At 67.8% G+C, this 53313-nt stretch carries 60 protein-coding genes (2 of these 60 running past the window's edge); 33 read left to right on the top strand and 27 right to left on the bottom strand.

What is annotated here, in order from left to right; translation table 11 throughout:
- Both manD and ABLE38_RS20230 read left to right on the top strand, forming a co-directional pair.
- Positions 1–781, top strand: partial view of a D-mannonate dehydratase ManD gene (gene manD / locus ABLE38_RS20225; protein WP_348976058.1) — the 3' portion only. The gene continues 431 nt to the left of window position 1, outside the view; only the last 781 of its 1212 coding nucleotides appear in the window; its start codon lies beyond the left edge, outside the window; the stop codon is at positions 779–781.
- A 308-nt stretch (positions 782–1089) separates the two neighbouring features.
- Positions 1090–1389, top strand: coding sequence for a GIY-YIG nuclease family protein (locus ABLE38_RS20230; protein ID WP_348976059.1), 300 nt, complete (start codon positions 1090–1092; stop codon positions 1387–1389).
- A 94-nt stretch (positions 1390–1483) separates the two neighbouring features.
- On the opposite strand, the gene ABLE38_RS20235 is transcribed toward ABLE38_RS20230, so the two are convergent.
- The 4 genes from ABLE38_RS20235 to ABLE38_RS20250 are packed head-to-tail and all read right to left on the bottom strand — an operon-like array spanning position 1484 to position 4105.
- The gene (locus ABLE38_RS20235) at positions 1484–1657 is read right to left on the bottom strand and encodes a DUF1508 domain-containing protein (protein ID WP_348976060.1); all 174 of its coding nucleotides are present in this window, start codon (positions 1655–1657) and stop codon (positions 1484–1486) included.
- 32 nt (positions 1658–1689) lie between these two features.
- Entirely contained in the window at positions 1690–2091 is a 402-nt protein-coding gene (locus ABLE38_RS20240; RefSeq protein ID WP_348976061.1) for a hypothetical protein, read from the bottom strand.
- Entirely contained in the window at positions 2088–3161 is a 1074-nt protein-coding gene (locus ABLE38_RS20245; protein WP_348976062.1) for an FAD-dependent oxidoreductase, read from the bottom strand. Before ABLE38_RS20245 ends, ABLE38_RS20240 begins: the two co-directional genes overlap by 4 nt.
- Positions 3161–4105, bottom strand: coding sequence for an alpha/beta hydrolase (locus ABLE38_RS20250; RefSeq protein WP_348976063.1), 945 nt, complete (start codon positions 4103–4105; stop codon positions 3161–3163). The genes ABLE38_RS20245 and ABLE38_RS20250 overlap by 1 nt, the downstream gene beginning before the upstream one ends.
- 49 nt (positions 4106–4154) lie before the next feature.
- Between ABLE38_RS20250 and ABLE38_RS20255 the strand changes: the two genes are divergently transcribed.
- The 9 genes from ABLE38_RS20255 (at position 4155) to ABLE38_RS20295 (ending at position 12606) form a co-directional block, all read left to right on the top strand.
- A complete protein-coding gene (locus ABLE38_RS20255; protein WP_348976064.1) occupies positions 4155–4628 on the top strand; it encodes a prepilin peptidase in 474 nt (157 codons plus the stop codon).
- A 61-nt stretch (positions 4629–4689) separates the two neighbouring features.
- Positions 4690–5715, top strand: a complete 1026-nt coding sequence (gene cpaB / locus ABLE38_RS20260) for a Flp pilus assembly protein CpaB (RefSeq protein WP_348976065.1) — start codon at positions 4690–4692, stop codon at positions 5713–5715.
- A gap of 1 nt (position 5716) precedes the next feature.
- Positions 5717–7426, top strand: coding sequence for a type II and III secretion system protein family protein (locus ABLE38_RS20265; protein ID WP_348976066.1), 1710 nt, complete (start codon positions 5717–5719; stop codon positions 7424–7426).
- 27 nt (positions 7427–7453) lie between these two features.
- Positions 7454–8080 carry a CpaD family pilus assembly lipoprotein gene (locus ABLE38_RS20270; RefSeq protein WP_348976067.1) on the top strand — a complete coding sequence of 209 codons (627 nt, stop codon included), beginning with the start codon at positions 7454–7456 and terminating at the stop codon, positions 8078–8080.
- The gene (locus ABLE38_RS20275) at positions 8077–9372 is read left to right on the top strand and encodes a pilus assembly protein CpaE (RefSeq protein WP_348976068.1); all 1296 of its coding nucleotides are present in this window, start codon (positions 8077–8079) and stop codon (positions 9370–9372) included. Before ABLE38_RS20270 ends, ABLE38_RS20275 begins: the two co-directional genes overlap by 4 nt.
- A 53-nt stretch (positions 9373–9425) precedes the next feature.
- A complete protein-coding gene (locus tag ABLE38_RS20280) occupies positions 9426–10406 on the top strand; it encodes a type II secretion system F family protein (protein WP_348976069.1) in 981 nt (326 codons plus the stop codon).
- A 2-nt stretch (positions 10407–10408) separates the two neighbouring features.
- Positions 10409–11407 carry a type II secretion system F family protein gene (locus ABLE38_RS20285; protein WP_348976245.1) on the top strand — a complete coding sequence of 333 codons (999 nt, stop codon included), beginning with the start codon at positions 10409–10411 and terminating at the stop codon, positions 11405–11407.
- A 68-nt stretch (positions 11408–11475) separates the two neighbouring features.
- Entirely contained in the window at positions 11476–12084 is a 609-nt protein-coding gene (locus ABLE38_RS20290) for a hypothetical protein (RefSeq protein ID WP_348976070.1), read from the top strand.
- Positions 12085–12096: 12 nt separating this feature from the next.
- On the top strand, positions 12097–12606 hold the full coding sequence (locus ABLE38_RS20295) for a hypothetical protein (protein ID WP_348976071.1): 510 nt from the start codon (positions 12097–12099) through the stop codon (positions 12604–12606).
- 6 nt (positions 12607–12612) lie between these two features.
- On the opposite strand, the gene ABLE38_RS20300 is transcribed toward ABLE38_RS20295, so the two are convergent.
- The 4 genes from ABLE38_RS20300 to ABLE38_RS20315 form a co-directional block, all read right to left on the bottom strand.
- Positions 12613–13116, bottom strand: a complete 504-nt coding sequence (locus tag ABLE38_RS20300) for a hypothetical protein (protein WP_348976072.1) — start codon at positions 13114–13116, stop codon at positions 12613–12615.
- On the bottom strand, positions 13113–15776 hold the full coding sequence (gene ppdK, locus ABLE38_RS20305) for a pyruvate, phosphate dikinase (RefSeq protein ID WP_348976073.1): 2664 nt from the start codon (positions 15774–15776) through the stop codon (positions 13113–13115). Before ppdK ends, ABLE38_RS20300 begins: the two co-directional genes overlap by 4 nt.
- Positions 15777–16128: 352 nt before the next feature.
- Positions 16129–18510 carry a glycine--tRNA ligase subunit beta gene (glyS, locus tag ABLE38_RS20310; protein WP_348976074.1) on the bottom strand — a complete coding sequence of 794 codons (2382 nt, stop codon included), beginning with the start codon at positions 18508–18510 and terminating at the stop codon, positions 16129–16131.
- Positions 18507–19373, bottom strand: coding sequence for a glycine--tRNA ligase subunit alpha (locus tag ABLE38_RS20315; protein WP_348976246.1), 867 nt, complete (start codon positions 19371–19373; stop codon positions 18507–18509). The genes glyS and ABLE38_RS20315 overlap by 4 nt, the downstream gene beginning before the upstream one ends.
- Positions 19374–19485: 112 nt before the next feature.
- Between ABLE38_RS20315 and ABLE38_RS20320 the strand changes: the two genes are divergently transcribed.
- From ABLE38_RS20320 to ABLE38_RS20350, 7 genes are all read left to right on the top strand, one after another.
- Entirely contained in the window at positions 19486–20511 is a 1026-nt protein-coding gene (locus ABLE38_RS20320; protein ID WP_348976075.1) for a TraB/GumN family protein, read from the top strand.
- Entirely contained in the window at positions 20508–21392 is an 885-nt protein-coding gene (locus ABLE38_RS20325; RefSeq protein WP_348976076.1) for a TraB/GumN family protein, read from the top strand. Before ABLE38_RS20320 ends, ABLE38_RS20325 begins: the two co-directional genes overlap by 4 nt.
- 117 nt (positions 21393–21509) lie before the next feature.
- Complete coding sequence (locus ABLE38_RS20330; protein WP_348976077.1) at positions 21510–21845, top strand: metalloregulator ArsR/SmtB family transcription factor; 336 nt, start codon at positions 21510–21512, stop codon at positions 21843–21845.
- Positions 21842–22321, top strand: a complete 480-nt coding sequence (locus ABLE38_RS20335) for an SRPBCC domain-containing protein (protein WP_348976078.1) — start codon at positions 21842–21844, stop codon at positions 22319–22321. The genes ABLE38_RS20330 and ABLE38_RS20335 overlap by 4 nt, the downstream gene beginning before the upstream one ends.
- A gap of 307 nt (positions 22322–22628) precedes the next feature.
- The gene (locus ABLE38_RS20340; RefSeq protein WP_348976079.1) at positions 22629–23252 is read left to right on the top strand and encodes a 50S ribosomal protein L25/general stress protein Ctc; all 624 of its coding nucleotides are present in this window, start codon (positions 22629–22631) and stop codon (positions 23250–23252) included.
- Positions 23253–23335: 83 nt separating this feature from the next.
- Positions 23336–23905, top strand: coding sequence for an aminoacyl-tRNA hydrolase (pth, locus tag ABLE38_RS20345; protein ID WP_348976080.1), 570 nt, complete (start codon positions 23336–23338; stop codon positions 23903–23905).
- 200 nt (positions 23906–24105) lie between these two features.
- Positions 24106–24972 (top strand): OmpA family protein, encoded by an 867-nt coding sequence (locus tag ABLE38_RS20350; protein ID WP_348976081.1) that lies wholly within the window; start codon positions 24106–24108, stop codon positions 24970–24972.
- A 48-nt stretch (positions 24973–25020) separates the two neighbouring features.
- Here ABLE38_RS20350 and ABLE38_RS20355 read toward each other — a convergent pair whose 3' ends face one another.
- The 3 genes from ABLE38_RS20355 to ABLE38_RS20365 all read right to left on the bottom strand — a co-directional run bounded on the left by ABLE38_RS20355 (position 25021) and on the right by ABLE38_RS20365 (position 27005).
- Entirely contained in the window at positions 25021–25521 is a 501-nt protein-coding gene (locus ABLE38_RS20355; protein WP_348976082.1) for an SRPBCC family protein, read from the bottom strand.
- Positions 25505–25864, bottom strand: a complete 360-nt coding sequence (locus ABLE38_RS20360; protein WP_348976083.1) for a metalloregulator ArsR/SmtB family transcription factor — start codon at positions 25862–25864, stop codon at positions 25505–25507. Before ABLE38_RS20360 ends, ABLE38_RS20355 begins: the two co-directional genes overlap by 17 nt.
- Positions 25865–25976: 112 nt before the next feature.
- Positions 25977–27005: a transferrin-binding protein-like solute binding protein gene (locus ABLE38_RS20365; RefSeq protein WP_348976084.1), complete on the bottom strand. Its 1029-nt coding sequence runs from the start codon at positions 27003–27005 to the stop codon at positions 25977–25979.
- 271 nt (positions 27006–27276) lie between these two features.
- On the opposite strand from ABLE38_RS20365, the gene ychF reads away from it, so the two are divergent.
- Positions 27277–28377: a redox-regulated ATPase YchF gene (ychF, locus tag ABLE38_RS20370; RefSeq protein ID WP_348976085.1), complete on the top strand. Its 1101-nt coding sequence runs from the start codon at positions 27277–27279 to the stop codon at positions 28375–28377.
- Positions 28378–28402: 25 nt separating this feature from the next.
- Here ychF and ABLE38_RS20375 read toward each other — a convergent pair whose 3' ends face one another.
- A complete protein-coding gene (locus ABLE38_RS20375) occupies positions 28403–30019 on the bottom strand; it encodes a DUF6438 domain-containing protein (protein WP_348976086.1) in 1617 nt (538 codons plus the stop codon).
- 42 nt (positions 30020–30061) lie between these two features.
- Positions 30062–30454 (bottom strand): MerR family DNA-binding protein, encoded by a 393-nt coding sequence (locus ABLE38_RS20380; RefSeq protein ID WP_348976087.1) that lies wholly within the window; start codon positions 30452–30454, stop codon positions 30062–30064.
- Positions 30455–30495: 41 nt separating this feature from the next.
- On the opposite strand from ABLE38_RS20380, the gene ABLE38_RS20385 reads away from it, so the two are divergent.
- From ABLE38_RS20385 to ABLE38_RS20400, 4 genes are read left to right on the top strand one after another with little or no spacing between them, the layout of a single operon-like run.
- Positions 30496–31266 (top strand): MauE/DoxX family redox-associated membrane protein, encoded by a 771-nt coding sequence (locus ABLE38_RS20385; RefSeq protein WP_348976088.1) that lies wholly within the window; start codon positions 30496–30498, stop codon positions 31264–31266.
- Between the two features lie 2 nt (positions 31267–31268).
- A complete protein-coding gene (locus ABLE38_RS20390) occupies positions 31269–32615 on the top strand; it encodes a hypothetical protein (protein WP_348976089.1) in 1347 nt (448 codons plus the stop codon).
- Positions 32616–32655: 40 nt separating this feature from the next.
- A complete protein-coding gene (locus ABLE38_RS20395) occupies positions 32656–33930 on the top strand; it encodes an ectonucleotide pyrophosphatase/phosphodiesterase (protein WP_348976090.1) in 1275 nt (424 codons plus the stop codon).
- Between the two features lie 38 nt (positions 33931–33968).
- A complete protein-coding gene (locus ABLE38_RS20400) occupies positions 33969–34421 on the top strand; it encodes a MaoC family dehydratase (protein WP_348976091.1) in 453 nt (150 codons plus the stop codon).
- Between the two features lie 131 nt (positions 34422–34552).
- Here ABLE38_RS20400 and ABLE38_RS20405 read toward each other — a convergent pair whose 3' ends face one another.
- The 4 genes from ABLE38_RS20405 to petA all read right to left on the bottom strand — a co-directional run bounded on the left by ABLE38_RS20405 (position 34553) and on the right by petA (position 37858).
- Positions 34553–35089 (bottom strand): adenine phosphoribosyltransferase, encoded by a 537-nt coding sequence (locus tag ABLE38_RS20405; RefSeq protein ID WP_348976092.1) that lies wholly within the window; start codon positions 35087–35089, stop codon positions 34553–34555.
- 84 nt (positions 35090–35173) lie between these two features.
- Positions 35174–36019 carry a cytochrome c1 gene (locus tag ABLE38_RS20410; RefSeq protein ID WP_348976093.1) on the bottom strand — a complete coding sequence of 282 codons (846 nt, stop codon included), beginning with the start codon at positions 36017–36019 and terminating at the stop codon, positions 35174–35176.
- Positions 36020–36034: 15 nt separating this feature from the next.
- Entirely contained in the window at positions 36035–37294 is a 1260-nt protein-coding gene (locus ABLE38_RS20415) for a cytochrome b/b6 (RefSeq protein WP_348976094.1), read from the bottom strand.
- 12 nt (positions 37295–37306) lie between these two features.
- The gene (gene petA, locus ABLE38_RS20420; protein ID WP_348976095.1) at positions 37307–37858 is read right to left on the bottom strand and encodes a ubiquinol-cytochrome c reductase iron-sulfur subunit; all 552 of its coding nucleotides are present in this window, start codon (positions 37856–37858) and stop codon (positions 37307–37309) included.
- Between the two features lie 200 nt (positions 37859–38058).
- Here petA and ABLE38_RS20425 point away from each other — a divergent pair, with 200 nt between their 5' ends.
- The 3 genes from ABLE38_RS20425 to ABLE38_RS20435 are packed head-to-tail and all read left to right on the top strand — an operon-like array spanning position 38059 to position 39957.
- The gene (locus ABLE38_RS20425) at positions 38059–38508 is read left to right on the top strand and encodes a tRNA (cytidine(34)-2'-O)-methyltransferase (protein WP_348976096.1); all 450 of its coding nucleotides are present in this window, start codon (positions 38059–38061) and stop codon (positions 38506–38508) included.
- On the top strand, positions 38505–39359 hold the full coding sequence (hemF, locus tag ABLE38_RS20430; RefSeq protein ID WP_348976097.1) for an oxygen-dependent coproporphyrinogen oxidase: 855 nt from the start codon (positions 38505–38507) through the stop codon (positions 39357–39359). The genes ABLE38_RS20425 and hemF overlap by 4 nt, the downstream gene beginning before the upstream one ends.
- A gap of 1 nt (position 39360) precedes the next feature.
- Positions 39361–39957 carry a GNAT family N-acetyltransferase gene (locus ABLE38_RS20435; RefSeq protein WP_348976098.1) on the top strand — a complete coding sequence of 199 codons (597 nt, stop codon included), beginning with the start codon at positions 39361–39363 and terminating at the stop codon, positions 39955–39957.
- On the opposite strand, the gene ABLE38_RS20440 is transcribed toward ABLE38_RS20435, so the two are convergent.
- On the bottom strand, positions 39933–40658 hold the full coding sequence (locus ABLE38_RS20440; RefSeq protein WP_348976099.1) for a hypothetical protein: 726 nt from the start codon (positions 40656–40658) through the stop codon (positions 39933–39935). The genes ABLE38_RS20435 and ABLE38_RS20440 overlap by 25 nt on opposite strands.
- The gene (locus ABLE38_RS20445) at positions 40655–41488 is read right to left on the bottom strand and encodes a glycerophosphoryl diester phosphodiesterase membrane domain-containing protein (protein ID WP_348976100.1); all 834 of its coding nucleotides are present in this window, start codon (positions 41486–41488) and stop codon (positions 40655–40657) included. Before ABLE38_RS20445 ends, ABLE38_RS20440 begins: the two co-directional genes overlap by 4 nt.
- Positions 41489–41580: 92 nt before the next feature.
- Between ABLE38_RS20445 and lipB the strand changes: the two genes are divergently transcribed.
- The 3 genes from lipB to ABLE38_RS20460 all read left to right on the top strand — a co-directional run bounded on the left by lipB (position 41581) and on the right by ABLE38_RS20460 (position 43441).
- The gene (gene lipB / locus ABLE38_RS20450) at positions 41581–42222 is read left to right on the top strand and encodes a lipoyl(octanoyl) transferase LipB (RefSeq protein WP_348976101.1); all 642 of its coding nucleotides are present in this window, start codon (positions 41581–41583) and stop codon (positions 42220–42222) included.
- A gap of 115 nt (positions 42223–42337) precedes the next feature.
- Positions 42338–42580 (top strand): hypothetical protein, encoded by a 243-nt coding sequence (locus ABLE38_RS20455; protein WP_348976102.1) that lies wholly within the window; start codon positions 42338–42340, stop codon positions 42578–42580.
- A gap of 180 nt (positions 42581–42760) precedes the next feature.
- Entirely contained in the window at positions 42761–43441 is a 681-nt protein-coding gene (locus tag ABLE38_RS20460; RefSeq protein WP_348976103.1) for a hypothetical protein, read from the top strand.
- Between the two features lie 165 nt (positions 43442–43606).
- Here ABLE38_RS20460 and queE read toward each other — a convergent pair whose 3' ends face one another.
- The 7 genes from queE to ABLE38_RS20495 all read right to left on the bottom strand — a co-directional run bounded on the left by queE (position 43607) and on the right by ABLE38_RS20495 (position 49901).
- On the bottom strand, positions 43607–44239 hold the full coding sequence (gene queE / locus ABLE38_RS20465) for a 7-carboxy-7-deazaguanine synthase (protein ID WP_348976104.1): 633 nt from the start codon (positions 44237–44239) through the stop codon (positions 43607–43609).
- Between the two features lie 10 nt (positions 44240–44249).
- Positions 44250–44933, bottom strand: coding sequence for a 7-cyano-7-deazaguanine synthase QueC (gene queC, locus ABLE38_RS20470; RefSeq protein WP_348976105.1), 684 nt, complete (start codon positions 44931–44933; stop codon positions 44250–44252).
- Between the two features lie 154 nt (positions 44934–45087).
- Complete coding sequence (locus tag ABLE38_RS20475) at positions 45088–45495, bottom strand: hypothetical protein (RefSeq protein ID WP_348976106.1); 408 nt, start codon at positions 45493–45495, stop codon at positions 45088–45090.
- Between the two features lie 69 nt (positions 45496–45564).
- Positions 45565–46488: an Hsp33 family molecular chaperone HslO gene (locus ABLE38_RS20480; RefSeq protein ID WP_348976107.1), complete on the bottom strand. Its 924-nt coding sequence runs from the start codon at positions 46486–46488 to the stop codon at positions 45565–45567.
- Positions 46489–46638: 150 nt separating this feature from the next.
- Positions 46639–47559, bottom strand: a complete 921-nt coding sequence (gene argF, locus ABLE38_RS20485) for an ornithine carbamoyltransferase (protein ID WP_348976108.1) — start codon at positions 47557–47559, stop codon at positions 46639–46641.
- 141 nt (positions 47560–47700) lie between these two features.
- Positions 47701–48897 (bottom strand): aspartate aminotransferase family protein, encoded by a 1197-nt coding sequence (locus tag ABLE38_RS20490; protein ID WP_348976109.1) that lies wholly within the window; start codon positions 48895–48897, stop codon positions 47701–47703.
- Positions 48898–49061: 164 nt separating this feature from the next.
- Positions 49062–49901: an ABC transporter permease gene (locus ABLE38_RS20495; RefSeq protein ID WP_348976110.1), complete on the bottom strand. Its 840-nt coding sequence runs from the start codon at positions 49899–49901 to the stop codon at positions 49062–49064.
- A 55-nt stretch (positions 49902–49956) separates the two neighbouring features.
- Here ABLE38_RS20495 and ABLE38_RS20500 point away from each other — a divergent pair, with 55 nt between their 5' ends.
- Entirely contained in the window at positions 49957–50622 is a 666-nt protein-coding gene (locus ABLE38_RS20500) for a GcrA family cell cycle regulator (RefSeq protein ID WP_348976111.1), read from the top strand.
- Positions 50623–50663: 41 nt separating this feature from the next.
- On the opposite strand, the gene ABLE38_RS20505 is transcribed toward ABLE38_RS20500, so the two are convergent.
- Positions 50664–51038 (bottom strand): hypothetical protein, encoded by a 375-nt coding sequence (locus ABLE38_RS20505; RefSeq protein WP_348976112.1) that lies wholly within the window; start codon positions 51036–51038, stop codon positions 50664–50666.
- Between the two features lie 107 nt (positions 51039–51145).
- Here ABLE38_RS20505 and ABLE38_RS20510 point away from each other — a divergent pair, with 107 nt between their 5' ends.
- The 3 genes from ABLE38_RS20510 to parE form a co-directional block, all read left to right on the top strand.
- Positions 51146–51457, top strand: a complete 312-nt coding sequence (locus ABLE38_RS20510) for a hypothetical protein (protein ID WP_348976113.1) — start codon at positions 51146–51148, stop codon at positions 51455–51457.
- Entirely contained in the window at positions 51454–52980 is a 1527-nt protein-coding gene (locus ABLE38_RS20515) for a methyl-accepting chemotaxis protein (RefSeq protein ID WP_348976114.1), read from the top strand. The genes ABLE38_RS20510 and ABLE38_RS20515 overlap by 4 nt, the downstream gene beginning before the upstream one ends.
- A gap of 131 nt (positions 52981–53111) precedes the next feature.
- Positions 53112–53313: the start of a DNA topoisomerase IV subunit B gene (gene parE / locus ABLE38_RS20520; RefSeq protein WP_348976115.1), read on the top strand. It continues 1781 nt past the right edge of the window; the window shows 202 of its 1983 coding nt (coding positions 1–202); the start codon lies at positions 53112–53114; its stop codon lies beyond the right edge, outside the window.

The following is a 53313-nucleotide window of genomic DNA, read 5'->3' on the forward strand; positions in this document are numbered from 1 at the left end:
CAAGGCGGTGCGCCTGCAATCGGGCGTGCCGGGCATGGCGACGACCTATGGCGTGTCGGGTGAGCGCTTCTACTACGAGCCGGCCAAGGGCTCGCTGCCCGAGGAATCGCAGTGGAGCACGGCGAAGTACATGCGCTTCGTGCCCGAGCTGTTCGACAAGGCACGCAATGCGCTCGGCTGGGACATCCACCTGCTCCACGACGTCCACCACCGCCTCACCCCGATCGAGGCAGGGCGGCTGGGCAAGGACCTGGAGCCGTACCGCCTGTTCTGGCTCGAGGACGCCACGCCGGCGGAGAACCAGGCCGCGTTCCGGCTGATCCGCCAGCACACCACCACCCCGCTGGCGGTGGGCGAGATCTTCAACTCGATCTGGGACGCCAAGCAGCTGATCGAGGAGCAGCTGATCGACTATATCCGCGCGACCGTGGTGCATGCCGGCGGCATCACCCATCTGCGCCGGATCGCGGCACTCGCCGACCTCTACCAGGTGCGCACCGGCTGCCACGGCGCGACCGACCTGTCGCCGGTATCGATGGCGGCGGCGCTCAACTTCGGCCTGTCGATCCCCAATTTCGGCATCCAGGAATATATGCGCCACTCCGAGGAGACCGACGCGGTGTTCCCGCACGCCTACAGCCTCAAGGACGGGCTGATGCACCCAGGCGACAAGCCGGGCCTGGGCGTCGACATCGACGAGGTCCTGGCGGCGAAATATGAATATAAGCGCGCCTATCTGCCGGTGAACCGGCTCGAGGACGGGACGATGTTCAACTGGTGAGCTGCGCTGCCCGGGTTTCCAACAGGGCGACTCGGGCGGGCGGGCGGAAGCGCGCCAAGGGCGCGTTTCGCGCGGGCTTAAATTGACTCTGTTCGGGGAAGCGCACCGCATCTCGCAATATCCTTGCGCGCGCGTGATCCTATTTTTCCAACGGATTCAAAGAGCGGCCGGGCATCAGACCCGACCGGGGAAGCCAAACAGACGAAATCCTACATTGCAAGCGTCAGCAGGGTGGGCCGCAGGGAGATTGTCCCCTCTCCCGTCACCCCGGGCTTGACCCGGGGTCCCGCTTCTTGTGTCGTGCGAGCATGGAGCGCGAGGGGCAGGGCGGCTGGGTCTACATCATGGCGGATCGCTACCGCGGCACGATGTATGTCGGGGTGACGGCCAACCTGGCGGCGCGGATCAATCAGCATCGTACCGGCGACGGCTCGGATTTCTGCCGTCGATACGGCCTTGATCGCCTTGTCTGGGCCGAACACGCGCCTTCGATCACCGATTGCATCGCGCATGAGAAGCGCGTGAAGCGCTGGCGGCGCGAATGGAAGTTCGCGCTGATCGAGCGCGGCAATCCCGAATGGCGTGATCTGTACGATCAGCTTGCTTGAGGGAAGAAGCGGGACCCCGGCTCAAGGCCGGGGTGACGGGTGGGATGCTTGCGCCCCGTCCGCCTGGGTTGTCCACAAGGCAGGTGTCTCGCCCTCAGCCCTCCTCGACCGCGGCGCCGGGGCCGTTCTTGAGGATCGATTCGATCGCGTTCTTCGCGGCCGCCTTGCTCGCATAGCCCTCGGTCCAGAAGATCGTTTCGCTGTTGTACTTGAACTTGGCGACATATTCGCCGGACTTGTTCTGCTCGATCACGAACTTGTGTGCCATGCGCCCACTCCTCGGCTTGTGGAGAACGCAGGCTAGGACCGCTCAGTGACGGAATCGAGACGGCTCGCGGCCGGTTCATCGTGTGCGCCGAGCGCCTCGGCTTCGGCGATCAGCGCGGTGAGCGCTTCGGGGTCGCATATATTCTCCAGCCCGGCCGCGCGCTTGCGGATCGATTCGAGGCGCGGATCGGCGATCCGCTCGCCGATAAAATCGTCGAAGTCCCATTCCCCGCCGGTACCGTCGCGGAAATCACGCAGATAGCGCGCGACTTCTGCCGCGGAGCGCTCCGCCGGGCGCGTGAAGGGCCGCAGCAGCAATGCGAAAATCGCGACCAGCACGATCGCCGGAACGAGCAGCAGCAATAGCAGCGCGCCGAGCAGGTTCTGCGGGAGGCTGTTCTCCCGCGCGATCAGCTCCCGGCCGAGCCAGCTCATAACCGCCCGGGCGCGTAGAACGCGGGATCGATCCCCGCCACCGCAGGATCGGGCGCGACCCCAAGCAGCAGCGCGGCGGCGAGCTTCGCGGCGGCGGGGGCGGTCTGGATGCCGAAGCCGCCCTGCCCCGCGCACCAGAAGAAGCCGGGCGCGGCGGGATCGAAGCCATAGACCGGCAGGCGATCGGGCGCGAAGGTGCGCAGGCCAGCCCATTTGTGCTCGAGCTGCTCGACCCGCCAGTCGACGACCTGCTCGAACCGGTCGATCGCGGTGGCGACATCGATGTCCTCGGGCTGGGCGTCGCACGGAGCGGTGGCGATCTCGTCGTGCGGGCTGAGCCACAGCCGCCCCTCGCCCTCGGGCTTCCAGTAGAAGCCGCCGCCGATATGCGCGACCATCGGGCTGCCACGCGCGGGCGCGGGATCGGTCTTGAGCTGCATGATCGTGCGACGATAGGGCCGGATGCCGAGCGGGCGGACGCCGGCCATTTCGGCTACCGGATCGGCCCAGGCGCCGGCTGCATCGACCAGCACCGCCGCTTCGAACGCGCCGGCGCGGGTCTCGAGCCGCCACATGCCGCCCTCGCGCCGCGCCGCAAGCAGCCCGGCGGCGGTGCGCAGCTCCGCCCCCGCCCGCTTCGCCGCGGCGAGCATGTCGCCATGCAGCGCGCCGACATCGATATATTCGCAGCTCGGCTCGAGCACGCCGCGCGTCCATTCGGGGCGCAGGCCCGGGATCAGCGCCTGCGGATCGACCGTGCGCAGCTCGACGCCGGTGCCCTCGAACTCGGCGAGGAACGCATCGATCGCCGCCGCCTCGTCGGCCCGGCCGATATGGATCGAGCCCATCGGATCGAGATAGGGGCGCAGCATCGGCCCCGAGGCGGTGGTGAGCGGCTGGATCGCCGGGCCGCCATAGCTTTCGGACCAGAAGGCGGCGGAGCGGCCGGTGGCGTGATAGCCGGCGCTGTCTTCCATCTCGAGCAGCAGCACGCGGGCATGCGGCGCGAGTTCGGCCGCGAGGCTGGCGCCGGCGATGCCCGCGCCCACGATCGCTACGTCATGGGCCATCAGCGCCGCTGGGCGCGCGCGGCGAGGAACAGGTCGATCTCGCCGATCGCGCGGTTACGCACCCTGTCTTCCTCGCGCAGGATCTCGTGCGCGCTTTCCTTGCCGAAGCTGACGATGCGGGCATCGGGGAGCTTGGGGACGATCCTGAGCGCGGCCTTCGCATCGACGAGCCCGTCCGCCTTGGCGATCAGCGCGAGGACCGGCACGGGCATCTTCCTGAGCTTCGGGTTCTTCGCCAGCTCCCGCATCGACTTGAACGCCTCGATCACCCAGCGCCAGCTCGGCGGGCCGGTAACGATCGCGGGATCGTGCTGCTGCCAGAAGATCTCGTCCGAATAGCGCGCCGCGTCATGGGTGAGCAGGTTGGAGCGCGTCTCGGTGGTGTAGGGCTTCTCATTGCCCTTCCAGGCCGGGCGGGTGCTGTCGCCGACGCCGCCCAGGATGCGCGCGGCGCGCTCGGCGAAGCGGCCGAAGGGGCTCTTCACCCCCAGCATCGGCGCGACGATCACCGCGGCATCGGGGCGAATCGCGCCCTCGACCAGCCCGCGCAGGACCAGATGGCCGCCCATCGAATGGCCGATGGCGACGTGCGGGCCGGGTGTCGCGGCCTCCCAATCGGCATAGAAGGCGCGCAGATCAGTGATGAAACTGTCGAAGCTGTCGATGTCACCGCAATTGGCGCGCGAGGTGAGCCGGCCGGAGCCGCCCTGGCCGCGCCAGTCGAACGAGGTGATCGTCCAGCCCTGCTCGTGCCAGTGGTGGAAGAGCTCGAGATACTTCTCGAAAATGTCGCCCCGCCCGCCCTGGAACAGGATCGAGCCGCGCGGAGTCGCGGTCTCGGCGGGCCAGGCGAAGGCGCGCAGGGCCCAGCCATCGGGGGCGGTCCAATAGTGGACCTTGGCCCCGGCGGGGATGGCGCGGCGGATATCCGGATTTTCACGCATGGCGCTTGGTTACGTTTTGATAAGCCGTCCCGTCTAGGACTTTGGCTCTATGGGGGAGCTGTTCGTCACTTTGCTGCTCGTTGCGCTCGCGCTGCTGCTCGTCTCGGCGGGCATCCAGGACGCGCGTACCCGTGAGATCGCCAACTGGAAGAATGCCGCCATCGCGCTGCTGGCGCCGCTCTGGTGGTGGGCGAACGGACTGGCGCTGTGGCCGGACGTGGCGATGCAGGCCGGCGTGGCCGCGCTCGTCTTCGCCTTCTTCGTCGGCGCGTTCGCACTGGGGCAGATGGGCGGCGGCGACGTCAAGATGATCGGCGCGCTGGCGCTGTGGCTGCCGGTGCAGCCGCTGATCTGGATGCTGGTGCTGATGTCGCTGATCGGCGGCGGGCTGACGCTTCTCATGGTGATCGACAGGAAGTTTCGGAAGGCCAGCGGGGGTCCTGTGGAAATCCCTTATGGCGTGGCGATCGCAATCGCCGCGCTACTGGTTCTTCGCGAACCGATTTTTAACCAGTTTGGGTAGATACTTAACGTAGGCGCAACCACTGCGACCGCGTTATTTTTGAGAAGGCTTGGATAGCGAAATGGATGCACGCAAGCTGATCCTGCTCGTCGGTGCGCTCGTCGTAGCGGCCATTACCGCATTCATGGCACGCAGCCTGATGGTCGGCGCACCCGCGCCCCAGGCAGGCGCGGTCCCCGCCATGGTCCAGCCGCAGAACACCACCGAGGTGCTCGTCGCCAAGCGCGAGCTGCCCGTGGGCACGATCCTCGACGCCCAGGCGCTGGAATTCCGCCCCTGGCCCAAGGAGCTCGTCGAGGGCGCCTATTATGTGCGCAGCGAATCGGACCCGGCCAAGCTGGTCGGCACCGTGGTGCGCTTCCCGATTCCCGCCGGCCAGCCGGTGACCCAGGGCGCGCTGGTCAAGCCCGGCGACCGCGGCTTCCTCGCCGCCGCGCTCGGCCCCGGCATGCGCGCGGTCACCGTGCCCGTCTCGGCCCAGAGCGCCGTTGCCGGCTTCGTCTTCCCGGGCGACCGAGTCGACCTGATCCTCACCCAGTCGGTCACCGGCGGCGGCGACGGCCCGGCGCTCAAGGCGTCGGAGACGGTGCTGCGCAACCTGCGCGTGCTCGCCACCGACCAGAAGACCGACAAGACCACCGACGACAAGGGCAACACGATCGTCACCACCTATTCGAACGTGACCGTCGAGGCGACGCCCAAGATCGCCGAGAAGATCGCGGTGGCGCAGACGATCGGCACGCTGTCGCTGTCGCTGCGCTCGATCGCCGACAACCAGGGCGAGCTCGAGGATGCCATCGCCAATGGCGACGTCAACGTGCCCGCCGATGGCGACCCGAAGAAGGAAAAGGAAATGATCGCGCAGGTGGCCAAGCGGCCGCAGGACGGCGCGACCACCTTCGCCACCGGTGCCGACGTGTCGCGCTTCCAGCGCAGCACCGTGCCGGCCAAGACGCCCGAGCCCGCCGCGGCACCTGCCGCCGGTCCCGCGCAGAATTACCCGGGCGCCGCGGTTCCGCACGGCCCGGTCGTTACCATCGTTCGCGGCAATACCGAGGTCGCCGTTCCTCTGGGGGGCAAGAATTAAGATGACTCGCAAGCTTCTCCTGAAGCGCTCGCTCGCCGCGATCGTCTCGACCGCCCTGGTCGGCGCGCCCGCGACCGGCTTTGCGCAGACCGCGAAGGCAAAGCGGCCGACGGTGCACACCAATGTCGGCGTCGCCAACCTGCCCGCCGGCAGCCAGCGCCCGAGCGGCGAGGTGCTGCTCTCGATCGGCCAGGGTGAGCTGATCACGCTGCCGACCAGCGTCGCCAATGTCTGGGTCTCGAACCCGGCGGTGGCCGACGTCTATGTCAACAACCCGCGCCAGATCCACCTGTTCGGCAAGGATTTCGGCGAGGCGACGGTGTTCGCCACCAGCGCTTCGGGCGCCGTGGTGTTCTCGACCAACGTCCGCGTCGCGCAGAACATCACCTCGATCGACCGGATGGTGAAGGTCGCGATGCCGGATGCCGACATCCAGGTGACCACCGTCGGCCAGATCGCGGTGCTCAACGGCACGGTGAAGTCGCCCGAGGACAGCGCCCAGGCGCAGCGCCTGGTCTCCAGCCTGCTCAACCCGGGCGTGGACGTGAGCGCGGCCAACCCGCAGCTCAAGATCGCGGTGATCAACCGCCTGCGCACCGCGACGCCGCTCCAGGTGCAGCTCCAGGTGAAGTTCGCCGAAGTGAGCCGCAGCTACGTCAAGAATATCGGCGTCAACTTCACGACCAAGGACAATACGGGCGGCTTCCTGTTCGGCCTGGCCCAGGGCCGCAACCCGGGCGCATTCACCGCGGCGCAGTCGGCCACCTATCCGACTGCCCATGTCCCGCTGCCCAACGGCGGCTATATCGACGGCGCCTATGATCCGGCCACCGGCCAGTTCATCAATCCGCGCGCGCAGGGCATCGCCGACATCACGCGCGGCTCGGACAACGCCACGATGGGCCTGGCCGGCAAGCTGTTCGGCCTGGACGTCCTGTCGGCGATCGACATCGGCGAGACGATCGGCCAGGTGACCACGCTGGCCAATCCGAACCTGACCGCGCTTTCGGGCGAGACGGCGAACTTCCTGGCCGGCGGCGAGATCCCGATCCCGGTTGCCCAGGGCCTGGGCACCACCACCGTCGAGTACAAGCAATATGGCATCAGCCTGGCGTTCACGCCGACGGTGCTGTCGGACGGCCGCATCTCGCTGCGCGTCCGCCCCGAAGTGTCGCAGCTGACCTCGGCCGGCGCGGTGCAGCTCAACGGCGTCACCATCCCCGCGCTCAGCACGCGCCGCAGCGAGACCACGGTCGAGCTCGGCTCGGGCGAGAGCATGGTGATCGGCGGCCTGATGCAGAATTCGCACAACAACTCGATCAGCAAGACGCCGGGTCTGGGCGACGTGCCGATCCTTGGCGCGCTGTTCCGCTCGAACGGCTTCCAGCGCAACGAGACCGAGCTGGTGATCGTGATCACCCCGTATCTGGTGAAGCCGGTCAACGCGAACCAGATCGTCCTGCCGACCGACGGCTACAAGGCGCCGAACGACTTCGATCGCGTGATCATGGGTTCGCTCGCCGGCAACGACAAGAGCGGCGAACGGCCCAAGCCGAGCATGGCGCCGGCCAATGGCCAGCCTGCGGTGGGCGCCTTCTCGCCTGCCCCGACCAACCAGCCCGCGGCGCCCGTCCAGGCGGCGCCCGCGGCCCAGCAACCCACCCGCAAGCAGAAGAAGGGCGGCTCCGCAGCCCCCGGCTTCGGCTTCTGATCGATGCGACTGACCAGGAGATCGCCCGTGCTTCCGCGCTTCACTCCCCTGCTCGTTCCGGCGCTGCTGCTCGCAGGCTGCGGGACCTATAATGGTGGCATCGAATCGATCCATCAGCCGATCGTGCAGCGCAGCGACTATGTGCTCGACCTGCAGAGCTCGGGCTATGGCCTGGCGGCGGGCGAAAGCCAGCGCCTCGCCGGCTGGATGGCCGCAATGAACCTGCGCTATGGAGACCGGGTCGCGATCGACGACGGCGCTGCCGGCACCGTCGGCCGGGACGAAGTCGCCGCCGAGGCGGGCCGCTACGGCCTGATCATGGCCGATCGCGCGCCGATCACCGCGGGCCAGATCGCCCCGGGCACGATCCGCGTCGTCATCACCCGGATGAGCGCCGGCGTGCCGGGCTGCCCCGACAATTCGCGCCCGGGCGAGATGACGTTCGAGGCGAGCACCAGCTCCAACTATGGCTGCGCGACCAACAGCAACCTGGCCGCGATGGTCGCCGATCCGGCCGACCTGGTGCGCGGCGCGCCGGGTTCGCCAACCGCGGACACGACGACCACCTCCAAGTCGATCAACGCCTATCGCGCCGCGTCCCCGACGGGCGCCGGCGGCGGCTCGCTCAACAACAGCGGAGGGTCGCCCAAGTGAACGCGCCGTTCAATCCCGCCCGCACCGGGCACCGCGATCCTTTCGTGGCCTTTGTCTGCGACGAGACGACGGCGGAAATCCTCCGCCCGATCGCCGTCGAGCTCGGCTGGAGCCCCGAAAAGGTCAACAAGGGCGGCCTGCGCAACGCCGTGCAGACGCTATCGGTCTCCGCCAGCCCGAACATCCTGTTCGTCGACCTTTCCGAGAGCGGCGACCCGCTCAACGACATCAACGCGCTGGCCGAGGTTTGCGAGCCGGGCACGGTGGTGATCGCCTCGGGCCAGGTGAACGATGTGCGCCTCTATCGCGACCTCGTCGCGAGCGGCATCCACGATTACCTGCTCAAGCCCCTCAACCCCGATGCGCTGCGCGATGCCTTCGCCCAGGCCCAGACCGCGCTCAACGCGCCGAAGGCGGCCGAACAGGGTGCCGAACGCCCGCATTGCGCGGTCGCAGTGATCGGCACGCGCGGCGGCGCCGGCGCCTCGACGCTCGCCACTTCGCTTGCCTGGCTGATGGGCGAGAAGCAGGGCCGCACCACGGCGTTGCTCGACCTCGACGTGCATTTCGGCACCGGCGCGCTCGCGCTCGACCTCGAGCCGGGCCGCGGCCTGACCGACGCGATCGAGAATCCGAGCCGCATCGACGGGCTGTTCATCGAGCGCGCGATGGTGCGCGCTTCGGACCGGCTCGCCGTGCTCAGCGCCGAAGCGCCGATCAACTCGCCGATCATGACCGATGGCGCCGCCTTCTATCAGCTGCAGGAAGAGATCCGCACCGCGTTCGAGTGCACCGTGGTCGACCTGCCGCGCTCGATGCTGGTCAACCATCCGCACCTGATCACCGACGTGCAGGTGGCCGTGCTGGTGACCGAGCTGACGCTCGCCGCCGCGCGCGACGCCATCCGCATCCTCAGCTGGTTCAAGTCGAACGCGCCGCAGACCCAGGTCATCGTCGTCGCCAACAAGATCCAGCAGGCCGCGGTGCTCGAGATCAGCCGCAAGGATTTCGAGGGCTCGATCGAGCGCAAGATCGACTTCCTGATCGGCTATGATCCCAAGCTGGCCTCGCAATCGGCCAAGCTGGGCAAGCCGCTCGCCGAAGTGGGCAAGGGCAACAAGGGCCTCGCCCCGCTCGCCGAGCTCGCCCAGCGCATCGCCGGCATCGCCGATTCGGGGATCGACGAGAGCGCGCCCAAGGCGAAGGGCAAGGGCGGCAAGCCGGCCCGCGCCGGCGGCGGCTCGCTGCTCGACAAGTTCAAGGTCAAGATCCCGGCCAAGGCAAAGAGGTAACCATTGCGCGGCTAGGCTGCGCGAGGGTCCTGTAAGATCGGAGACGGTGCGGCGTGGACATGCTGCCGGTATTGATGCTCGCAGGCGGCACCTTCCTGGTGCTTGCACTGATGGTGTTCGCCTTTTCGGGGCCTTCGGCCGAGCGCGCAGGCGCGCGCCGGGTGAAGACGCTGCGCGAGCGCCACGTCGTCAGCGCCGCGGGCACCAACGCGATGGAAGCGCAGCTGCGCCGCGTGACCACCGCCCGCGCCACCCAGCTCGACCTTACCGCCGCGCGCTTCCTGCCCAATCCGGCGCTGCTCCAGAAGCGGCTCAACATGACCGGCAAGGGCTGGAAGCTCGGCCAGTACATGATGGTCTCCGGCGGATTGATCGTGGTGCCGGCCGCGGTGATGGCGTTCGAAGGCCTGCCGATCTGGCTGGGCCTCGCCTTCGGCCTGTTCGTCGGCCTTGGCCTGCCGCACTTCCTCGTCGGCTTCTTCATCAAGCGCCGCATCGCCAAGTTCACCGCCAAGTTCCCCGACGCGATCGAGCTGCTCGTGCGCGGCCTGCGCTCGGGCCTGCCGATCACCGAGACGATCGGCGTGGTCGGCCAGGAGATCGACGGCCCGGTGGGCGAGGAATTCCGCTCGGTGAGCGACAAGATGAAGATCGGCAAGTCGCTCGACACCGCGCTGCAGGAAACCGCGGACCGGCTCGGCACGCCCGAATTCCAGTTCTTCACCATCACCATCCAGATCCAGCGCGAGACCGGCGGCAACCTGGCCGAGACGCTGGCGAACCTGGCCGACGTGCTGCGCAAGCGCAGCCAGATGAAGCTCAAGATCAAGGCGATGTCGTCGGAATCCAAGGCCTCGGCGCTGATCGTCGGCGCGCTGCCCTTCATCGTGTTCGGCCTCGTCTGGTTCATCAACAACAATTACATGATGAACTTCTTCAAGGACGAGCGCCTGATGATCGCCGGCGGCGGCGGGCTCATCTGGATGGGCCTGGGTGCCTTCATCATGGCCAAGATGGTCAATTTCGAGATCTGATGATGGAAGCAACGCCTCCCGCCGGTCCCACGCTGATGGGTGTCGACGTCCTCTGGGTCGCGACGATCCTGTGCGCCGTCGCCGCCTTTGCCGTGATGCTCGCCATCTATGCCGCCACCACGGTGCGCGACCCGATGGCCAAGCGCGTCAAGTCGCTCAACGAGCGCCGCGAGCAGCTGAAGGCCGGCATCACCGCCTCCACGTCGAAGCGCCGCGCCAAGCTGGTCCAGAAGAGCGAGACGACCGACCGGATCCGCTCGCTGCTCTCCTCGATGAAGGTGCTGCAGGACAGCCAGGTCAAGGCGGCGCAGACCAAGCTTCTCCAGGCCGGCATCCGCCGCAAGGAATTCGCGGTCGCGGTGATCTTCGGCCGCCTCGTCCTGCCGATCGTGTTCGGTGGGCCGATGCTCTACATGGTCTATGGCACCAGCGCGTTCTCGGACTGGAGCCCGATGAAGGCCTATGGCCTCGTCGCCGGCACCTTCATCCTCGCCTACAAGTTCCCCGACCTCTATCTGAAGAACAAGATCACCAAGCGCAGCGCCGCGATCCGCAAGGGCCTGCCCGACGCGCTCGACCTGCTGGTGATCTGTGCCGAAGCGGGACTCACCGTGGATGCCGCCTTCTCCCGCGTCTCCAAGGAGCTGAGCAAGGCCTATCCGGAGCTGGGCGAGGAATTCCAGCTGACCGCGATCGAGCTGGGCTTCCTGAGCGACCGCCGCATGGCCTTCGAGAACCTCGCCGAGCGCATCGACCTCGATTCGATCCGCGGCGTGGTCACCACCATGATCCAGACCGAGAAATACGGCACCCCGCTCGCCTCGGCGCTGCGCGTGCTCTCGGCCGAATTCCGCAACGAGCGCATGATGCGCGCCGAGGAAAAGGCCGCGCGCCTGCCCGCGATCATGACCGTGCCGCTGATCCTGTTCATCCTGCCGGTGCTGTTCATCGTCATTCTCGGCCCGGCGGCCTGCTCGATCAACGACGCGCTGATCCACTAACCATTTCGCGGTGGCGCGACCTCCTCTGTCGGGATAGCTTCCCGCCGGACTAAGGGGAGGTCGACTCGATGCACGAACTGCCGTTCCAGACGGCCACGCAGTTTGCGGGCCTGGGCGTGACGCTGATCGCAGGATGGTTCCTGGGGCTCGCAAGCCATGGCGGCGGCCGCAAGTGGCGCACGCGCCTCGAGGAAGAAGAAACCGAGAATGCCGGCTATCGCGACCGCGCCGAAGCCGATCTGCGCGAATCCGCGCGCCGGATCCGCGATCTCGAGGCGGAGAATGCCGAGCTGCGGCGCGGCGTTCCCGTCGCGCCCGTGACGCACCCCGCCCCCGAGCCGGCGCCCGTTGCCGAGCCGGAAGGCCATTCGACCGCGACCGTGGTGGGTGCTGCGATTGCCGGCGCGGTGGCCGGTGCCGCCGTCACCCATGCGGTGGACGAGCATGCCGAGGCCGCGCATGCGGAACCGGTGCATGCAGAGCCCGTGCACGCCGAGCCTGCGCACGCCGAACCGGTGCACGCCGAGCCGGTCGTGCAGGACCATGCCGAACCCGCGCATCCCGTCGAGGCGGCGCACGTCGAGCCGGCGCGCGTCGAGTCCGAGCCCGCGCATGTCGAAGTCGCGCATGCCGAACCGGTCCATCCGGAGCCGGCCCACCCTGAGCATAGCCACTAGGGGCGGCGCGGAATGGCGCTTCCGTTCGAAACCGGAACCCAGCTCGCCGCGCTGGCGCTGACCCTGGTCGGCGGCTGGTTCCTGGGGCTCGCCAGCCGGTCCGGCGGGGCCAAGTGGCGCGAGCGTTACCAGGACGAGGAGCTGGAACATGCCCGCTACCGCGACGAGGCCGAGGCGCGCATCCGCGAGCTCCAGGCCGAGCTGAAGGCGGTCCGCGGCCAGGCCCCTGCCCCCGCGATCGTCGAGGACGATGCGCCCGGCGCGGGCTGGCGGGGCTGGTTCGGCTGGGGCCGCGACAATCTCGCGCGGATCAACGGCATCGACGAGGCGCGCGAGCGGCGGCTCAACGAGCTCGGCATCAAGACCTATCGCGAGATCGAGAAGATGGCGCCGGCCGACGAATCGGCGCTCGAGCAGCGGCTCGACATTCCGCAGGGCACGATCGGCGAGCAGGGCTGGCGCGAGCAGGCCGCCTTGCTGCGCGCCGGCAACGAGCGCGAGCATGGCGAGCGGTTCGGCTAAATACGCCTAGGGCTGCACCGGCAGGCAGAGCAGCACCGGCGTGTAGTTCTCGATCACTTCGGAAAGCGGGTGGCCCTGCCCATCCAGGACGATTGCGCGCTGGCGCACGACATAGGGCGCGATCGAGCGGTCGTCGCGCTGCGTGGCGATGCCGAGCGTGCGGCGGCTGGGCGCGAGCGGGCGGATCACCGCGCCGAAGGGCGCGTCGCCGGCAAGCGCCGCGTTCATCGCAGGCGTGAGCCGCGCGGGGACGTACCAGTTCTCCGCGATCGAGACCGACACCGCGCCGCACTTGAGCGCGACGCTGCGATAGACGACCGGCTCGGCCGGGCCGACCTCCAGATGCGCGCGCTGCTCGGGCGTGGCGGGCTTCTGCGTCCGGTCCACCTCAGCGCGGATCGGATGCGCGCAGCGGCGCTGGAGCACGGCGGTGGCGCTGCGGGCCGAGGCGAGCTCCACGCGGAGCGCCTCGGCCGGGTCCGCCTGGACCAGCAGCGCCGCGAGGATCACGCCTGGCGCAGCGCCGCCTGCGCCGCCGCCAGCCGGGCGATCGGCACGCGGTAGGGCGAGGCCGAGACGTAGTCGAGCCCGGTTTCCTCGCAGAACGCGATGCTCGCCGGATCGCCGCCATGCTCGCCGCAGATGCCGAGCTTGATGTCGGGCCGCGTCGCGCGGCCGCGCTCGGCGGCGATCGCGATCAGCTCGCCCACACCCTCGACATCGAGGCTGACGAACGGGTCCTTGGCGTAGATGCCCTTCTCCACATAGGTGGTGAGGAAGCGGCCGGCATCGTCGCGCGAGACGCCGAGCGTCGTCTGGGTCAGGTCGTTGGTGCCGAACGAGAAGAAGGCGCCCACCTCGGCGATGTCGCCCGCGCGCAGCGCCGCGCGTGGCAGCTCGATCATCGTGCCGACCAGATATTCGATCGTGCGATCCTGCTCCTCGAACACGTCCTTCGCCGCGCGATCGACCACGGCCTTCATCAGGCTCAGTTCCTTGGCAGTGGCGACCAGCGGGATCATCACCTCAGGGATCGGCGCCTCGCCGCTATTCTCCGCGACGATGCACGCCGCCTCGAAGATCGCGCGCGCCTGCATCTCGTAGATCTCGGGATAGGTCACCCCGAGACGGCAGCCGCGATGGCCGAGCATCGGGTTGAACTCGTGCAGCTCGGCGGCGCGGCGCTTGAGCGTCTCGACGTCGAGTCCGGCAGCCGCCGCGACTTCGGCGAACTCGCTTTCCTCGTGCGGCAGGAATTCGTGGAGCGGCGGATCGAGCAGGCGGATCGTGCAGGGCAGCCCGGCCATGACCTGGAAGATCTCGACGAAATCGCTGCGCTGCTCGGGCAGCAGCTTCTCGAGCGCCGCCCGCCTACCGGCCTCGTCCGCGGCGAGGATCATCTCGCGCACCGCAGTGACCCGCGACGGCTCGAAGAACATGTGCTCGGTGCGGCACAACCCGATGCCCTCGGCACCGAAGTCGCGCGCGGTGCGGCAATCGAGCGGCGTCTCGGCATTGGTGCGCACCTTGAGGCGGCGCTTGGCATCGGCCCAGACCATCAGCGTGCCGAAATCGCCGGCCAGCTCGGGCTGCACCGTCGGCACCGCGCCGAGCATGACTTCGCCGGTGGCGCCGTCGATCGTGATCAGGTCGCCCTCGCGCACTTCGCGGCCGGCGACGCGGAACAGCTTTTCCTTGGCGACGATCGCCAGCGTGCCGGCGCCCGAGACGCAGGGGCGGCCCATGCCGCGCGCGACCACCGCGGCGTGGCTGGTCATGCCGCCGCGCGCGGTGAGGATGCCGCGCGCCGCGTGCATGCCGTGAATGTCCTCGGGGCTGGTCTCGACGCGGACGAGGATGACGCTGTCGCCAGCCGAGGCGCGCTTCTCCGCGGTGTCGCTGTCGAACACCGCGATGCCCGAGGCAGCACCCGGCGAGGCAGGCAGCCCCTTGGTCAGCACGTCGCGCGGCGCATTGGGATCGAGCGTCGGGTGGAGCAGCTGGTCGAGCGCGGCGGGATCGACGCGCAGGATCGCCTCCTCCTGCGTGATCAGCCCCTCGCTCGCCATGTCGACCGCGATCTTGAGCGCGGCCTTGGCGGTGCGCTTGCCCGAGCGGGTCTGCAGCATCCAGAGCTTGCCGCGCTCGACGGTGAACTCGATGTCCTGCATGTCGCGGTAATGCTTCTCGAGCGTCTCGAAGACGGCGGCGAGCTGCGCATAGACCTCGGGCATCGCCTCTTCCATCGAGGCGGGCTTGGCGCCGGCCTTCTCGCGGGCGGCCTGGGTCAGGTACTGCGGCGTGCGGATGCCGGCGACGACGTCCTCGCCCTGCGCGTTGATCAGGAATTCGCCATAATAGGCGTTCTCGCCGGTCGAGGGATCGCGGGTGAAGGCGACGCCCGTCGCCGAGGTGTCGCCCATATTGCCGAACACCATCGCCTGGACGTTGACTGCGGTGCCCCAGTCGCCGGGAATGTCGTTCAGGCGGCGATAGACCTTGGCGCGCTCGGACTGCCACGAGCCGAACACCGCGCCGATCGCGCCCCAGAGCTGGTCGTGCACGTCCTGCGGGAAGGGCTTGCCCCACAGCTCCTCGACGATCGCCTTGTACTCGGCGACCAGCGCCTGCCAGTCCTTGGCGGAAAGCTCGGTGTCGAGATTGTAGCCGCGGTCTTCCTTGGCGATCTCCAGCGCTTCCTCGAAGCGGCCGTGATCGAGCTCGAGCACCACGTCGGAATACATCTGGATGAAGCGGCGATAGCTGTCCCAGGCAAAGCGCGCATCGCCGCTGATCGTGGCAAGGCCTTCGACGGTGACGTCGTTGAGGCCGAGGTTGAGCACCGTGTCCATCATGCCGGGCATCGAGGCGCGCGCGCCGGAGCGGACCGAGACGAGCAGTGGATCGGACGCGTCGCCGAAGGTCTTGCCGGTGATCGCCTCGATATGAGCGATGCCATTGGCGACTTCGGCCTTCACGCTGTCCGGAAAGGCGCCGCCCTGATCGTAATAGACCGCGCACATCGGGGTGGAGATCGTGAAACCGGGAGGCACCGGCAGGCCGATGCCCGCCATGCCATCGAGATTGGCACCCTTGCCGCCGAGCAGATTCTTGTCGCCCTGGCCACCGTCCGACACACCGCCGCCGAAGCGGTACACATATTGCGTCATGCAAAGCCCTTCTTGGTTGGGGCCGCCTACCGCAGCTGCGAACAAGGGGAAAGCCGCTGACTACGTTGTCAGGGCGCAAGATTTGCTTGGGCTGGGGAGAAGTTGCGAGGACACCGGTTACTACAGATAAATCTTATTTTTGATTTGCACGCCAAGGGTTTGCGCGCTTGGGCCTTCTTGCCGCGGCGGATCCATTGAACGCGACGGATCCATTGAATACGCCGTCACCCCGGTCTTGTGCCGGGGTCCACTGCGCAGCACGCGCTGCACTCTCTTCCATAGAGCTGTACTCGCCTCCCGGTGGACCCCGGCACAAGGCCGGGGTGACGGGGATACGGGCAACAGACCGTTCCTAGCCCTCGATCTTCGAGAAGTCCGCGACGTTGTTCACTGCGTCGCGGATGCGGCCGAGCAGCGCCAGGCGCATCTCGCGCTTGAACTGGTCGGGATCGACCACGGTGACGTCGTCGAAGAATTTGTCGATCGGCGCGCGCAGCGAGGCGAGCGCGGCCATCGCGCCCTCGAAATCCTCGGCCTCGACCGCGGCCTGCGCCTTGGGCTCGGCGGCGTCGAGCGCCTCGCGCAGCGCGGCCTCGGCGGGCTCGGCCTCGTAGATCTCGTTGTCCGCGACTTCGCCGGGGGTCCATTCCTCCTTCTTGAGGATATTGGCGGCGCGCTTGTAGCCGGCGAGCAGGTTCTTGCCGTCTTCCGAGGTGACGAAGGACTGGAGCGCCTTCACCCGGGCGAGCAGGCGGACGAGATCGTCCTCGCCGCCGAGCGCGAACACCGCGTCGATCAGGTCGTGGCGAACCCCGGCTTCCTTCTGCTGGACCTTGAGACGGTCGGCGAAGAAATCGATGACCTGATTTAGAGTCCTGTTCGCCGGTTCCGTGAACAAACGGCTTTGCTCTTCCTCGCCCGAAGCGCGATCATACACTTCATCCGCAATAGCCTGCGTTCGGCTGGCATCGACGGCCTCTCCCAACGCCTCACGTGCAGAAACAAGAGCATCGACCCTGCCTCGTAGCTCGCGTCCAACCTTCGGTCCGACGAAATTGGCCAGGACGAAAGATATTGGGTGAATCAGCGGAACGCGCAGATTGGTCGCGAGAATTGTTGCGATCACGGCCAGCGCCGCTCGCCGCAGCGCAAAAGGATCCTTAGATCCCGTAGGGGGCATTTCTTCGAAGAAGAATGTAGTGATAGTATCCAGCTTGTCCGCCAGCGACACCGCCACCGTCACCGGCGCAGTGGGCGCATCATCCCCCTGCCCGACCGGCTTGTAGTGATCGCGCACCGCTTCGGCGACCGCCACCGGCTCGCCCTGTGCGGCGGCGTAATAGCCACCCATCAGGCCCTGGAGCTCGGGGAATTCGCCGACCATGCCGGTGACGAGATCGGCCTTGGCGAGGCGCGCGGCGCGCTCGGCCATATCCGCCAACTCCGTCACCCCCGCGAAAGCGGGGGCCCCGCTGCCTTGCCCCTCAGAAAAAGAAGCGGGATCCCCGCTTTCGCGGGGAAGACGGGAATTGGTAGCGGAGGAGGGACTTGAACCCCCGACAATGCCCTCTTCCACCAGCCACCGCGCCAGCTTCGCCACGCGCTCGACCTTGTCCGCCACCGTGCCCAGCTTCTCGTGGAAGACGATCTTCTCGAGCTTGGGGGTCAGGTCCTCGAGCCGGGTCTTGAGATCGGTCTCGTAGAAGAAGCGCGCGTCGCTCAGCCGCGCGGCGAGGACCTTCTGGTTGCCCTCGACGATCTTCTCGCCGCCATCCGCCGCGTCGATGTTCGCGACGCAGACAAAGGCGTTGGCGAGCTTGCCGGCGCCGTCGCGGCAGACGAAATATTTCTGGTTCACGCGCGCGGTGAGCTGGATCACCTCGGGCGGCACGTCGAGGAACGCTTCATCGAAGCGGCCGAGCAAGGGCATCGGCCATTCGGTGAGGCCGGCATTCTCGAACAGCAGGCCGTCATCCTCGATCAGCGTCAGGCCGGCCTTCTGCGCGGCCATCTTGGCGCCCAGCGCGATGATGCCGCGGCGCTCGGCGCCGTCGACGATGACATGGCAGGCGCGCAGCTTCTCGATATAGTCGGCGGCCGAGCCGATCGTGATCCCGCCGGGATGGTGGAAGCGGTGGCCGACGGTGGTGGCGCTGCTCTTCACGCCCGCGATCTCGACCGGGACCAGCTTGTCGCCGAGCAACGCGATGATGCCCTGCAGCGGGCGCACCCAGCGCTGGCTCTCGGTCGAGGACGAAGCCGCGCCCCAGCGCATCGACTTGGGCCAGGGGAAGGCGGTGACGACATGGCTGATCGCGCTGGCGAGCACCGAACCGGCGACGATGCCGGGGCGGTCGATCACCGCGAACAGCACCTTGTTGCCCTTGCCATCGTCGCGCTCGACGAGCTGCTCGCGGGCGAGGCCGGTCGAGCGCAGGAAGCCCTCGATCGCCTGGGCCGGCGCATCGGCGCGCGGGCCCTTGCGCTCCTCGCTCGCCGCCGCGGTCATCGCGGCGACGCCGCGGACGATCAGCGCGAGGCGGCGCGGGGTGGCATAGCTCTCGATGGCCTCGAAGGGCAGGTTGAGCGCCTTGAGCCGCGCCTCGAACAGCGACGCCAGGTCGGCGCGCGCCTTTTCCTGCATGCGCGCCGGGATTTCCTCCGAGCGGAGCTCGAGCAGGAAGTCTTCGGTCGAGGCACCCGTGTTTGGAGTGCCGGCAACAGGCGCGCTCATACCGTCCACTCCGGGTACTTGGCAGTCCAGGCGGGCGTCATGTGGCCGATCCAGGCTTCGCAGCTGCCCTTGGCGAGGTCGCGGACGCGGCCGATATAGGCCTGGCGCTCGGCGACCGAGATCACGCCGCGGGCTTGCAGCAGGTTGAACAAATGGCTGGCCTCGATCGCCTGCTCATAGGCGGCGATGGGGACGTTGTTCGCCAGGCAATTCTCGCACTCGGCGACCGCCTTGCGGAAGCCCTCGAACAGCGTCTCGGTGTCCGCGACTTCGAAATTGTACTTCGACATCTGCTTCTCGTTCTCGAGAAACACGTCGCCATAGGTCACGCCCTGGTCGTTGAAGGCGAGGTCGTACACGCTGTCCACGTTCTGGATGTACATCGCCAGGCGCTCGAGCCCGTAGGTGAGCTCGCCGGCGACGGGCTTGCAGTCGAAGCCGCCCATCTGCTGGAAATAGGTGAACTGGGTGACTTCCATGCCGTCGCACCAGACTTCCCAGCCCAGGCCCCAGGCGCCGAGCGTGGGCGATTCCCAATCGTCCTCGACGAAGCGGATGTCGTGCCTGGTGAAGTCGATGCCGATCGCCGCGAGGCTGCCCAGATAGAGGTTCTGCAGGTCGGGCGGGCTCGGCTTCAGGATCACCTGATACTGGTAATAATGCTGTAGCCGGTTCGGGTTCTCGCCATAGCGGCCGTCGGTCGGGCGGCGGCAGGGCTGGACGAAGGCGGCGTTCCACGGCTCGGGGCCGAGGGCGCGCAGCGTCGTCGCCGGGTGGAAGGTGCCCGCGCCCATGCGCATGTCATAGGGCTGGAGAATCACGCAGCCCTTGTCCGCCCAATAGTCATGGAGCGTGAGGATCATGCGCTGGAAGCTTAGAGGCTCGGCCATAGCCTCGCGCTTTGGCGTCTCCCCTCCTACCGGTCAATGCTGCACCGCCGTTGACTTGGGTTGGGGCCTGGGATTTGTTCCCAACATGGGAAGAATCGCCCTCGGCATCGCCGCGATCGGACTGGCAGTCGCCGGAGCCGCGGCGGCGCAGACCGTGCCCGCGCTCCGCCTTCCCTATGCCGCGATATCGCCCGACGAGGCACTCAGCCTGGGCGGTGCGCGAGTGTTTTCCGAGGTCGATGCCGGCTATGCGGCGCGGCTGAAGGCGGAAAAGGCGCGTGTCGCCGCCTCGCAGCCCTATGAGGTCCATCCGGCGATCTGGCGCATCTCCGATCCCGATACGACCATCTATCTGTTCGGCACCGTCCACACGCTGCCGCCGGGCTTTCGCTGGCGCAATCCGGGGCTGGAGGCGGTGATCGTGCGGGCCGACACGCTGCTGCTCGAATCGACCGAGGAGGACGACAAGGACGCCAACTTCCTCACCTTGCCGAGCGACGCCAGCCTGCCGCCGCTGATCGAGCGCGTCTCGCATCGCAGCCGCGCCAAGCTGGCCGAGCTGCAGGGCGTGCTGCCCGCCGAGCTGGTCGCGCAGATGGACCGGATGCCGAGCTGGGTCGCGGCGATGAGCATCGGCACGATCAAGGACATGGTCGCCGGCGACATGCCGAGCCAGGGCGCGGACGACTGGCTCGAGAAGCAGTTCAGGGCTACCGGGCGCCCGGTCGAGGCGATCGAGGACAGCAAGCAGGTGATGGACAATATCGGCACGGTGCCCGAGGCCGATCAGCGGCTGATGCTGGAGGCGGCGATCCTCGCCCCGGCGCGGACGCATGACGAGCTCGATTCGGCGGCGCACGCCTTTGCCCGCGGCGAGGTCGGCACCGATTCGCCGCTGATGATCCTGCCGACCGCCTTCGACCCCAATGCCGCGATGGCCGATCCGCTGCTGCTCGAGCGCAACGCCGCCTGGGTGGACAGCCTGGTCGCGCGGCTGCGCGAGCGGCGCGGCACCATATTGTTCGCAGCGGGCGCGGGGCATTTCGTCGGGCCGGGATCGGTGATCGACCTGCTCGGCAAGCGCGGCCTCAAGGTCGAGCGCGTCCAGTGATCCGCCGCCTCGCCGCCGCCCTGCTCGCGCTCGCCCTGTGGGGCTGTGGCGAGAAGCCCGCCGCCGATGCCGGGGCTGCCGACCCGGCGCTGTGGGTGGTCAGGGATGCCGACACCACCATCTATCTGTTCGGCACCGTGCACGTGCTGAAGCCCGGCCTCCGCTGGTTCGACGGCGGGGTGAAACAGGCGTTCGACGCCTCGGACACGCTGGTGCTCGAGCTGGTGATGCCGCCCGAGGCCGAGATGCAGAAGATCGTTGCCGACCTGGGCACGCATGCCCCGGGCACGCCGCTGCCCGACACGCTGCCCCCGGCCGAGGCGGCCCGGATGCGCGCGGCGCTGCCCGACTATGGCATGCCGGCGACCGCGCTCGACAATGCCGACCCCTGGCTGGCCGCGACGATGCTCTCGGTGCTGCCGCTCAGGCAGCTCGGCTATGACGACAAGCAGGGCGCCGAGCCGATCCTGACCGACGCCGCCAAGGCCGCGGGCAAGCGGGTGGAGGGGCTGGAGACCGCGCGCCAGCAGCTCGGCTATTTCGACGCCCTCCCCCTCCCCGCCCAGCGCAAGCTGCTGATCGAGACGATCGACGATCTGCCCAAGGCTGGCGGCAAGATCGACCAGGCCGTCACCGCGTGGCGCAAGGGCGATGCCGACGGGCTGGCCCGGCTGATGAACGAGGACAATGCCGCCTCGCCCGAAGTGACCCAGGCGCTGCTGGTCAACCGCAACCGCAACTGGGCCGGCTGGATTTCCCAGCGAATGCAGCGGCCTGGCACGGTGTTCGTCGCCGTGGGGGCCGGGCACCTGGCGGGCGGGCGGAGCGTGCAGGCCGAGCTGGCGAAGCGCGGGCTGAAGGTCGAGCGGGTTCGCTACTGAACCTCCGGCGATAACCGCATTTTCCGGACAATTCAGGTCGCTGGGTACAACAGGCCCAGTTGACATCGCGTCGACTCGCATATATCCAATCGGTTAAATAACCGATGAGTTAGATATATGGACGCGCTCAGCACCACCTTCGCCGCTTTGGCCGACCCTACCCGCCGCGCGATCCTGGCGCGGCTGGCGCTGGGGGAGACGAGCGTGGGCGAACTTGCCCAGCCCTTCGCGATGAGCGGCCCGGCGGTGACCAAGCACCTCAAGGTGCTCGAGCATGCCGGGCTGATCTCGCGTAGCCGGGTGGCGCAGCAGCGCCCGGCCAAGCTGGAGCCCGCCGCGCTCAAGGCCGCGAGCGAGTGGCTCGCCGAATATCGCCGCTTCTGGGACGCCAAGTTCGACGACCTGGATGCCTATCTCGCAGACCTGCAGAACCAGAATGGAGAGACGGAATGACCACCGAAATTGGCGTTGGCTATGAAGTGACGATCGACCGCGTCTTCGCAGCACCCCGCGACCTGGTGTTCGACTGCATGACCAAGGCCGAGCATCTCGCGCGCTGGTGGGGCCCGCACCATTTCGACGTGCCCTTCGCCGAGAGCGAGGCGCGGCCGGGCGGCAAGATCCGCATCGATATGCGCGGGCCCGAGCCTTATGGCACCAATCCGGTGGAGGGCGAGTATGAAGTGGTCGACCGTCCGGACATGCTGGCAATGGTCTTGCGGGGCTTCCCCGAAAAGGACGGCAGCTGGGGCATCGAGCACCGTACCCGGATGGAGTTCACCGACGCGCCGAACGGCGGGACGCAGATGCACATGACGACGGTGGTGCTGCAGGCGAGCGAGGCGCTGCTGCCGGCGCTGTCGGGCATGCGCGAGGGGTGGAGCCAGAGCTTCGAGAAGCTGGAAGCGGTGCTGCCCGAGCTGGTGTAACGCGCTGTAACGTCATCCCCGCGAAAGCGGGGACCGATCTCCCGCACGCGCCTCCAAATACAACCGGAGTGTCCGAGGAGGGTTCGGGAGATGGACCCCCGCTTTCGCGGGGGTGACGAAGGAGGACGAAGGAGAGTGCGTCGCACTGCCCCTCTCCCCGACCCTCTCCCCGGTGGGGAGAGGGAGATTGCCGCCGCATCCCGTCCCTTGCTTTCCCCCGCCGCCTCCGCTATGCGCCCGCCTTCCGTGCCAGGGTCATCCCTGGAGGCCTGGCCGGGTGACTTAACTTTAGCGATTGGAACGACACATGAGCGATACGCTTACGCTGTCGGCCGAGACGCGCGAGCAGGTTGGCAAGGGAGCCTCCCGCGAGCTTCGTCGTAATGGCCGCGTCCCCGCCGTGATCTACGGCAACAAGCAGGATCCGAAGAGCATCCACGTCGCGGAGCGCGAGCTCCACCGGCTGCTGATGACCGGGCACTTCTTCAACTCGGTCGTCATGATTGACGGCGAGCGCACCCTGCCCAAGGACGTGGCTTTCGACCCCGTCACCGACCGTCCGGTGCATGCCGACTTCCTGCGCATCAGCGAGCACGCCACCGTGCACGTCAACGTGCCGATCGTCTTCGCCGACGAAGAGCTGGCGCCCGGCATCAAGCGCGGCGGCGTCCTGAACATCGTCCGTCACGAGCTCGACCTCGTCGTCGACGCCGCCGAGATCCCCAGCGAGATCACCATATCGCTCAAGGGCCTCGAAGTCGGCGATTCGCTGCACATCTCGGCAGTGACCCTGCCGAAGGGCGCGACCTCGGCGATCACCGACCGCGACTTCACCATCGCAACGGTCGTGGCCCCGTCGGCGCTCAAGTCGAGCGAAGGCGACACCGCGACGACCGAAGCAGCCGCAGAGGGCGAGGAAGCCGGCGAGTAATCGCCGTTTCCGAACTTCACGGTTCAAAAAATCGCCTCCGCGCCCTAGGTGCGGAGGCGATTTTCGTTTGAGCAGGAATTGAGATGCAGCTCTGGGTCGGCCTGGGCAATCCGGGCCCGCAATATGCGATGCACCGGCACAATGTGGGCTTCATGGCGGTGGACGCCATCGCCGAGACCTATGGCTTCTCGGCGGAGAAGAAGCAGTTCCAGGGCTGGGTGCGCGAAGGCCGCGTGGGCACCGAGAAGGTGCTGCTGCTCAAGCCGGGGACCTTCATGAACGAAAGCGGCCGAAGCGTGCGCGCGGCGATGGACTTCTACAAGCTCACGCCCGCCGACGTGACGCTGTTCCATGACGAGCTCGACCTGATCCCGATGAAGGTGAAGGTGAAGCGCGGCGGCGGCACCGCCGGGCATAACGGCCTGCGCTCGACCGACGCGCATATCGGGCCGGACTTCCGCCGGGTGCGCATCGGCATCGGCCATCCCGGGCACAAGGACCGGGTGCACGGCTATGTGCTGGGCAACTATGCCAAGAGCGAGCTCGACGCGCTGGCCGACATGCTCGGCGCGATCGCCGCGGAGGCGCCGTGGCTGGCGGCGGGCGACGACACGCGCTTCATGAACGACGTGGCAATGCGGCTGCAGGACTGAGCCGCGGGCTCCGGAACGGCTACCCGGAGGGGCGATTCTCGCCGGCGACGGCCGCCGCCGGAGGCCGCGCGCCGCCTCGGTTCGTCGCACGGCACGCTCGCGCCACCCGCTGAACCGGCGGCCCGCCCCCGTCCGTTCATCTGGCGGACAGGTTCAGATGAACACGCAAGGCTCGCGGGGGGCAGTAGAGGAGTTGCTCAATGCGTGTCATTTCGAAAAGACCGGGGGCTCGCGTCCTGGTTGCGATGCTGGCCTTGACGGCGTCGGGCAGTGCGTTTGCGCAGGCCCAGGATCAACAGGATCGCATCGTCGTAAACGGCGTTCCCGCCGCGACGACCCCGGGGCCCGAGGTCAAGGGCGTGATCACCGCGCGCCATGGCGACCGGCTGAAGGTCACCACCGCGGACGGCAACAGCACGGTCATCGCGATCACCGAGGCGACGCGGATCAAGACCAGCGGCGGCCTGTTCGGCGGCAATAGCAAGCTTGCCCAGGATTCGCTGCTCAACGGCCTGCCGGTCACCGTCAAGACGCTCCAGCCGGGCGACGGCAGCAACGAGCTGGTGGCGAGCCAGATCAGCCTGAAGAAGGGCGACCTGCGCACCGCGACGATGATCCATAGCGGCACCGCCCAGGGCTTCGAGGAGCAGACCGCGGCCACCGAGGCGCTGCGCGGCCGCGTGGGCGATATCGACAAGTACAACATCAAGAGCACGACCAACGTGCATTTCGACGTCGGCCGCACCGAGCTCTCGGCTTCGGACAAGGCCAATCTCTGCGCCACGGCAACCCAGGCCCAGGCCCAGGAGAATGCGCTGATGCTGGTGGTCGGCTATACCGATTCGACCGGCGGCGACGACCTGAACCAGGAGCTGAGCGAGAAGCGCGCCGCGCGCGTGATCAACTATCTCCAGCAGGCCTGCGGCTGGAAGCCGTACCGCATGCTGACGCCGACGGGCATGGCCAAGGCGGATCCGCTGGCCCCCAACGACACGCCCGAGGGCAAGGCGCAGAATCGCCGTGTCGCGGTCAACATCATGGTCAGCAAGAGCGTCGACGGCCTCTGAGCCGCGCGAGATCGGCCGGGAGCGGGACAACCCGCTCCCGGCACGAACTCAGGCTTGCGCACCGAGCTCGGCGAGCAGCTCGGCCAGCTGGTCGAACTGCTCGGGCGAGCCGCCCTCCATGCCGACGAACGCTTCGTCGAGCTCCTCCTTGGTGGGATAGAGCTCGCGCATCCGGAGCAGCGTCCTGCCGCCCGCTTCCTCCTCGAAGGTCACGGTGGTGACGGCGCCTTCGCCCTCGCCTTCCTCATTGGTCCAGACGATCCGCGCGTTGGGCACCACGTCGACATATTTGCCGAAGAACGCCCAGCCGGGCTCGCCTTCCTGGCCGAACTCGATGCGATACTGGCCGCCGGTGCGGACATCCATGTCGCAGGCGCGCAGCGGCACGCCCATCGACCTGGGCGCCCACCAGCGCTTGAACAGCTCGGGCCTGGTCCACGCCTCGAACACGATGTGCACCGGCGCATCGAAGCTGCGCGTGACGACCAGCTCGCGGTCCGAGGTGCGCTCGACGCGCGTCTGCGTGTTGTGACTACCGCTCAGGCCCATCTTGTTTCTCCCTTGCTTTGAGTTCCGCGACCACCGCGTCGAGCGCATCGAAGCGCGCTTCCCAGCGCTGGCGATAATTGGCGATCCAGGCGCCTTCCGCCTCGAGCCCGGCCAGGCCGAGCCGGCAGGTCCGCACCCGCCCGACCTTCTCGGTGGTGACCAGCCCGGCCTGCTCGAGCACGCCGACATGCTTCTTCATGCCGGTGAGCGTCATGTCGAACTTCTCGGCGAGCGCCGAGATCGACGCTTCCGCGCGCGCCAGCTCCTCGAGCACGCCGCGCCTGGTGGCGTCGGACAGCGCGGCGAAGGAGGCGTCGAGGCGGATGGCGGAATACTGAACCATATGGTTCAGTATTAGCGCAGGTCTGCACCGCGGGCAAGCGGATCGCGCGGACAAAGAAAAGGGGCCCCGGTTTCCCGGAGCCCCTTCCTAGTCTCGTGCGAGGCGCGAAGGCTTACTTCTTGCCGACCGCGACGCCGATCAGCAGCACCGACGAGGCGCCGAGCGTGCCCGAGGCCGAGTAGACCGTGCCCAGCTGCGCGCCCTGCGAGCCGAAGAAGCCGCCCGTCGTCGTGCCGGTGAGCGTGCCGCCGATGAAGCTGCCGGTCCACTGGTTCTGGCCGACCGGGATCGCGCCCTGGGTGGTGAAGTTGACTGCGAACGACGCGGCGCCGTTGGTCGGCACGGCGGTGAGCGTGTAGGTCATGTTGACCACGCCGGTGGCGAAGTTGACGCTCGCCGTCATCGTGCCGGTGGTCTTGCTGATCGTGGTGGTGGCGCCGGTGGTGGCGACCATGCGGCCGGTCACGCGGTTGGTGTAGCTGACGGTGCCGGTGGTCGGCATGTCGGTATAGGCGGTCGGATAGCCCCAGGCCGTGTAGGTCATGCGCTTCTGGCCCGCGGTCGAATCGCCGCGCCACCAATTGGCATAGCTCACTTCGCTGAGGTTCAGCGCGGTGTCGCTGGTGATGCCGACGCCGGTCGCCGCCACCGTGGTGACGACGTTGTTGAGGAACTCGCCCTGGGCGAACTTGCCCGCGGTGGTTGCGTCGTCCTGGCGGAAGATGAACTCGGGGTTGGCCGGGATCGCGTCGGCGACGACGGTGGCGGTGCAGGTCTGCCCGGTCGTCTTGCAGAAGCGCGACTCCTCGGCATTCTCGTGCAGCACGTAGATGCCGGTGGCGACCGCCGGATCGGTGGCGAGGCGGACGCGGGCCAGGGCGTTGAGCGCCTCGGTGCTGGCGGCGCCGAGCGTGACGGCGCTGGTCGCGGGATCGCCGGTATAGCTGATCGCGGCGTTGAAGGTGTTGAACTCGGTCGCGGCGGGGAGCGGGTTCAGCACGGCATAGGTCGGCGACGCAGTCGGCGTCGGCGTCGGCGTGGCGGTCGGCGTCGGCGTGGCGCTCGAATCGTTGCCGCCACCGCAGCCCGACAGCGCAACCGTCGCGGCAAGCGCGCTCATGAACATGTGACGGCGAATCATTCCCTGCTCCTCAAAAACACGCGGGCACCGAAAGGGCTGGCCCCTGTACCCCAGATGAACGGCCCTCAGTCAAGCCGCACATGACCGGGTTCATCCCGGCCCAATGCGGCGCTTTGAGGGCCTTAGAAGGCGAAACGCGCTGTCGCAACATTTCGTCCCCTCGCTAGAGCGAGGACGGAGCCGTTCGCGCCCTCCCGCAAGCCATGCTGGCAAAAGCGGCTTTTTGCCTCTATCGGGGCGCCTTTCCCCAGAACATTGGAACAGGCTTCACATGGGTTTCCGCTGCGGCATCGTCGGGCTTCCGAACGTTGGCAAGTCCACGCTCTTCAACGCGCTGACCGAAACGGCGGCGGCGCAGGCGGCCAACTACCCCTTCTGCACGATCGAGCCGAACGTCGGCAACGTCGCGGTGCCCGATGCGCGGCTCGACAAGCTGGCCGCGATCGCGGGCTCGCAGAAGATCATCGAGACGCAGCTCGGCTTCGTCGACATCGCCGGGCTGGTGCGCGGCGCGAGCAAGGGCGAAGGGCTGGGCAACCAGTTCCTCGGCAACATCCGCGAGGTCGACGCGGTCGTCCACGTCCTGCGCTGCTTCGAGAATGACGACATCCAGCATGTCGACAACAAGGTCGATCCGATCGCCGATGCCGAGACCGTCGAGACCGAGCTGATGCTCTCGGACCTCGAGAGCCTCGAGAAGCGCGTGCCCAACTTCCAGAAGAAGGCGGCGCAGGGCGACAAGGACGCCAAGGTCGCGGCGAGCGTGCTCGGCCAGGCGCTCGACCTGCTGCGCGACGGCAAGCCGGCGCGGCTGACCGTGCCGCGGGACGCCGACGAGGAGCGCGTGTTCCGCCAGGCGCAGTTGCTCACCTCCAAGCCCGTCCTCTATGTGTGCAACGTCAACGAGGAGGATGCCGCCAACGGCAACGAGCTCTCCGCCAAGGTGTTCGCCAAGGCCGCGGCCGAGGGCGCCGAGGCGGTGGTCGTCTCCGCCGCGATCGAGGCCGATATCGCGACGATGCCGGCCGAGGACCGCGGCGAGTTCCTCGCCGAGCTCGGGCTCGAGCAGACCGGCCTCGCCCGCGTGATCACCGCCGGCTACAAGCTGCTCCATTTGCTGACCTTCTTTACCGTCGGCCCCAAGGAAGCGCGCGCCTGGACGGTGCATGAAGGCGCCAGCGCGCCCGAGGCGGCGGGCGTGATCCATGGCGACTTCGAGAAGGGCTTCATCCGCGCCGAGACGATCGCCTATGCCGATTACGTCACGCTGGGCGGCGAAGCGCGGGCACGCGAGGCGGGCAAGCTGCGCGCCGAGGGCAAGGCCTATATCGTCCAGGACGGCGACGTGATGCACTTCCTGCACAGCAACTGAGGCGTTCGGCCGCGCCGGTACGCGGCTAGCGGATGTCGTGCGCGGCCAGCCAGGCGCTGGTCGCGGGCATGGCGTGCTCCTTCGCGGTCACCGGCAGCGTCTTGCCCTCGTCCTTGCCATGCGGATCGGCGCCGGCCTCGAGCAAGGTCAGCACAATCAGGTCGGACCAGCTGGAAAAGGCCGGGCTGTTGCCCTTCTTGTTCTTCACATCGGCGCGAACGCCCGACGCGAGCAACGCGGCGAGCAGGTCGGGATCCCCGACACCGTAGATCACCGTCTCGCCTTCCGCGTCGCGCGCATCGGGATCGGTGCCGAGCGTGATCAGGGCGCGGACCAGTGGGCCGCGATCCGCGAGATCGCTGCACGCATAGGGCGCGCGGGCGACGTGGAGCGCGGTGCTGCCGCCGTTGAGATAGCCGAAATCCTCGTTCGCCGGCATGCGGGCGTTGGGATCGACACCGGCGGCAATCATCGCCTTCGCCACGGCGGGATCGCAGCCGCCGGCGGTTTCGGCGAAGAGCGCGGCGCGCCTGGCCGCGGGCATCTTCGCCAGCCAACCGCGCTCGATCAGCGCCAGCGCCAACCTGGGCTGGCCGCGGCGCAGCGTGCCTTCAAGCAGCTTCAGGCCGAGCTGCTCCGCTTTGGGAGGATAGCCGCTCCTGACCATGCGATCGAGCGGCATGCCGGCGGCCAGCAGGCCGAGCACCAGCGCATCGCCATCGGAGCCGTGCGCACCTAGCGCGAGATCGGCGGCGGCGGGCGATCGGGGATCGAAGCCCTCGGCGAGCAGGGCCGGAAGCGTGGTCGCATCGCCCTTCACCCACCGGGCGCTGCCCGACACGCGATCGACTTCCTTCTCCAATGCGGTCACCGCCTCCGGCATGTCTACCATCTGGCCGACATAGTCGATGACTTCCATAGCCTGCCCGCCGGTCGAGAAGCGCAGCGTGTAGGCGGGGTTGTCGGTGATCGACGCCTCATATGCCTTTTTCAGCCCGAAGAAGCGCGCGGCGCGGAACTGCTCGATCAGCCCGTCCAGCGCGGCGCGATCGATCTTCGCGCGATGCACGCCGGCGACAAGCGCGCCGTTCGGGTTGAAGAGCTGGTGGACCGCGCCGGCCCCGTCCTCCTTGACTCCGCTGGCGTAGGTCACCGTGCCATCGCCGGTGATCGACACCCTGTAGACCGGGCAAGGGCCGTAGCAGGCGCCGCGGGTCAGCTCGATGCGCAGCGTAGCATAGTCGATCGCGGGGAACGCCGCCTGCGGATCGGCCCAGGCCGGCTCGAACCGGTAATAGACCTGCAGGTCCGCCATCGCCGCCACCGGGCGGCCGCGATAGGCGAAGGGGCGGAAGGTCCATTGTCGCGCCGCGGCGATCGCCGGGGCGGGATCGAAATCGCCGGACCGATCCTCCGCACGGGCATCTGTGACCTTGCCCCCGGTATCGATGGTGACGCGGATGCCGACCTGCCCCGCATAGCCCTGCAGCTTCGCGGCGGGGACAGCGATCGTGGTGCTGCCGGAAAGGCGATGCGCCTCGACCACCTCGCTCGGGAAGCCGATCACCTGCGGATCGGGCACGGTCTGGGCGCTGAGTAGCAGCGCGAGTGGGGCGAGCAGGCCGAGCCGGAACGGGTTCATGCCGCGATGATACAGAATATCATCGATGCCGCAATCGGGAGATCACGCCGTTTCGAACGCAGCCAGGATCGGGCACGGCCCCGCCCCGCCGCGCCCGCATTCCTGCGCGAGCTTGCCGAGCGCGTCGCGGGCGGCGCTGAGCTCGGCGATCTTGGCGTCGAGCACGGCGATCTGCTCGCGGGCCAAGGCGCGGGCGCGGGGGCGGTCGTCGCGGGCGTCGAGCTCGAGCAGCTCGGCGATCTGCTCGAGGGTGAAGCCGGCGGCCTGGGCCGAGCGGATGAACTTGAGGCGGCGCAGGTCGGCATCGCCATAGCGGCGCACGCCCGCGCCAAAGCTGCGCGCGGGCTCGGCGAGCAGGCCGCGGCGCTGGTAGTAGCGCACCGTCTCCACCCCCACCCCACCCGCATCCGCGAGCTTTCCGATTGTCAGCGACATGCCTTGACTCCGTACCATGGTACGGACCCTATATGGCCTGCATGAGCGAGAATGCAAAGCGCGCGACACTGGTTCGCATGGTGATGCCCGACCATGTCTGCCCCTATGGCCTCAAGTCGAAATGGCAGCTCGAGCGGCACGGCTATGTGGTGGACGACCGCTGGCTGACGACGCGGGAGGCGACCGATGCGTTCAAGGCCGAGCACGGCGTGCGGACCACGCCGCAGACCTTCATCGACGGCACGCGGATCGGCGGGAATGACGATTTGACGCGCTTCTTCGGCGGCACCGTCGCCGCGCCGGGGGCGACGAGCTACACGCCGGTGATCGCGCTGTTCGGGATGACCGCGGCGCTGGCGCTGGCGGCGAGCTTTGCCGTGACGGGATCGCCGTTCACCGTGCGCGCCGCGGAGTGGTTCGTCAGCTTCAGCATGTGCGTGCTGGCGATGCTCAAGCTGCAGGACCTCGAGAAATTCTCGTCGATGTTCCTCAACTATGACCTGCTGGCGAAGCGCTGGATTCCTTATGCCTACGCATATCCGTTCCTCGAGGGGCTGGCGGGCGTGCTGATGGCTGCGGGGGCGCTGACCTGGTTCGCGGCGCCGCTGGGGCTGGCGATCGGCGGGATCGGCGCGGTATCGGTGTTCAAGGCGGTCTACGTCGACCGGCGGACGCTCAAATGCGCGTGCGTGGGCGGGAGCAGCAACGTGCCGCTCGGCTTCGTATCGCTGACCGAGAACCTGTTCATGATCGGCATGGCGGTGTGGATGCTGGCCAGGCCGGCCGGGATGGGCCAGGGATTGGGGATGTGAGGATGAAGACGCTGCTGCTCGCCACTGCGGCGCTGCTCGCGCCCCTGCCCGCCTTCGCGCAGGATCATTCGGGGCATGCGATGCCGGGCATGGAGATGCCGGCGCCGGCGCCGGCGCCCGCCCCGGCCCCGCGGGATCATTCGATGCACGACATGCCGGATATGGGCGCGGCGCCGGTCGTCGAGTTGCGGACGGTGACCGAAGTCACTGGCATCCCGACCCGGGCCGCCGGATCGGGCACGTCGCTGTTGCCGGCGAGCGACGGCATGAATGGCGGCTTCCACGTGATGGCCGGCGACTGGATGCTGATGGCGATGGGATCGGCGAGCCTGGCCTATACCAACCAGGGCGGGCCGCACGGCGACAATGCTGTCTATACCGCCAACATGGCCATGCTTCAGGCGATGCGGACCTGGGAGGGCGGCACGGCGCTGACCTTCGACGTGATGGGCAGCCTCGACGCGGTGAACGGCCAGGGCGGTTACCCCAATCTCTTCGCCACCGGCGAGACTGCGCATGGCCAACCGCTGGTCGATCGCCAGCATCCGCATGACCTGTTCATGGAGCTGACCGCCCGGCTCGACGTGCCACTGGGCGGCGGCGTCACCGGCTTCGTTTATGGCGGTCCGGTGGGCGAGCCGGCGCTGGGGCCCGCGGCCTTCGTCCACCGCAAATCGGCGCGCTATCTGCCGCTGTCGCCGATCAGCCACCATTGGTTCGACAGCACGCATATCAGCTACGGCGTGGTCACCGGCGGGATCGCCACCAACGGCGTGCAGATCGAAGCCTCGGCATTCAGGGGCCGCGAGCCTGACGAGAATCGCTGGGATATCGAGAGCCCCAGGCTCGACAGCTGGAGCGTGCGCGCGACCTGGATGCCGACGCCCAACTGGGTGGTGCAGGCGAGCCATGGCCGGCTGACAGATCCCGAGGAAATGCATCCCGGCCAGGACGAGAACCGCACCACCGCCAGCGTCAACTATGGCCGGCGCGGCGTCTCGGCGATGCTCGCCTTCTCGGCCAAGGACCGCGTGCCCGGCGATACGCTGACCGCCTGGCTGGCCGAGGCGAACTGGGATCTGGGCCGGCATCACAGCCTGTTCGGGCGAGTGGAGAATGTCGCCAATGACGAGCTGTTCCCCGACCATGCCGACCCGCTGCACGACCAGAAATTCCGGGTGACGCGGTTCGAGGGCGGCTATGCCTATCGCATCCCGCTTGCCGACACGGGCGAGGTGGCGCTGGGCGGATCGCTCGCCGCCTATGCCAAGCCCGATGCGCTCGATGCCGCCTATGGCAGGGCGCCGCTCAGCTACACGCTGTTTGCCCGGCTGGGCCTCGGCATGTAACGACTTTCGCCGGCAACAATTGGCTGGCAGGGGCCCGAACATGCGCTGGTATTCGAAGATCGCCGCCGCGGCCCTTGCCGCCTCGCTTCCGCTCTATTGGAGCGCGCCCGCCGCCGCGCAGACCGCGGCCGCCGCGCCCGCCGCGGAGCAGCGCGCGCCGGTGACGATCCTCGTCTCGATCGACGGCTTCCGCGCCGACTATCTCGGCCGCGGCGTCACTCCGGTGCTCACCCGCCTCGCCACCGGCGGCGCCACCGGGCCGATGCACCCGAGCTTCCCGTCCAAGACCTTCCCCAATCACTGGACGATTGTCACCGGCCTCTATCCCGATCATCACGGCATCACCGCCAACAAGATGGAGGACGCCGCACGGCCGGACGAGACCTTCACGATGGAAAGCGACGATCCCTTCTGGTGGAACGCCGCCGAGCCGATCTGGGTGGATGCCGAGAAGGCGGGGATCCGCGCCGGCACGATGTTCTGGCCGGGCGCCAATGTCGCGATCGGCGGCACCCGCGCGGCGGACTGGCCGCACACGCTGACCGGCGGCACCCGGCCCGAGGACTGGGCCCAGTTCAACCAGGCGATCACCGGCGCCCAGCGCGTCAACGGCGTGCTCGACTGGCTGCGCCGCCCGGCCGCGATCCGCCCGAAGCTGGTCACGCTCTATTTCGACACGGTCGATACCGCCGGCCACACCTATGGCCCCGACGATGCGCGCACCACCGATGCGGTCGCCGAGGTCGACAGGCAGATCGGCATGCTGGTCGACGGCCTGAAGGCGCTCGGCCAGCCGGCGAACCTGGTGATCGTCGCCGATCACGGCATGGCGGCGACCAGCGGCCAGCGCACCGTGGTGGCAACCGACGGGCTCGCGCCCGACGACTATCACCTGGTCGAGGCTGGCCCCTATCTCAGCCTCACCCCCGCCCCCGGCAAGACCGCCAAGGTCGAGAAGGCGATGCTCGGCAAGCACGCGCACTACGAATGCTGGCGCAAGGCCGAGATCCCGGCGCGCTTCCACTACGGCACCAATGCGCGCATCCCGGCGATCTTCTGCCTGGGCGAGACCGGCTGGCTGGTCAGCAACAAGCCGGGCAAGGCCAAGGAAAGCGGCGGCAATCACGGCTTCGACAACATGGCGCCCGAGATGACGGCCTTGTTCATCGCCAACGGCCCTGCGTTCAAGCCGGGGGTGCTGCCCGCCTTCACCAATGTCGACGTCTATCCGCTGCTGCGCGACCTGATCGGGCTGCTGGCCAAGCCGGGCGTGGACGGGAGCGACGCGGTGTTCCGCGAGGTGCTGCGGCGATAGGGCTTGCGCCCTACCAGTTTTCATCCGAAACTGATTACATGCTCTATCTCGAAGACATCGAACCCGGCATGAAGCGCAGCTTCGGCCGCTATGCCGTGACGCACGAGGAAGTGCTCGACTTCGCGCACAAGTATGATCCGCAGCCCTTCCACCTCTCCGACGCAGGCGCGGCGCGCACGCATTTCGGGCGGCTGGCGGCGAGCGGCTGGCATACCTGCGCGATGACGATGTCGATGCTGGTGGCGCAGATGGCGGTCGAGCCCGAGGCGAGCCTGGGCGCGGCGGGGATCGACGAGCTGCGCTGGCTCAAGCCGGTCTATCCGGGCGACACGCTGCGCTGCGAGACCGAGATCCTCGAGGTGAAGCCCTCGCGCAGCCGGCCCGACATGGGCAGCCTGCGCAGCCAGATGACGACGTTCAACCAGCATGACGAACCGGTGCTGCGCTTCGTCGCGCTCGCGCTGATGCGGCGGCGGCCAGAGGCCGACTAGTCACCAAAGCTTCACCCCGGCGAAGGCCGGGGCCCAGCCTTGAAATTCACGCGCTTCGGCGCGTCTTCGCAGCGCACTGCTTAGTCTGGGCCCCGGCCTTCGCCGGGGAAAGAAAAGGCTCGAGCCCGGACCTAGTGCCCCTCGAACGCCACCAGCGCGTGGACGTCGATGCCGTCGCTGCGCAGCGCGTCGGCGCCGCCGAGGTCGGGCAGGTCGATGACGAACGCCGCCTGGGTGACTTCGGCGCCGGCCTTGCGCAGCAGGCGGACCGCGGCGCGGGCGGTGCCGCCGGTGGCGATCAGGTCGTCGATCAGCAGCACGCGGGCGCCGGGCGCGCAGGCATCGGCATGGATGGCGATCCGGTCGGTGCCATATTCGAGCGCATAATCCTCGGCGATCGTCGCGCCGGGCAGCTTGCCGTCCTTGCGGATCAGCAACATGCCCGCGCCGAGCTTGACCGCCAGCGCCGCGCCGAACAGGAAGCCGCGCGCCTCGATCCCGGCGACCAGGTCGATCTCGCCCTGCACCGCCTCGGCCATCCGGTCGATCGAGAGCTTCAGCCCCTCGGCATCGAGCAGCAGCGTGGTGATGTCGCGGAACAGGATGCCCGGCTTGGGGAAGTCGGGGATCGTCCGGATGCGTGCCCGGATATCGTCATTCGCTGCCATCGAAGCTGCTGCCTTTACATACAGGAATCCCGCCCTGGCCGGGGCCGGGGCGGGATTCGATTGGGTTGCCCCGCCGAGGCGGGATCAGTGCTTAACGCCGGCCCAGACCGAGCGATAGGCCCCGAAAGTGAGGATCGTGCCGAGGATCAGGAAGCCCAGCACCGCGAGGCCCGCGGCGTGGCGCGATTCCATCGTCGGCTCCGCGGTCCACACCAGGAAGGCCGCGACGTCCTTGGCCATCTGCTCCTTGGTGGCGCGAGTGCCGTCCGAATACTGGACCTGCCCGTCGGCAGTCAGCGGCGGCGGCATCGCGATGTTGAGGTTCGCGAAATAGGGATTGAAGTGCATGCCGTCCGGCGTCTTGGCGAACTCGGGGAACTTCGCCACCGCCGCGGCCGAGGGCTTCTCGTCATAGCCGGTGAGCAGCGAGTAGACATAGGCCGGGCCCTCGTGCCGCGCCTTGGTGATCAGGCTGAGGTCCGGGGGAGTGCCGGTGCCGGCATAATAGATCTTCGGGAAGCGATCCGCCGGCGTGTTGTCGCGGTCGCCCCAGGTGCCGCCCTTCTCGTCGAACACCGGGGTCTTGGCGTGGTTGGCGCCGAAGTCCTTGGCGATCTTCTTCACCTCGGCATCGGTGTAGCCGAGGTCCTTGAGGTTGCGGAACGAGACCAGGTTGAGCGAGTGGCACTGCGAGCAGACGTCCTGATAGACCTTGAAGCCGCGCTGGAGCTGCTGCCGGTCGAACTTGCCGAGCGGCCCGTCCGAGGCGAGGCTGAGCTCCTTCGGATGCTTGTGGATCATGTGCTCGGCAGTCGCCGCGGGCGGCTCCTGGATCAGGCCGACGACGGTCCACAGCAAGGCCCAGAGGAAGATGCCGACGAAGACGGCGCCGACCAGGAACTTGATCGATTTGATGACCAGTGAATTCATTGTCCCCAGTCCCCCTTACGCGCCGGTCTTGGCCAGCACGGCCTCGGTGATCGAGTTCGGCAGCGGCTTCGGCGTTTCATAGTGCGAGATCAGCGGCACGATGATCAGGAAGTGCGCGAAATAATAAGCCGCACCGATCTGGCTGAGGATCACGTAAAGCGGCTCGGCCGGCGAGCCGCCGCAATAGCCCAGCACCAGCACGTCGACGACCAGCACCCAGAAGGCGATCTTGTACGCCGGGCGATAGCTGCCCGAACGCACCGGCGACTTGTCGAGCCAGGGCAGGAAGAACAGGATCAGGATCGAGCCGAACATCGCCAGCACGCCCCACAGCTTCGCCGGCAGGATGAAGTTCGAGGTGCAGGCGCGCAGGATCGCGTAGAACGGCCAGAAATACCATTCGGGGACGATGTGCGCCGGCGTCGAGAGCGGGTTGGCCGGGATGTAGTTGTCCGGGTGGCCCAGATAGTCCGGCGCGAAGAAGATCAGCACCGAGAACAGGATCATGAACACGAACACGCCGAGGCCGTCCTTGGCCGTGTAATAGGGGTGGAACGGCACGGTATCCTGCTCGCCCTTCACTTCGACGCCCGTCGGGTTCGACGAGCCCGGGATGTGCAGCGCCCAGATGTGGAGGATCACCGCGCCCGCCACCACGAAGGGCAGCAGATAGTGCAGCGAGAAGAAGCGGTTGAGCGCGGCATCGTCCGGCGCATAACCGCCGAGCAGCCAGATGCGGATCCAGTCGCCGACCACCGGGATCGCCGAGAAGAAGCCGGTGATCACCTGCGCGCCCCAGAAGCTCATCTGCCCCCAGGGGAGCACATAGCCCATGAAGGCGGTGGCCATCAGCAGCAGGAAGATCACCACGCCGAGCAGCCACACCATCTCGCGCGGCGCCTTGTACGACCCGTAATAGAGGCCGCGGAACATGTGGACATAGACCACGATGAAGAACATCGACGCGCCATTGGCGTGCGCGAAGCGCAGGAACCAGCCGGCGTTGACGTCGCGCATGATGCCGACATTGACCGAATCGAAGGCACCGGCGGCGGACGAGTGGAAATGCATCGCGAGCACGATGCCGGTGACCAGCTGGCAGACCAGCGCGACACCGGCGAGCACGCCGAAATTCCACCAGTAATTGAGGTTGCGCGGCACCGGATAACCGGCGCCGACGGCGTTGTAGACGAAGCGCGGCAGCGGCAGACGCGAGTCCACCCACTGCATCAGCGGATTCTTCGGCTCATATTGCTTGGCCCAGGGAAAGCTCATCGCGCTATATCCTCACCCAACCACGACGACAGAGTCGGACGTGAAGTTATATTTTGGAACCTCGAGGTTCTTCGGCGCAGGGCCCTGGCGAATGCGGCCGGCGGTATCATAGGCCGAGCCGTGGCACGGGCAGAAATAGCCGCCGAACGGCCCGCGATTCTCGCCCTCGCCCGCGCCCAGCGGCACGCAGCCGAGATGGGTGCAGACGCCCAGCGTGATCAGCCAGTTGGTGTGGCCCTTGGCGGTACGCTGCTCGAGCGTCTGCGGATCGCGCAGGCTCGAGACCGGCACCGCGTCGGCCTCGGCGATCTCCTTCGGCGTGAGATTGCGCACGAACAGCGGCTGCTTGCGGAAGCTCGTCTTGATCGCCATGCCCGGCTCGATCTTCGACACGTCCACCTCGGTGGTGGACTGCGCGAGCACGTCCGCCGAAGGGTTCATCGAATTCACCAGCGGCAGCACTACGACGCCGGCACCAACCGCCGTCACTGAAACGGCGGCAAATTGCAGCCAATCGCGACGCCGGGGATTTTCGAGACCGGCGAGATCGCCTTCACTTGCCATGTTGACCCCTTGCACTTCGAACTTGCCGCGGGAACACGCGGGTAAGACGGACGCAGACACGGGCGCTAAGGCCCCCCTCGTCGCCCTTCGGTGTTCCCCCGAATAGGCTAGCGGGCCTGATAGACGTCGCCGAAGCGCTTCGGCAACAGGGATTTTGAGCGGCTTGTTACGCGGGGGAATAGAACGCTAGGAGCAAGGCCATGCGACTAGCCCTTTTCGAGCCCGATATTGCCGGCAATGTCGGCGCCGTGCTGCGCCTCGGCGCCTGCCTCGGCGCGGCGGTGGACCTGATCGAACCGATGGGATTCGCCTGGAACGACGCCGCCCGCCGGCGCGCGGCGATGGACTATGGCGAGATCGCCGAAGTGGCGCGCCACGCCGATTTCGACGCGTTCGCCGAAAAGCTCAGCGGCCGGCTGGTGCTGTTCAGCACCAAGGGATCGATCCGGCTCGACCAGGCCAGCTTCCAGCCCGGCGACACGCTGATCTTCGGATCGGAGAGCCGCGGCGCGCCCGACCTGGTGCATGATCGCGCGGATTTGATCGTGCGCATACCGCTGCGCGCCGGCTTGCGCTCCTTGAACCTGGCGGTATCGGCGGGCATCGGGCTCGCCGAGGCGCTCCGCCAGACCAAAGGATTTCCGGAATGATCGAGCTCGACGAACAGCAGCAACAGGCAAGGACCTGGTTCGAGAGCCTGCGCGACGCGATCTGCGCCGAATTCGAAGCGATCGAGGCCGAGGCCGGCTCGGACGCGAAGTTCGCCTACACGCCTTGGGACCGCACCGATCCGAGCGGCGCGCCGGGCGGCGGCGGCGTGCGCGGGGTGATCAAGGGCAAAGTGTTCGAGAAGGCGGGGGTCAACGTCTCGACCGTCGGCGGCACCTTCGAGGGCGATTTCGCCAAGACGATCCATGGCGCCGGCGACAACCCCAATTTCTTCGCCACCGGCATCAGCCTGGTCGCGCACATGGCCAATCCGCATGTGCCCGCGGTGCACATGAACACGCGCTTCCTGGTGACCACCAAGCGCTGGTTCGGCGGCGGCGCCGACCTCAATCCGCCGATCCCCTATGCCGAGGACACCGCCGACTTCCACGCGGCGATGCAGGCCGCGTGCGACGCGCATGATCCGCAGCATTATCCGCGCTTCAAGGCCTGGGCCGACGAGTATTTCTACATCCCGCACCGCAAGACGCACCGCGGCGTCGGCGGGATCTTTTACGATCACCTCGAGGGCGCGGGAGACGCCGGCTGGGAGGCGAACTTCGCCTTCACCCAGGATGTCGGCCGCGCCTTCCTCGACATCTTCCCCAAGATCGTCCGGCGGCGGATGGGGATGGCGTTCACCGAGGCCGAGCGCCAGCAGCAGCTCGAATGGCGCGGCCGCTATGCCGAGTTCAACCTGATCTATGACCGGGGGACGTTGTTCGGGCTGAAGACCGGCGGCAATATCGACGCGATCCTGATGAGCCTGCCGCCGGTGACCGCTTGGAGCTGAGATGGGCCTGATCCCGGTCGCCAACGACCAGATCGCCACGGTCGTGACCGCGCTGGAGATGCTGGCGCGGCCGCGGCCCAGGCCCCTGCCCGATTCGGCGCTGCGGCTGATACGCTGGCCCGCGCCCGATCCGGCCAAGTACCGCGCGCTGTTCCGCCGCGTCGGCGAGCCCTGGCTGTGGTTCTCGCGGCTGGTGATGGACGAGGAACGACTGCGCGCGATCGTCCAGGACCCCAAGGTCGACGTCTATGCGGTGGTCGATCGCGGCGGCATCGAAGTCGGCATGCTCGAGCTCGATTTCCGGACCGAGGGCGCGTGCGAGCTGGGATTCGTCGGGCTGATCCCCGAACTCGCCGGCAAGGGACATGGCAGCTGGCTGATGGCGCATGCGCTGATGCTCGCCTGGCAGCCGGAGGTCCGCCGCGTCTGGGTGCATACCTGCACGCTCGACCATCCCCGTGCACTGGGCTTCTACCGCAAGCACGGCTTCGTGCCCTACAAGCGCACCGTCGAGACCTTCGCCGATCCGCGGTTGGCGGGCGTGCTGGCGCCCGATGCGGCGCCTCAGATCCCCTATTTGGGGGCGCTCAGCCGATAGGCGGCGACGCGGATCACCGCGAGCGCCAGCCAGGTGCCGCCGCCGATCAGCGCGGTGACGAGATAGGACAGGATCGAGACGACTTGCCCCGCGCCGCTCACCGCCTCGAGCGTGCCGAGGATGCCGCCGGTAAGGATCACCAGCATCAGCGCAACGAAGACCAGCATCGACGGCAGGCCGAGCAGCACGAAGCCGCGCAGCCCGGTGCTGCGGTCCCAGCCCGCGCGGAAGGCGCCGAGGATGCCCTGCCCGGGCTGCGCGGCATAGGCCGGACCAGCGAGCCAGGTGCGTGCGAGCACGAACAGCGCGGGCAGGATCAGCCAGGAGCCGATCGAGAAGGCCAGGTTCGCCAGCAGGCTGAGCGCGAAGAAGCCTGGGAAGCGGCGAATCGCGAGCAGCAGCACTTCGCCCAGCGTGCGCCCGCCGCCCTGGAGGAACAGGTTGAACACCGCGAAGCTGCCGAAATCGATCGCGACGCTGATCAGGAGGAGCGGCAGCAGGTTGGCGTCGTAGAAGGCGGTCAGCACCTCGGCGAGCTTCTTGCTGTCCTCGATGCCGGCGAGATCCAGCCGCGCGAGCAGCAGCGCGGCGCCAAGCACCGGCACGACGAAGAACAGGCCCCCCAGCGCGACGAGCAGCTCGCGCTCGGCGCGCCAAAGGGAAACGGCATCGGCAAGGATGCCGCGACTGGTGAAACTCATACGTGCAATACGCCTTCGCGCAGCCCGGCCTCGGCCGCAAGGGCCAGATAGAGTTTCGCGGTGAAGGCCGGGACCAGCACGGTGAACCCGGTCTGCACCGCGGCGACGACGATCGAGGTCAGCACGCCCGCGAGCGAGATGCCGTCGGTGCCGCCGCCCGCGACCAGCGCGAAGATGCTGCCGAACACCATGTTGGCGGCGAGCGCCGACACCCAGGAGACCAGCACAAAGAGCAGGATCACGCCGATGATCCGCCAGGTCATGCCGCGGGTAAGCGTCCACGACTGGCGCAGCGCCGAGAACATCCGCCGCTCGCGCACGATCACCGGATTGACGACAAACAGCCGGGCGGCGAACCACAGCAGCAGCGCGATCAGCACCAGCGCGTAAAGCGCGATGCCGGTGCCCATCGTCGGCGAAATCTCGGTGACCTCGCCGCGTGCGATCGCGGTCATGTCATAGCCGGCGAGCTGCAGCGCGAGCGGGATCGGCAGTGCCAGCACGAAGATGGCCGCGAACAGCAGCAGCGAGACGGCCAGCGCCGGCAGCAGCCGCGCCCGACCGATCGCGCCGGCGGTCCGGCCGTCGGCGATCTCGAGCGCCATCGCCGCGATGGTGAGCGAGCCCCAGAGCGAGAGGATGCCGAAGGCGAGCTGGACGAGGCGCAGCAGCAGCGTCAGCTGGAAGCTGCCGCCGGCCAGCGCGGACTGAAAGCTGCTCTGGATCGAGGCGGGCACGAAAAAGGCGAGCAGCGCCACGGGCAGCACTGCGTGCAGATTGTCGCTCAGAAACTCCGCCGTCCGATCCCAGACGGTGCCGATCTTCGCCATCCGACCCTTTTCCTCCCTCGGCGCGGTGTTAGCGGGCGCACCCTAGGTTGCCAATGCTTGCGCAATCGCTTCCGCATGCGCAATTCGCACGCATGACCAAGGATATCGAATGGCGGGTCGCGCCCGAGCCGATCGAATATGGCGCCGCACTCGCCGAGATGGAGGCGCATGTCGCAGCACTTACCGCAGGCACCGCGCCCGAGCGGATCTGGCTGCTCGAGCACCCGCCCGTCTACACCGCCGGCACCAGCGCGACCGATGCGCGCGAGCTGGTCGATGCGCGCTTCCCGGTGTTCCGCACCGGGCGCGGCGGGCGCTACACCTATCACGGGCCCGGCCAGCGCATCGGCTACCTGATGCTCGACCTGCGCAATCGCAGGCGCGACGTGCGCGGCTATGTCCATGCCGTGGAGGGCTGGGTGATCGCGGCGCTGGGCGAATTGGGCATCGAGGCATTCCGCGCCGAGGGTCGGATCGGCATATGGACGCTCGACGCGCAGGGCCAGGAAGCCAAGATCGGCGCGATCGGCGTGCGCATCCGGCAATGGGTGACGATGCACGGCTTTGCGGTCAATCTCTCGCCAAACCTCAACGATTTCAATGGGATCGTACCCTGTGGCATCGCCGAGTTCCCGGTGACCAGCGCCGCCGCATTGGGGGTTGCGGCAACACCGCAGCAATTCGATTTAGCTCTGCGCGCCACATTCTTGCCATTTTTGGAGGCTCTCTCCTGAGCCGAGGTCAAATTCGAGTCTTGAGGGGTTTGCCCGAACCGTCTAATGTCCACTCCGGTTTGGGTATTAAGCGGCGTAACCGTAATCCAGATCCATTATCTAGGGAGCTTTCTACATGCGTGCAGTCATTTCGAAGATCGTTGCAGGTTCGATGATCGCCGGCGCGGCCCTCCTGGCCTCGGCGTGCACCAGCAATGAGTCGACCAACGTGACCAACACCACCACCGAGGTCGTTCCGACCGAGAACGTGACCACCGACACGATGGTCACCAACATCGACGCCGCCGCCACCGAGAACGGCGCCGTGGTCGAGAACACCACCACCACCACGACGACCAACACCACCAACGCGATGTAATTCGCGCCCTGTTGGGTGTTACGAAAGGGCCGTCCGGGCGACCGGGCGGCCTTTTCACATGCGCTTTTGCGATGAAATGCCGGCATGGCACGCCCCGTATGGTAAAAAAGGGCTTCTGCCGGGAATCGAAACACCGTAACCCCTCCCCACGGGGTTCAACTGGTAGTTTTCGAGGGCAACATGCTCGCATCGCGTATCGCACTTGTCGTGGCCGGGGGGATCGGCCTGTTCGCGTCCGTGCCCGCTTCGGCACAGTTCTTCCTCAAGCCGGCCAATCTCGACAGCGGCCGCGTCACCGGCGAGGAGCCGGGGATGACCGGACCCGCGCTGCCCGGCGCCACTGCCGGCGAGCTGCGCGCCGCGCTCGCCTGGAACCTGCGCGCCGCGCTCAACGTCGCCGCGCTCCAGTGCCAGTTCGAGCCGACGCTGCTTTCGGTCGACAATTACAATTCGCTGATCAAGGATCACGCGATCGAGCTGCGGGACTCATACGCTACGCTCGAGAAATATTTTGAACGAGCGTACAAGAACAAGAAGCAGGGCCAGCTAGAGCTCGACAAGTATGGCACCCGCATCTATTCGGGATTTTCCACGGTCCAAGGGCAGCTTTCTTTCTGCCAGACGGCTGCCGCAATCGGCCATGACGCCGTCTTCGTGAAGCCCGGCAAGTTCACCGATCTTGCGCTCGACCGCATCAAGGAACTGCGTGCGAGCCTGGGCCCCTGGGGCGAGCAATATCGCCCGTCGCGCTACATGATCACCGGCATGGGCGTGACCCGCATGCCGCCTTTCGGCGACAACAAGTGCTGGAAGAAGGGCATGTACCAGGCGAAGAAGTGCGGGCCGCTGGCGCTGGATTGAGCTGTTATTTCCCCTCCCTGCAAAGAGGGGCCAGGGGTGGGTTAGAAAAGGCCGGGCTCGATGCCCGGCCTTTTCTTTTTCGGCTACCGGCTGGCTGGGCGCCCCCGGCCTTCGCCGGGGTCGCAACCCACCCCCTACCCCTCCCTTGCAGGGAGGGGAGCCAGGTCACCGCAGCCCCAGCATCTTGTGCGTCTGCAAGGTCAGCCGCCATTTCGGCCGCGCCATCGCGAAGGCGATCGCGGCCGCGATATTCTCCTCGGCCGCCACGCTGTCCATCGGCTGGATCAGGAAGTTGGCGAAGTCCCAGCCCTCGATCGCCTCGACATCGGTGCCCGGCTGCGGCCAGACCAGCTTGAGCTCGTCGCCCGAACGCTGGACGACCTCGCTGCCCGCCTTGGGGCTGATGCACACCCAGTCGATCCCCGGATGCGCAGCGATCGTGCCGTTGCTCTCGATCGCGATGCGGAAGCCGCGCGCATGCAGCGCGTCGACCAGCGCATCGTCGACCTGGAGCATCGGCTCGCCGCCGGTGAGCACGGCGAAGCGCGCCTCCCGCCCCTCGCCCCAGAATCCCTCGACCGCATCGGCCAGCGCGTCCGCATCGGCGAACTTGCCGCCGCCAAGGCCATCGGTGCCGACGAACTCGGTGTCGCAGAACTGGCAGATCGCGCTCGCGCGGTCCTGCTCGCGCCCGGTCCACAAATTGCAGCCGGCGAAGCGCACGAACACCGCGCGTGCGCCCGCATTCACCCCCTCGCCCTGGAGTGTGAGGAACATCTCCTTGACGCTGTAGGTCATCGGCCCGGTCCTACGGCTTGGTCGCGTATTTCGTCGGATCCGGGATGCCGGCTTCCTCGAAGCCCTTGGAGCGCAGGCGGCAGCTGTCGCAGAAACCGCAGTGCAGCCCGCCCGGCGCCGGATCGTAGCACGACCAGCTCAGCCCCATGTCGAGCCCGAGCCGGGCACCCTCGCGGACGATATCGGCCTTGGTCATGAACTGGAGCGGCGCGCGGATATGGAAGGGTTCGCCCTCCACCCCGGCCTTGGTCGCCAGCTCGGCGAGCTTCTCGAAGCCCTCGATGAACTCGGGCCGGCAATCGGGATAGCCCGAATAATCGAGCGCGTTGACCCCGATATAGATGTCGCGCGCGCCCGCCGCCTCGGCCCAGCCGAGCGCGAGGCTGAGGAAGATCGTGTTGCGCGCGGGCACATAGGTGACCGGGATATCGTCGCCGACGCCGGTCTTGGGCACGTCGATATCGGCGGTGAGCGCCGAGCCGCCGAACGCGCGCAGGTCCATCGGCATCACCACATGGCGCTCCGCACCCAAGGTGGCGGCGACACGGCGCGCGGCGGCCAGCTCGATCTGGTGGCGCTGGTTATAGTCGAACGAGAGCGCCATCACGCGATGCCCCGCCTCGCGCGCGAGCGCGGCGGAGACCATCGAATCGAGGCCGCCGGAAACCAGTACGATTGCAACGCTGTCAGTCATCTGCGCGGACTAGCCGGAAATATGCTGCAAAGCAAAATGGGCCGCCGCAGCGGCCCAGTCTGAAAGGGGAAGAACCCATGCCAGAGAGGAAAATGCTCCAGAGGAGCAGATGCCACGGTAGCCCGGCGCACATGAAATAACCGTTAAAGCCCGATCAGCAGGCGCCGATCCGGCGCGCCTCATATTCCTGGTCGAAGGGCGAGCCGTCGAGCACGCCTTGGGTATCGATCAGCACCAGCCGCGGCGTCTCCACCGTCACCGTGGTGCGGCCGGTGCCATGCCCGTCGCAGGTATAGCGGACGGTCGCCGAGCGCTGATCCTGCGAGACGGTGAACTGCTCGCAGGGCTGGTTGCCATGCGCGAGCTGGATGAAGTGGACCGGCGCGGTGAAGCAGATCCGGCGCTCGCCGCCCAGCTTCTCCTTGAGCAGCCACTGGCCGCGCTCGATCTGGCCGAAGACCGCCTGCACGCCGGGCTTCGGCTCGGCCACTGCCGCGCCGCCCGCGCCAAGAAACAGCGATGCACCGGCAAATGCCGCGCACATCATACGCCTGAACAACATCCGTAACGCCTCCCGACGCGATCATCGATGCCGCGCCCCTTCGCCCCGATATGGCGGGATTGGCGCGAATTACAACGCCGGTGGAACGAAATCGGCGAGCTTCACCGGGAACTTCTTGGAACAGAAGGAGCAATCGACGCTGATCACGCCCTCTTCATCGGCCATGTCGGCGCGCTCCGACTCCGGGAACTTGGAGAGGACCTGGGTGATATAGGCCGCGTCGCAGCGGCAGCCGCGCGAGAGCTCGGTGCCCGCCAGCACGCGCACTTCCTCCTCCTCGTTGAACAGCCGCCAGACCAAGGTCTCGAGCGGCAGCGCCGGGTCGGCGAGCTCGTCGACGCCCATCGTCGCGCCCATCGCCTCGACATGCTGCCATTCGGGATGATCGAGCCGGGTGTGCAGTCGCTCGCGCCCCGCCTCGCCCTCCGGCAAATGCTGGAGGAACAGGCCGCCGGCGATCCACTTGCCGCTCGCCTTGTCGCGCTGGGCGCCGAGGCGGACGAGACTCGGGATCTGCTCGGACTGGAGGAAATAGCCCTGCGCCGCCTCGCCCAGCGAGCCGGTGTCGAGCGGGACGATGCCCTGGTAGCGCTCGTTGGTGAGCGGCTGATCGAAGGTGATCGCCAGATAGCCCTTGTTGAACAGCGCGAACAGCGACGGCTTCTTGCCGAGCTGCGACAGGCGCAGCGCATCGAACTGCACATAGCCGCGCAGCTCGCCATTCTTGTAGTCGCAGACCATCAGGCTGACGATGCCCCCCTTGGTCTGCGCCTGGAGCGTGAGCTGGCCCTGCGCGTCCTTAAGCGTCGAGCCGAGCAGCGCGGTCAGCGTCAGCGCCTCGGCCAGCAGCCGCTCGATCTGCTCAGGGTATGCATGCGCAGACAGGATCTCGTCGAGCACCGGCCCCAGCCGCGCGACGCGGCCGCGGGTGTGGCGGCCGGGAATAGTGAAGCCGATCGCGCGATCGAGATCGGTGGTGGGGGCGGTGTTCATCATCATGTCTCCACCCGTTCGCCCTGAGCCTGTCGAAGGGCAGCTCTCCGCGAGCATCGCGCTTGCGGCAAACCGCCCTTCGACAGGCTCAGGGCGAACGGAGATTTCGGGTTCGGCAGCCTAGATAGGCACAGCCGCGCCAGCTTCAACTCAGCCGATCTGCCCGAAGCACCAGCGCAGCACCGCCTTCTGGGCATGGAGCCGGTTCTCGGCCTCCTGCCAGATCAGCGATTGCGGCCCATCGATCACGGCATCGACCACTTCCTCGCCGCGGTGCGCGGGCAGGCAGTGGAGGAACTTCGCCTCGGGCTTCGCGGACGCCATCAGCGCCTCGGTCACCTGGAAGGGCATCATCGCGGCGAGCTTGGTCTCGGCATGCGCCTGGCCCATCGAGATCCAGGTATCGGTGACGATGATGTCGGCACCTTCCACCGCCTCGCGCGCGCTGCCGACGACGCGGGCGCGGCCCTTGCCGCGGGCGACGTCCTCGTCCGAGGGCTGGAAGCCCTGCGGGCAGGCGGCGACGACATCGAACCCCATCAGCCCGCCGGCCTCCATGATCGAAGCGAGGACGTTGTTGCCGTCGCCCAGCCAGGCGAGCTTAAGCCCGGGCAGCGCGAAGCCGGCCTCGAGGATCGTCTCCATGTCCGCCATGATCTGGCAGGGGTGCGAGGCGTCGGTGAGGCCGTTGATCACCGGCACGCTGGCATAGTGCGCCATCTCGACCACCTTCGCGTGATCGTCGGTGCGGATCATGATCGCGTCGACATAGCCGGAGAGGATGCGTGCGGTATCGGCGATGCTCTCGCCGCGGCCGAGTTGCATGCTGCCGGCATCCATCACGATCGAGGTGCCGCCCAATTGGCGGATCGCCATGTCGAACGAGACGCGGGTGCGCGTCGAGTTCTTCTCGAACACCATCGCCAGCACGCGGCCGGCTAGCGGGGCGTCGGCATCGACCTTGCCCTTGGGCCAGCCGGCACGCGCCTGCTTCCGCGCGATCGCGTCGTCGAGCATCGCCTGGATGCCGGCGGTGCCGGCGTCGGAGAGATCGAGGAAATGGCGGGTCATAAGATCCTCCCCGGCACGGGGAGGGGGACCGCGACGCGAAGCGTCGTGGTGGAGGGGGCCCTCCACGCACGATTCGCCCAGTCGAGAGCCCCCTCCACCCTGCTTCGCATGGTCCCCCTCCCCGTGCCGGGGAGGATCGAATTAGTCATCGCTCGGAATCCCAAAGGTCCGCGCGCCTTCGCTGAGGCGCTCGACGCACTCCGCGATGTGATCCTCGTTGATCACCAGCGGCGGCAGGACGCGGAACACGTTCTCGCCAGCCGCGACCGTGAGCAGCCCGTGATTGTCGCGCAGATGGGCGACGAAGTCGCGGCTCACCGCCGGGTCCTTCATCTTGATGCCGAGCATCAGCCCCTTGCCGCGGATCTCCTCGAACAAATGATCGTGGTTGGGGATCATCTGCTCGAAGGCCTGGCGCAGCCGCTCGCCCATCTTGGTGACATGGTCAAGGAAGCCGTCCTCGAGCATCACGTCGAGCACCGCCTGGCCCGCCGCCATGGCGAGCGGGTTGCCGCCATAGGTCGAGCCGTGGGTGCCGATCACCATGCCCTTGGCCGCTTCCTCGGTCGCGAGGCAGGCGCCGAGCGGGAAGCCGCCGCCGATGCCCTTGGCGACGGTCATGATGTCAGGGGTGATGCCGTAATGCTCATAGGCCCACATCTTGCCGGTGCGGCCATAGCCGCACTGGATCTCGTCGAGGATGAGCAGCAGGCCATGTTCGTCGCACGCCTTGCGCAGCCCCTGGATGAACTCCGGGGTGCCCGCGGTCATGCCGCCCTCGCCCTGCACCGTCTCGACCAGGAAGCCGGCGGTCTCGTCGTCGATCTTGGCGAGCGCGCCTTCGAGGTCGTTGAACTTCACATAGTCGAAGCCCGGCAGCAGCGGCTCGAAGCCGTCACGCATCTTGGGCTGGTCGGTCGCCGAGATGGCCCCCAGCGAGCGCCCGTGAAAGGCGTTCTTGAAGGTGATCAGCTTGTGGCGCTGCGGATTGCCGTTGGCGAAGTGATAGCGGCGCGCGGTCTTGATCGCGCACTCGATCGCCTCGACGCCCGAATTGGTGAAGAACACCGTGTCGGCGAAGCTGACGTCGATGATCCGCTGCGCCAGCGCCTCGCCCTGGGGGCTGCCATAGAGGTTCGACACATGCATCAGCGTGGCGACCTGGTCCTGCAGCACCTTGGTCAGGTGCGGATGGCCATGCCCCAGCGCGTTGACCGCGATGCCGGCGGCGAAGTCGAGATACTTCTCCCCGCGCTCGCCATAGAGGTAGACGCCCTCGCCTCGCACCGGCCGCACAGCGCACCGCGGGTAGACGGGCATGAGCGGGGTGATCGGCATTGGTACGGTCCTCCTACGGAAAAGCTCGGAAACGAGACTCCAGAAACGCAAAAGGGCGGCCTATCGGGACCGCCCGAGGCGGGTGTTTACGAGGGGCGGCCGGGAGGCGTCAATAATCGTTTGGGCGCAGGGCATGCCGGGGCGTTATCGCGCCCGCACCGCGCTCAATTCTTGATCTTCCACCCGCGCCGCAGCAGCGTGTAGCAGATCAGGCCGAGCACCGCGTCTAGCCCGAGGATCGCCAGGCTGCCGACCAGGATCGGCGAATCGGCCACGCCGATGAAGCCGTAGCGGAAGCCCGAGATGATGTAGAAGAACGGGTTGGCGTGGCTGACCGCCTGGAAGGCCGGGGCGAGCCGCTCGACCGAATAGAAGGTGCCCGAGAGCAGCGCGAGCGGCGCGACGACGAAGTTGGTCACCGCGGCGGCGTGATCGAACTTCTCCGCCCAGATCGAGGTCAGCACGCCCAGGCAGGCGAGCAGCACCGAGCCGAGCAGCCCGAACCACAGCACCGCCCAGACATGGTGCGGCACCGCCTCGGCGCCCAGATAGACGAGCATCGCCAGCCACACTGCGCCGCCGACCATGAACGCCCGGGTCACCGCGCCGGCGACGATCGCGAACAGCAGCTCGGCGGTGGAGAGCGGCGGCATCAGATAGTCGACGATCGTCCCCTGGATCTTGCCGACGAGCAGCGAGAAGCTGGAATTGGCGAAGGCGTTGTTGAGCATGCCCATCACGATCAGGCCGGGGGCGATGAAGGCGGCGAACGGCACGCCGATTCCACCGACATGCACGGCGCCGCGCGACCCCAGCGCGGTGGTGAAAACCACCATCAGCATGAGCTGCGAGATCGCCGGCGCCCATATCGTCTGGAGCTGCACCTTGAAGAAACGGCGCACCTCCTTGATATAGAGGGTGCGCAAGCCTCCCCAGTTGACGTTGCGGATAACCGGAACGCCGGGCTCGGGAAGCTGTTGACCGATTTCGGGCTGGCTGCTCATCGCAGGTTCGCGTAACGGCTGCGTGCGCCGCCTGCAAGGTGAAGGAAGAGAAGTTTTGAGCTGGACCGAAGAGCGTATCGATACGCTGAAGAAGATGTGGGACAGCGGTCTGACCGCAACCCAGATCGCCGAGGAGCTGGGCGGCGTGAGTCGCAACGCCGTGATCGGCAAGGCGCACCGCCTGGGCCTGCCCGCCCGCCCCTCGCCGGTGAAGCCGAACGAGCCCAAGGCCGCAGCCGAGCCCAAGGCAGCGCCGGCACCCCGCGCGCCCGCGCCCGCCGCCGCGCCGACACCGGCGCCCGCGCCGCGCGCCGCGGCCCCCGTCGCCGCGCCCGCGGACGATTCGGACGACGACGCCCCCGCGGCGCCGGTCAAGCCGAGCGGCCCCGTGCTCCGCTCGGTCGGCCCCGGCGGCTTCGTGCGCCAGAACCCTGGCGAGCAGAGCCCGCCGATCACCCCGGCCCCGCCGCGCCGCCTCGTGCCCGCGCGCCCAAGCGAAGCGATCGCCGGCAAGACCAGCCTGCTCGATCTCAACGACAAGATCTGCAAATGGCCGCTCGGCCATCCGGGCGAGCCGGACTTCCATTTCTGTGGCGACAAGGTGAACCCGGGCTTCCCCTATTGCGTCGATCATTGCGGCCACGCCTATCAGGCGCAACTGCCCCGCCGCGATCGCCGCCCGCCGCCGCCGCTGCCCTTTGGCGGCCCGCGCGTCCGCTGATCCACATTCGGGCCGCGGAGCGATCCGCGGCCCGATTTGCGTCACCCGTCCGGGGTGAACAGCCCCTGCACGCCGGTGAGGATCGCGATGATCCCAAAGATCGCGAGCAGCAGCCCGCGGCCGCTGGTGCCGCCCTGCGGCGCGGGGCGGCTGGTCAACCGGTCCCAGAGCAGCGCCAGCCCGACGCCGATGCCGACGATCTCGAAATGGAAGACGTGCGGGCCGCTGGTCAGGTGGACGATCAGCCAATAGCCGCCCGCCGCGAGCGCGACCACGCCGACGATCCAGCCGAACGGCGCCAGCCTGCCCGCGAATCGGGCGAGATCGTCACCCACGCGTGGCGACTGGGCGAGCAGCGCGGTGGCGAGCAGGAAGCCGCCCAGGATGTTGGCGAGGTCGAGGAGCAATGCGATCATCTGGCCCGAACGCGCATGCGCCCGAATGGGTTCGCCGCCCCGATTAGGTAGTTTCGGGAGCGGCATGGTTTACGCGTTCGAAACCTTGGGCGCGCTACGCGGGCGCAATGGACCGTTTCGGAGCAATTCTCGCGCGCCATGCGCTGACCGCGCAGCTCGCGCTGGTCGGGCTGGCGCTGGTGTGCGCGGCGTTCTGGCCGCCGAGCCAGGGACGCATGCTGCTGGTGCCGATCGGCCCCGGCGCCGCGCATATGCTGGCGCGCGCGGTGGATGGCGGCGCCCGGTTGCTCGGGTCCGGCCCCTTCCCCGGCAGCGTCGTCGTCAGCGGTGACCATCTCGCGCTCTCCGCGGCACTGGGCAGCGAACCCGTGCTGATCCTCGCCGCGCCGCCGGCGCTCTGCGGGAGTGCGGCGGCATGAGCGAGATCGATCGCCTGCGCCGCCGCGGCGTCGAGATGCTGGTCATCGCCTCCTGGGCGACCGTTGCCGTGGTCTTCGTGCTCGGCCTGTTGCTGCGCGGCAGCCAGCGCGAGTGGATCACCTTGCTCCTCGGTGCCGCCGCCAATGTCGCGCCGACCATCGTCGCGCTGCGCCACCGCTACGATGCCTCCGCCCGGATGATCGTCGGCACGCTCGCCGCGATCCAGCCCGCGCTCGCCGTCTATGCGCTCACCGGCCATGCCTGGCAGATGGACGCGCACATGTATTTCTTCGTCGGGCTGGCGGCGCTGACGCTGCTCTATGACTGGAAGCCGATCGCGCTCGCCTGCGGCCTGATCGCGGCCCACCACATCATCTTCCAGCTCGCCCTGCCCGCCTGGGTGTTCGAGGGTGGCGGCGATTTCGGCCGGGTGATCTTCCACGCCGTCGCGGTGCTGCTCCAGTTCGCGGTGCTCGCCTATCTCACCACCCAGCTCTGCCGCCTGATCGAGGCGCAGGACGAGGCGCGCGCGCAAAGCGAGCTCTATGCCAGGGACGCCACTGCGCGCCGCGACGATGCCGAAGCCGCGCTCATAGCGATGCGCGCCGCCGAATCGCGCGAGCGCACCGAGCGCGACCGCCGCGAGGCGAGCGAGCGCGGCGCGAGTGCCGAGCGCCGCCGCGAGATGCTCGCGCTCGCCACCGCCTTCCAGGAATCGGTCGCCGAGACGGTGCGCGAGGTGACTCGCGCCGCCAGCGACCTCGATCATTCGGCGCATTCGCTCAACACGCTCGCGCACAAGGCGAGCGGCGACCTTGCCGCCACCGTCCATATCGCCACCCAGGCATCGGAAACCGCCGGCGGACTCGCCAGCGGCGTGCGCCAGCTCTCCGCCTCGATCATGGCGATCGCCACCAGCGTCGACCAGCAGGCGACGCTGAGCGGCGCGGCGCGCGGCGTCTCGCGCTCGGGCGAAAGCGCGGTGCGGGCGCTGGCGCAGCGCGCGGGCACGATCACCGGCTTCGCCGAATCGATCCAGGAGATCGCAGCGCGCACCAACCTGCTCGCGCTCAACGCGACGATCGAAGCGGCGCGCGCCGGCGAGGTCGGCCGCGGCTTCGCGGTGGTCGCGCACGAAGTGAAGGCGCTCGCCAACCAGACCGGCCACGCCACCGACGAGATCCGCTCGCTCGCCGGCACGGTGGCGGGCGACGCCAGCGAGGCGCATGACGCGCTCGACCAGATCGCCAGCACCGTCGCCGAAGTCGCCGTCGCCGCCGAGGCGATCCGCGCCGAAGTCGACGGGCAGCGCCAGGCCGCCGGCATGATCGAGGCGACCGCGCACGACACCGCCGTCGGCGCCACCCGCATGGCCGAGCGCATCGGCGCCGTCGCCGCCGTGGCGAGCGACACCGAGGCGCTGTCCGAACGCGTCGCCGATGCCGCGACGGGGCTTTCGGAAGCCGCCGCCGCGCTGGAAGCGGCAACGGGCAAGTTCATCGAGCAGCTGAAGGCGGCGTAGCTTTCTAATTCCTCCCCGAGCTCGTCTCGGGGAGGGGGACCATCGCGAAGCGATGCTGGAGGGGCACGCCGGGTAGAGGAATTGCCGTCCTCCGCTTGCGCCCGTCACCGCACACCCCCTATACGTTCTCCATGGCTGCTGAAGACTTGTTTGCCGCGCCGGGCGTGCCCTCCGGCACCTATGACGCTTCCTCGATCGAAGTCCTTGAAGGGCTGGAGCCGGTCCGGCGGCGCCCGGGCATGTATATCGGCGGCACCGACGAGCGCGCGCTGCACCACCTCGCCGCCGAGATCCTCGACAATGCGATGGACGAGGCCGTCGCCGGCCATGCCA

This window comes from Sphingomonas sp. KR3-1 (assembly GCF_040049295.1).
Lineage (GTDB): Bacteria > Pseudomonadota > Alphaproteobacteria > Sphingomonadales > Sphingomonadaceae > Sphingomonas.

What these genes read in the sequence shown, in the direction of transcription:
- ABLE38_RS20230 (WP_348976059.1), top strand. Translation starts at nt 1,090, where the DNA reads ATGGAGCGCGAGGGGCAGGGCGGCTGGGTCTACATCATGGCGGATCGC.
- ABLE38_RS20235 (WP_348976060.1), bottom strand. Translation starts at nt 1,657, where the DNA reads ATGGCACACAAGTTCGTGATCGAGCAGAACAAGTCCGGCGAATATGTC.
- ABLE38_RS20240 (WP_348976061.1), bottom strand. Translation starts at nt 2,091, where the DNA reads ATGAGCTGGCTCGGCCGGGAGCTGATCGCGCGGGAGAACAGCCTCCCG.
- ABLE38_RS20245 (WP_348976062.1), bottom strand. Translation starts at nt 3,161, where the DNA reads ATGGCCCATGACGTAGCGATCGTGGGCGCGGGCATCGCCGGCGCCAGC.
- ABLE38_RS20250 (WP_348976063.1), bottom strand. Translation starts at nt 4,105, where the DNA reads ATGCGTGAAAATCCGGATATCCGCCGCGCCATCCCCGCCGGGGCCAAG.
- ABLE38_RS20255 (WP_348976064.1), top strand. Translation starts at nt 4,155, where the DNA reads ATGGGGGAGCTGTTCGTCACTTTGCTGCTCGTTGCGCTCGCGCTGCTG.
- cpaB (WP_348976065.1), top strand. Translation starts at nt 4,690, where the DNA reads ATGGATGCACGCAAGCTGATCCTGCTCGTCGGTGCGCTCGTCGTAGCG.
- ABLE38_RS20265 (WP_348976066.1), top strand. Translation starts at nt 5,717, where the DNA reads ATGACTCGCAAGCTTCTCCTGAAGCGCTCGCTCGCCGCGATCGTCTCG.
- ABLE38_RS20285 (WP_348976245.1), top strand. Translation starts at nt 10,409, where the DNA reads ATGGAAGCAACGCCTCCCGCCGGTCCCACGCTGATGGGTGTCGACGTC.
- ABLE38_RS20290 (WP_348976070.1), top strand. Translation starts at nt 11,476, where the DNA reads ATGCACGAACTGCCGTTCCAGACGGCCACGCAGTTTGCGGGCCTGGGC.
- ABLE38_RS20295 (WP_348976071.1), top strand. Translation starts at nt 12,097, where the DNA reads ATGGCGCTTCCGTTCGAAACCGGAACCCAGCTCGCCGCGCTGGCGCTG.
- ppdK (WP_348976073.1), bottom strand. Translation starts at nt 15,776, where the DNA reads ATGACGCAATATGTGTACCGCTTCGGCGGCGGTGTGTCGGACGGTGGC.
- glyS (WP_348976074.1), bottom strand. Translation starts at nt 18,510, where the DNA reads ATGAGCGCGCCTGTTGCCGGCACTCCAAACACGGGTGCCTCGACCGAA.
- ABLE38_RS20315 (WP_348976246.1), bottom strand. Translation starts at nt 19,373, where the DNA reads ATGATCCTCACGCTCCATGACTATTGGGCGGACAAGGGCTGCGTGATT.
- ABLE38_RS20320 (WP_348976075.1), top strand. Translation starts at nt 19,486, where the DNA reads ATGGGAAGAATCGCCCTCGGCATCGCCGCGATCGGACTGGCAGTCGCC.
- ABLE38_RS20330 (WP_348976077.1), top strand. Translation starts at nt 21,510, where the DNA reads ATGGACGCGCTCAGCACCACCTTCGCCGCTTTGGCCGACCCTACCCGC.
- ABLE38_RS20335 (WP_348976078.1), top strand. Translation starts at nt 21,842, where the DNA reads ATGACCACCGAAATTGGCGTTGGCTATGAAGTGACGATCGACCGCGTC.
- ABLE38_RS20340 (WP_348976079.1), top strand. Translation starts at nt 22,629, where the DNA reads ATGAGCGATACGCTTACGCTGTCGGCCGAGACGCGCGAGCAGGTTGGC.
- pth (WP_348976080.1), top strand. Translation starts at nt 23,336, where the DNA reads ATGCAGCTCTGGGTCGGCCTGGGCAATCCGGGCCCGCAATATGCGATG.
- ABLE38_RS20350 (WP_348976081.1), top strand. Translation starts at nt 24,106, where the DNA reads ATGCGTGTCATTTCGAAAAGACCGGGGGCTCGCGTCCTGGTTGCGATG.
- ABLE38_RS20355 (WP_348976082.1), bottom strand. Translation starts at nt 25,521, where the DNA reads ATGGGCCTGAGCGGTAGTCACAACACGCAGACGCGCGTCGAGCGCACC.
- ABLE38_RS20360 (WP_348976083.1), bottom strand. Translation starts at nt 25,864, where the DNA reads ATGGTTCAGTATTCCGCCATCCGCCTCGACGCCTCCTTCGCCGCGCTG.
- ABLE38_RS20365 (WP_348976084.1), bottom strand. Translation starts at nt 27,005, where the DNA reads ATGATTCGCCGTCACATGTTCATGAGCGCGCTTGCCGCGACGGTTGCG.
- ychF (WP_348976085.1), top strand. Translation starts at nt 27,277, where the DNA reads ATGGGTTTCCGCTGCGGCATCGTCGGGCTTCCGAACGTTGGCAAGTCC.
- ABLE38_RS20375 (WP_348976086.1), bottom strand. Translation starts at nt 30,019, where the DNA reads ATGAACCCGTTCCGGCTCGGCCTGCTCGCCCCACTCGCGCTGCTACTC.
- ABLE38_RS20380 (WP_348976087.1), bottom strand. Translation starts at nt 30,454, where the DNA reads ATGTCGCTGACAATCGGAAAGCTCGCGGATGCGGGTGGGGTGGGGGTG.
- ABLE38_RS20385 (WP_348976088.1), top strand. Translation starts at nt 30,496, where the DNA reads ATGAGCGAGAATGCAAAGCGCGCGACACTGGTTCGCATGGTGATGCCC.
- ABLE38_RS20390 (WP_348976089.1), top strand. Translation starts at nt 31,269, where the DNA reads ATGAAGACGCTGCTGCTCGCCACTGCGGCGCTGCTCGCGCCCCTGCCC.
- ABLE38_RS20395 (WP_348976090.1), top strand. Translation starts at nt 32,656, where the DNA reads ATGCGCTGGTATTCGAAGATCGCCGCCGCGGCCCTTGCCGCCTCGCTT.
- ABLE38_RS20400 (WP_348976091.1), top strand. Translation starts at nt 33,969, where the DNA reads ATGCTCTATCTCGAAGACATCGAACCCGGCATGAAGCGCAGCTTCGGC.
- ABLE38_RS20405 (WP_348976092.1), bottom strand. Translation starts at nt 35,089, where the DNA reads ATGGCAGCGAATGACGATATCCGGGCACGCATCCGGACGATCCCCGAC.
- ABLE38_RS20410 (WP_348976093.1), bottom strand. Translation starts at nt 36,019, where the DNA reads ATGAATTCACTGGTCATCAAATCGATCAAGTTCCTGGTCGGCGCCGTC.
- ABLE38_RS20415 (WP_348976094.1), bottom strand. Translation starts at nt 37,294, where the DNA reads ATGAGCTTTCCCTGGGCCAAGCAATATGAGCCGAAGAATCCGCTGATG.
- petA (WP_348976095.1), bottom strand. Translation starts at nt 37,858, where the DNA reads ATGGCAAGTGAAGGCGATCTCGCCGGTCTCGAAAATCCCCGGCGTCGC.
- ABLE38_RS20425 (WP_348976096.1), top strand. Translation starts at nt 38,059, where the DNA reads ATGCGACTAGCCCTTTTCGAGCCCGATATTGCCGGCAATGTCGGCGCC.
- hemF (WP_348976097.1), top strand. Translation starts at nt 38,505, where the DNA reads ATGATCGAGCTCGACGAACAGCAGCAACAGGCAAGGACCTGGTTCGAG.
- ABLE38_RS20435 (WP_348976098.1), top strand. Translation starts at nt 39,361, where the DNA reads ATGGGCCTGATCCCGGTCGCCAACGACCAGATCGCCACGGTCGTGACC.
- ABLE38_RS20440 (WP_348976099.1), bottom strand. Translation starts at nt 40,658, where the DNA reads ATGAGTTTCACCAGTCGCGGCATCCTTGCCGATGCCGTTTCCCTTTGG.
- ABLE38_RS20445 (WP_348976100.1), bottom strand. Translation starts at nt 41,488, where the DNA reads ATGGCGAAGATCGGCACCGTCTGGGATCGGACGGCGGAGTTTCTGAGC.
- lipB (WP_348976101.1), top strand. Translation starts at nt 41,581, where the DNA reads ATGACCAAGGATATCGAATGGCGGGTCGCGCCCGAGCCGATCGAATAT.
- ABLE38_RS20455 (WP_348976102.1), top strand. Translation starts at nt 42,338, where the DNA reads ATGCGTGCAGTCATTTCGAAGATCGTTGCAGGTTCGATGATCGCCGGC.
- ABLE38_RS20460 (WP_348976103.1), top strand. Translation starts at nt 42,761, where the DNA reads ATGCTCGCATCGCGTATCGCACTTGTCGTGGCCGGGGGGATCGGCCTG.
- queE (WP_348976104.1), bottom strand. Translation starts at nt 44,239, where the DNA reads ATGACCTACAGCGTCAAGGAGATGTTCCTCACACTCCAGGGCGAGGGG.
- queC (WP_348976105.1), bottom strand. Translation starts at nt 44,933, where the DNA reads ATGACTGACAGCGTTGCAATCGTACTGGTTTCCGGCGGCCTCGATTCG.
- ABLE38_RS20475 (WP_348976106.1), bottom strand. Translation starts at nt 45,495, where the DNA reads ATGTTGTTCAGGCGTATGATGTGCGCGGCATTTGCCGGTGCATCGCTG.
- ABLE38_RS20480 (WP_348976107.1), bottom strand. Translation starts at nt 46,488, where the DNA reads ATGAACACCGCCCCCACCACCGATCTCGATCGCGCGATCGGCTTCACT.
- argF (WP_348976108.1), bottom strand. Translation starts at nt 47,559, where the DNA reads ATGACCCGCCATTTCCTCGATCTCTCCGACGCCGGCACCGCCGGCATC.
- ABLE38_RS20490 (WP_348976109.1), bottom strand. Translation starts at nt 48,897, where the DNA reads ATGCCGATCACCCCGCTCATGCCCGTCTACCCGCGGTGCGCTGTGCGG.
- ABLE38_RS20495 (WP_348976110.1), bottom strand. Translation starts at nt 49,901, where the DNA reads ATGAGCAGCCAGCCCGAAATCGGTCAACAGCTTCCCGAGCCCGGCGTT.
- ABLE38_RS20505 (WP_348976112.1), bottom strand. Translation starts at nt 51,038, where the DNA reads ATGATCGCATTGCTCCTCGACCTCGCCAACATCCTGGGCGGCTTCCTG.
- ABLE38_RS20510 (WP_348976113.1), top strand. Translation starts at nt 51,146, where the DNA reads ATGGACCGTTTCGGAGCAATTCTCGCGCGCCATGCGCTGACCGCGCAG.
- ABLE38_RS20515 (WP_348976114.1), top strand. Translation starts at nt 51,454, where the DNA reads ATGAGCGAGATCGATCGCCTGCGCCGCCGCGGCGTCGAGATGCTGGTC.